The sequence below is a fragment of the Vibrio xiamenensis genome (assembly GCF_900100015.1).
Taxonomy (GTDB): domain Bacteria; phylum Pseudomonadota; class Gammaproteobacteria; order Enterobacterales; family Vibrionaceae; genus Vibrio; species Vibrio xiamenensis.
Window position 1 is genome coordinate 288358 of record NZ_FNDD01000002.1, and the last position, 57671, is coordinate 346028.

General features: G+C 48.8%; 51 protein-coding genes (2 of these 51 only partly in view). 27 read left to right on the forward strand and 24 right to left on the reverse strand.

Annotation, left to right across the window (positions count from 1 at the left end):
* Both BLS03_RS02940 and BLS03_RS02945 read left to right on the forward strand, forming a co-directional pair.
* Positions 1-756: the 3' portion of an AraC family transcriptional regulator gene (locus tag BLS03_RS02940; RefSeq protein ID WP_093269420.1), read on the forward strand. 78 nt of this gene lie to the left of the window's left edge; the window shows 756 of its 834 coding nt (coding positions 79-834); its start codon lies beyond the left edge, outside the window; the stop codon is at positions 754-756.
* A gap of 464 nt (positions 757-1220) precedes the next feature.
* A complete protein-coding gene (locus tag BLS03_RS02945) occupies positions 1221-2150 on the forward strand; it encodes a hypothetical protein (protein WP_093269423.1) in 930 nt (309 codons plus the stop codon).
* A gap of 129 nt (positions 2151-2279) precedes the next feature.
* Here BLS03_RS02945 and BLS03_RS02950 read toward each other — a convergent pair whose 3' ends face one another.
* Entirely contained in the window at positions 2280-3557 is a 1278-nt protein-coding gene (locus BLS03_RS02950; RefSeq protein WP_093269425.1) for an NAD(P)/FAD-dependent oxidoreductase, read from the reverse strand.
* Between the two features lie 49 nt (positions 3558-3606).
* Positions 3607-4980 (reverse strand): glutamine synthetase family protein, encoded by a 1374-nt coding sequence (locus tag BLS03_RS02955; protein WP_093269428.1) that lies wholly within the window; start codon positions 4978-4980, stop codon positions 3607-3609.
* A 224-nt stretch (positions 4981-5204) separates the two neighbouring features.
* Between BLS03_RS02955 and BLS03_RS02960 the strand changes: the two genes are divergently transcribed.
* The 7 genes from BLS03_RS02960 to BLS03_RS02990 all read left to right on the forward strand — a co-directional run bounded on the left by BLS03_RS02960 (position 5205) and on the right by BLS03_RS02990 (position 12645).
* Complete coding sequence (locus tag BLS03_RS02960) at positions 5205-6536, forward strand: glutamine synthetase family protein (protein ID WP_093269431.1); 1332 nt, start codon at positions 5205-5207, stop codon at positions 6534-6536.
* 99 nt (positions 6537-6635) lie between these two features.
* Positions 6636-7979, forward strand: a complete 1344-nt coding sequence (locus BLS03_RS02965; RefSeq protein WP_093269434.1) for an aspartate aminotransferase family protein — start codon at positions 6636-6638, stop codon at positions 7977-7979.
* 82 nt (positions 7980-8061) lie between these two features.
* Positions 8062-9126: a polyamine ABC transporter substrate-binding protein gene (locus BLS03_RS02970; RefSeq protein WP_342720188.1), complete on the forward strand. Its 1065-nt coding sequence runs from the start codon at positions 8062-8064 to the stop codon at positions 9124-9126.
* A gap of 69 nt (positions 9127-9195) precedes the next feature.
* The gene (potA, locus tag BLS03_RS02975; protein WP_425445093.1) at positions 9196-10344 is read left to right on the forward strand and encodes a polyamine ABC transporter ATP-binding protein; all 1149 of its coding nucleotides are present in this window, start codon (positions 9196-9198) and stop codon (positions 10342-10344) included.
* On the forward strand, positions 10341-11246 hold the full coding sequence (gene potH, locus BLS03_RS02980) for a putrescine ABC transporter permease PotH (protein WP_093269441.1): 906 nt from the start codon (positions 10341-10343) through the stop codon (positions 11244-11246). Before potA ends, potH begins: the two co-directional genes overlap by 4 nt.
* Positions 11246-12085, forward strand: a complete 840-nt coding sequence (locus BLS03_RS02985; protein ID WP_093269444.1) for an ABC transporter permease subunit — start codon at positions 11246-11248, stop codon at positions 12083-12085. The genes potH and BLS03_RS02985 overlap by 1 nt, the downstream gene beginning before the upstream one ends.
* Before the next feature lie 17 nt (positions 12086-12102).
* Positions 12103-12645, forward strand: a complete 543-nt coding sequence (locus BLS03_RS02990) for a cupin domain-containing protein (protein WP_093269447.1) — start codon at positions 12103-12105, stop codon at positions 12643-12645.
* Positions 12646-12724: 79 nt separating this feature from the next.
* On the opposite strand, the gene BLS03_RS02995 is transcribed toward BLS03_RS02990, so the two are convergent.
* The gene (locus BLS03_RS02995; protein WP_093269449.1) at positions 12725-14212 is read right to left on the reverse strand and encodes an aldehyde dehydrogenase; all 1488 of its coding nucleotides are present in this window, start codon (positions 14210-14212) and stop codon (positions 12725-12727) included.
* A gap of 258 nt (positions 14213-14470) precedes the next feature.
* On the opposite strand from BLS03_RS02995, the gene BLS03_RS03000 reads away from it, so the two are divergent.
* On the forward strand, positions 14471-15190 hold the full coding sequence (locus BLS03_RS03000) for a glutamine amidotransferase-related protein (RefSeq protein ID WP_218121985.1): 720 nt from the start codon (positions 14471-14473) through the stop codon (positions 15188-15190).
* Here the strand turns inward: BLS03_RS03000 and BLS03_RS03005 are convergent.
* The 3 genes from BLS03_RS03005 to BLS03_RS03015 all read right to left on the reverse strand — a co-directional run bounded on the left by BLS03_RS03005 (position 15179) and on the right by BLS03_RS03015 (position 19121).
* Positions 15179-16669, reverse strand: a complete 1491-nt coding sequence (locus BLS03_RS03005; protein ID WP_093269452.1) for a sensor histidine kinase — start codon at positions 16667-16669, stop codon at positions 15179-15181. The genes BLS03_RS03000 and BLS03_RS03005 overlap by 12 nt on opposite strands.
* 27 nt (positions 16670-16696) lie before the next feature.
* Positions 16697-17383 carry a response regulator transcription factor gene (locus BLS03_RS03010; RefSeq protein WP_093269603.1) on the reverse strand — a complete coding sequence of 229 codons (687 nt, stop codon included), beginning with the start codon at positions 17381-17383 and terminating at the stop codon, positions 16697-16699.
* A 148-nt stretch (positions 17384-17531) separates the two neighbouring features.
* Complete coding sequence (locus BLS03_RS03015) at positions 17532-19121, reverse strand: phosphoethanolamine transferase (RefSeq protein ID WP_093269455.1); 1590 nt, start codon at positions 19119-19121, stop codon at positions 17532-17534.
* 569 nt (positions 19122-19690) lie between these two features.
* Between BLS03_RS03015 and BLS03_RS03020 the strand changes: the two genes are divergently transcribed.
* Positions 19691-20842 carry a glycosyltransferase family 9 protein gene (locus tag BLS03_RS03020; RefSeq protein WP_093269457.1) on the forward strand — a complete coding sequence of 384 codons (1152 nt, stop codon included), beginning with the start codon at positions 19691-19693 and terminating at the stop codon, positions 20840-20842.
* 148 nt (positions 20843-20990) lie between these two features.
* Here the strand turns inward: BLS03_RS03020 and BLS03_RS03025 are convergent, their stop codons facing one another.
* On the reverse strand, positions 20991-21701 hold the full coding sequence (locus BLS03_RS03025) for a UTRA domain-containing protein (RefSeq protein ID WP_093269460.1): 711 nt from the start codon (positions 21699-21701) through the stop codon (positions 20991-20993).
* A 212-nt stretch (positions 21702-21913) separates the two neighbouring features.
* Here BLS03_RS03025 and BLS03_RS03030 point away from each other — a divergent pair, with 212 nt between their 5' ends.
* The 6 genes from BLS03_RS03030 to BLS03_RS03055 are packed head-to-tail and all read left to right on the forward strand — an operon-like array spanning position 21914 to position 27145.
* Positions 21914-22960: an ABC transporter substrate-binding protein gene (locus BLS03_RS03030; RefSeq protein WP_093269462.1), complete on the forward strand. Its 1047-nt coding sequence runs from the start codon at positions 21914-21916 to the stop codon at positions 22958-22960.
* A 12-nt stretch (positions 22961-22972) separates the two neighbouring features.
* Positions 22973-23776 carry an alkaline phosphatase family protein gene (locus BLS03_RS03035; RefSeq protein ID WP_093269465.1) on the forward strand — a complete coding sequence of 268 codons (804 nt, stop codon included), beginning with the start codon at positions 22973-22975 and terminating at the stop codon, positions 23774-23776.
* Positions 23773-24672: an ABC transporter permease gene (locus BLS03_RS03040; RefSeq protein WP_425445092.1), complete on the forward strand. Its 900-nt coding sequence runs from the start codon at positions 23773-23775 to the stop codon at positions 24670-24672. The genes BLS03_RS03035 and BLS03_RS03040 overlap by 4 nt, the downstream gene beginning before the upstream one ends.
* The gene (locus BLS03_RS03045; RefSeq protein WP_093269467.1) at positions 24665-25453 is read left to right on the forward strand and encodes an ABC transporter permease; all 789 of its coding nucleotides are present in this window, start codon (positions 24665-24667) and stop codon (positions 25451-25453) included. Before BLS03_RS03040 ends, BLS03_RS03045 begins: the two co-directional genes overlap by 8 nt.
* Positions 25450-26469 carry an ABC transporter ATP-binding protein gene (locus BLS03_RS03050; protein WP_093269470.1) on the forward strand — a complete coding sequence of 340 codons (1020 nt, stop codon included), beginning with the start codon at positions 25450-25452 and terminating at the stop codon, positions 26467-26469. The genes BLS03_RS03045 and BLS03_RS03050 overlap by 4 nt, the downstream gene beginning before the upstream one ends.
* A gap of 1 nt (position 26470) precedes the next feature.
* Positions 26471-27145, forward strand: a complete 675-nt coding sequence (locus BLS03_RS03055) for an HAD family hydrolase (protein ID WP_093269472.1) — start codon at positions 26471-26473, stop codon at positions 27143-27145.
* Positions 27146-27282: 137 nt separating this feature from the next.
* On the opposite strand, the gene BLS03_RS03060 is transcribed toward BLS03_RS03055, so the two are convergent.
* The 3 genes from BLS03_RS03060 to BLS03_RS03070 are packed head-to-tail and all read right to left on the reverse strand — an operon-like array spanning position 27283 to position 31121.
* The gene (locus tag BLS03_RS03060; protein WP_093269475.1) at positions 27283-28599 is read right to left on the reverse strand and encodes a c-type cytochrome; all 1317 of its coding nucleotides are present in this window, start codon (positions 28597-28599) and stop codon (positions 27283-27285) included.
* 6 nt (positions 28600-28605) lie between these two features.
* Entirely contained in the window at positions 28606-30375 is a 1770-nt protein-coding gene (locus BLS03_RS03065) for a GMC family oxidoreductase (protein ID WP_093269478.1), read from the reverse strand.
* A 17-nt stretch (positions 30376-30392) separates the two neighbouring features.
* Positions 30393-31121: a gluconate 2-dehydrogenase subunit 3 family protein gene (locus BLS03_RS03070; protein ID WP_093269481.1), complete on the reverse strand. Its 729-nt coding sequence runs from the start codon at positions 31119-31121 to the stop codon at positions 30393-30395.
* 587 nt (positions 31122-31708) lie between these two features.
* On the opposite strand from BLS03_RS03070, the gene BLS03_RS25605 reads away from it, so the two are divergent.
* Both BLS03_RS25605 and BLS03_RS03075 read left to right on the forward strand, forming a co-directional pair.
* Positions 31709-31882 (forward strand): hypothetical protein, encoded by a 174-nt coding sequence (locus BLS03_RS25605; RefSeq protein WP_176765505.1) that lies wholly within the window; start codon positions 31709-31711, stop codon positions 31880-31882.
* Positions 31883-32327: 445 nt separating this feature from the next.
* Positions 32328-34586, forward strand: a complete 2259-nt coding sequence (locus BLS03_RS03075) for a phosphatase PAP2 family protein (protein ID WP_093269484.1) — start codon at positions 32328-32330, stop codon at positions 34584-34586.
* An 85-nt stretch (positions 34587-34671) separates the two neighbouring features.
* Here BLS03_RS03075 and BLS03_RS03080 read toward each other — a convergent pair whose 3' ends face one another.
* Positions 34672-35844: a benzoate/H(+) symporter BenE family transporter gene (locus tag BLS03_RS03080; RefSeq protein WP_093269487.1), complete on the reverse strand. Its 1173-nt coding sequence runs from the start codon at positions 35842-35844 to the stop codon at positions 34672-34674.
* A 109-nt stretch (positions 35845-35953) separates the two neighbouring features.
* Here BLS03_RS03080 and BLS03_RS03085 point away from each other — a divergent pair, with 109 nt between their 5' ends.
* Positions 35954-36496, forward strand: coding sequence for a helix-turn-helix domain-containing protein (locus tag BLS03_RS03085; RefSeq protein ID WP_093269490.1), 543 nt, complete (start codon positions 35954-35956; stop codon positions 36494-36496).
* A gap of 104 nt (positions 36497-36600) precedes the next feature.
* Here the strand turns inward: BLS03_RS03085 and BLS03_RS03090 are convergent, their stop codons facing one another.
* A complete protein-coding gene (locus tag BLS03_RS03090) occupies positions 36601-37206 on the reverse strand; it encodes a LysE family transporter (RefSeq protein ID WP_093269493.1) in 606 nt (201 codons plus the stop codon).
* Entirely contained in the window at positions 37197-38111 is a 915-nt protein-coding gene (locus BLS03_RS03095) for a 2OG-Fe dioxygenase family protein (RefSeq protein ID WP_093269497.1), read from the reverse strand. The genes BLS03_RS03090 and BLS03_RS03095 overlap by 10 nt, the downstream gene beginning before the upstream one ends.
* A 116-nt stretch (positions 38112-38227) precedes the next feature.
* On the opposite strand from BLS03_RS03095, the gene BLS03_RS03100 reads away from it, so the two are divergent.
* Entirely contained in the window at positions 38228-39148 is a 921-nt protein-coding gene (locus BLS03_RS03100; RefSeq protein WP_093269500.1) for a LysR substrate-binding domain-containing protein, read from the forward strand.
* Between the two features lie 7 nt (positions 39149-39155).
* Here the strand turns inward: BLS03_RS03100 and BLS03_RS03105 are convergent, their stop codons facing one another.
* The 4 genes from BLS03_RS03105 to BLS03_RS03120 form a co-directional block, all read right to left on the reverse strand.
* Positions 39156-40496 (reverse strand): glycoside hydrolase family 28 protein, encoded by a 1341-nt coding sequence (locus BLS03_RS03105; RefSeq protein ID WP_093269503.1) that lies wholly within the window; start codon positions 40494-40496, stop codon positions 39156-39158.
* Positions 40497-40517: 21 nt separating this feature from the next.
* Positions 40518-41336 (reverse strand): carbohydrate ABC transporter permease, encoded by an 819-nt coding sequence (locus tag BLS03_RS03110; RefSeq protein ID WP_093269505.1) that lies wholly within the window; start codon positions 41334-41336, stop codon positions 40518-40520.
* The gene (locus BLS03_RS03115; RefSeq protein WP_093269508.1) at positions 41336-42208 is read right to left on the reverse strand and encodes a carbohydrate ABC transporter permease; all 873 of its coding nucleotides are present in this window, start codon (positions 42206-42208) and stop codon (positions 41336-41338) included. The genes BLS03_RS03110 and BLS03_RS03115 overlap by 1 nt, the downstream gene beginning before the upstream one ends.
* Positions 42209-42274: 66 nt before the next feature.
* On the reverse strand, positions 42275-43588 hold the full coding sequence (locus BLS03_RS03120) for an extracellular solute-binding protein (protein ID WP_218121986.1): 1314 nt from the start codon (positions 43586-43588) through the stop codon (positions 42275-42277).
* A gap of 509 nt (positions 43589-44097) precedes the next feature.
* Between BLS03_RS03120 and BLS03_RS03125 the strand changes: the two genes are divergently transcribed.
* Positions 44098-44697 (forward strand): GNAT family N-acetyltransferase, encoded by a 600-nt coding sequence (locus tag BLS03_RS03125; RefSeq protein WP_093269510.1) that lies wholly within the window; start codon positions 44098-44100, stop codon positions 44695-44697.
* A gap of 18 nt (positions 44698-44715) precedes the next feature.
* Complete coding sequence (locus tag BLS03_RS03130; RefSeq protein WP_093269513.1) at positions 44716-45810, forward strand: ABC transporter ATP-binding protein; 1095 nt, start codon at positions 44716-44718, stop codon at positions 45808-45810.
* 137 nt (positions 45811-45947) lie between these two features.
* Here the strand turns inward: BLS03_RS03130 and BLS03_RS03135 are convergent, their stop codons facing one another.
* Both BLS03_RS03135 and BLS03_RS03140 read right to left on the reverse strand, forming a co-directional pair.
* Complete coding sequence (locus BLS03_RS03135; RefSeq protein WP_093269516.1) at positions 45948-47078, reverse strand: ROK family transcriptional regulator; 1131 nt, start codon at positions 47076-47078, stop codon at positions 45948-45950.
* A gap of 33 nt (positions 47079-47111) precedes the next feature.
* A complete protein-coding gene (locus BLS03_RS03140; RefSeq protein ID WP_093269519.1) occupies positions 47112-47990 on the reverse strand; it encodes a glucosamine kinase nucleotide-binding domain-containing protein in 879 nt (292 codons plus the stop codon).
* A 311-nt stretch (positions 47991-48301) separates the two neighbouring features.
* Between BLS03_RS03140 and BLS03_RS03145 the strand changes: the two genes are divergently transcribed.
* Positions 48302-49450 carry a Gfo/Idh/MocA family protein gene (locus BLS03_RS03145; RefSeq protein WP_093269521.1) on the forward strand — a complete coding sequence of 383 codons (1149 nt, stop codon included), beginning with the start codon at positions 48302-48304 and terminating at the stop codon, positions 49448-49450.
* 70 nt (positions 49451-49520) lie between these two features.
* Here the strand turns inward: BLS03_RS03145 and BLS03_RS03150 are convergent, their stop codons facing one another.
* Both BLS03_RS03150 and BLS03_RS03155 read right to left on the reverse strand, forming a co-directional pair.
* A complete protein-coding gene (locus BLS03_RS03150; RefSeq protein WP_093269524.1) occupies positions 49521-49994 on the reverse strand; it encodes a GNAT family N-acetyltransferase in 474 nt (157 codons plus the stop codon).
* 157 nt (positions 49995-50151) lie between these two features.
* The gene (locus BLS03_RS03155) at positions 50152-51879 is read right to left on the reverse strand and encodes a SulP family inorganic anion transporter (RefSeq protein WP_093269526.1); all 1728 of its coding nucleotides are present in this window, start codon (positions 51877-51879) and stop codon (positions 50152-50154) included.
* A 129-nt stretch (positions 51880-52008) separates the two neighbouring features.
* Here BLS03_RS03155 and BLS03_RS03160 point away from each other — a divergent pair, with 129 nt between their 5' ends.
* Positions 52009-52851, forward strand: a complete 843-nt coding sequence (locus BLS03_RS03160) for a LysR family transcriptional regulator (protein WP_093269529.1) — start codon at positions 52009-52011, stop codon at positions 52849-52851.
* Between the two features lie 186 nt (positions 52852-53037).
* Entirely contained in the window at positions 53038-53895 is an 858-nt protein-coding gene (gene pdxY, locus BLS03_RS03165) for a pyridoxal kinase PdxY (protein WP_093269531.1), read from the forward strand.
* 65 nt (positions 53896-53960) lie between these two features.
* On the opposite strand, the gene BLS03_RS03170 is transcribed toward pdxY, so the two are convergent.
* On the reverse strand, positions 53961-54887 hold the full coding sequence (locus tag BLS03_RS03170; protein WP_176765506.1) for a ketopantoate reductase family protein: 927 nt from the start codon (positions 54885-54887) through the stop codon (positions 53961-53963).
* A gap of 286 nt (positions 54888-55173) precedes the next feature.
* Here BLS03_RS03170 and BLS03_RS03175 point away from each other — a divergent pair, with 286 nt between their 5' ends.
* Entirely contained in the window at positions 55174-55923 is a 750-nt protein-coding gene (locus BLS03_RS03175) for a helix-turn-helix domain-containing protein (protein WP_093269610.1), read from the forward strand.
* A gap of 68 nt (positions 55924-55991) precedes the next feature.
* Here the strand turns inward: BLS03_RS03175 and BLS03_RS03180 are convergent, their stop codons facing one another.
* A complete protein-coding gene (locus tag BLS03_RS03180) occupies positions 55992-57368 on the reverse strand; it encodes an MFS transporter (RefSeq protein ID WP_218121987.1) in 1377 nt (458 codons plus the stop codon).
* A gap of 117 nt (positions 57369-57485) precedes the next feature.
* Positions 57486-57671, reverse strand: the final stretch of a protein-coding gene (locus tag BLS03_RS03185; RefSeq protein WP_218121988.1) for an MFS transporter. It continues 1098 nt past the right edge of the window; only the last 186 of its 1284 coding nucleotides appear in the window; the start codon falls outside the window, past its right edge — the gene reads right to left on this strand; the stop codon is at positions 57486-57488.

The following is a 57671-nucleotide window of genomic DNA, read 5'->3' on the forward strand; positions in this document are numbered from 1 at the left end:
TATTCCACCCATATCAATTCGGCGAACCCGTTTGTTTCCCACTATTACAGCTTTGAAGCCGACGGCCATCACCAACACCCGATTGCTATTCCAGACGGTTGTGTCGACCTGCTATTTGATTGCGACCAGAATGAACCCATCGCCCAAGTTTGCGGTACGGCTTTGCAAGCTAAAGAGATTCAATTTGAGCGTGGGCATCGCTATTTTGGCGTGCGCTTTTTACCTGGCTATATTCCCGATTTTCTCGATGTATCGGCCAAAGAAATCATTGATAACCAAATCGATTTTCTCGACATTATGCCGCGAGCCAAGCCAATTTTTGAGCAAGTCGTCGAGCAAACGGATTTTGCTAAACAGGTGGCGATTGTGAGCCAATTTCTGCACGCGAAAAGCGCCTCGCGGTTATCCCCTCTAACCCGCCAGTTAGTGGGAAAAATTTGTCAGCAACAAGGCAACATTCAAATTCAACAACTTGAACGCTATAGCGGTTATTGCAGTCGCACCATCCAGCGTCAATTTCTAGCCGAAACCGGTCAAACACCTAAGGCATTTTGCCGTGCGATTCGCTGCCAGTCCGCGGTGTACAACATCAATCACAGCCCACAACTGGCATTTTCAGATTTAGCGAGCGAGCTAGGCTTTAGCGATCAATCACATTTTCTAAGGGAATTCAAAAAGTTAGTAAGCACAACTCCGCTTGAATATCAGCATCGCGTGCAACACAAAACCTATCTCGAGCGAATTCACTGTTATTGACCCAAATTGGTTCAAAAATAAGAAAACGCACTTTAGCAGTGCGTTTGCTAGTTTTTATCTCGCGCCGAATTGAGTTAATTCATCGTAGTCATAATGTTAATACTTAGATCCATTTCACATAATTAGCAACGAAGTTCGCTGATTGTCGTTCACTATTTGGCAAACAATTGGCTTATATCTTTAAACGCTTTAACCCAAATTGCCTCCCTACCTGAGCTAACACGCTGTATTGTGGAGTTAACTTCAGGTTCGACACCCACCGAACAAGCCGTTAAAGCGCTTATCGAGTAACCTTCAAATACATTCGCTCCCTCACAGGGAGCGTTTAAGTTCACTAAATACTATTTAACCAACCACTGCCTAAAAATTGGTCTCTTGTTACGATATAAAAAATCATCCCTTTCTCAAACCAAGCCTTTTTATACTTGCTAATGACCTATCTCAATGAGCACAAGGAACGAGTGATGAGCGCAATCGTAGGCACCACCAACATTGATGGCACAGGCAGCGCGTCCAATCTTACTGCCGAAAACGGCGAAGTACTGGATCTGACCTTTGGCTTCACAGGGTCTTACATGGGAGATATCCAAACCAGACAGCAAGGGCTAGTCGAAATCTATGATTCTTGGGATCACTATGGCATAGGTGAAGATCGCATAGAAAATATCGGCGAGTGGAATCAACAAGGAGTAAAAGAACTCTATATCGATTCGTCAGCCGGTTTTGGTGGCAATCAATATGGCACGTTAACCCTAAAAAACTTTGTCGATCTCTATTTGGAGTTAAGTAGTGATCTTAGCGAACCTGGTTGGGCAAGTAGTGATATAAATATTTATGATATCAAGCGAGGAGAAATAGACTTATCTTCTCTTGAAGGCGAAAGCGATGTTTATATCGAGGTATACAGCAACAGTGCGAGTTGGAGCAATCTATTTACAATCACGGGCAGTGAACAAAGCGACTACCTGACCATGCAAGCTGTCGCTGGTACCCGCTGGACCGAATTTAACATTGATTTAAGTGCGGGAGATGATAGTTTCAAATGCATCCTTGCTGGAGCGGAGTCGAGCAGTCAATTGCGCTATGTCGACGGTGGTGACGGCAGCGATACTCTCACCGCAACCCACATCAATGATATTGATTTTGAGAACTTTGAAACGCTGGTCAATGCCAGTATAAGCACTCAAACGCTAAACATCGATCAGCAGCTATTGGCCAACAACGCCAGCGCTAACAATGGGTTGTGGTTGGATGGTTTTAATATCGAGTTTAGCGATGAATTTGATGATATTGATGTTTCAACGCTCGCGACAGGAGAGTATAAAATCGTTGCAACGTACGACGATGAACAGTACCTGCTCTATTCGGACACAGTGCCAACCGAACTTGTTTAAAACACTTTGAGATTCAGAGCAACTTTGCCTTGAGCAAGATTTAACATAGAAAAGCCTGCGGTGAGTTTATAGAGTCGCTCAGCGCAGGCTTTTGCTTTGGTCGTTAATTTTTTACCTTGTTGTTGGCGACTACAAAATATCCCGTAGGCGGTAGTAGCTCATCGCCAGTACAAGCGCTGGTGTGCGCAGTAAGCGTCCGCCGGGAAATGGCAGATGCGGAATGCGTTCAAACACATCTAACCGCTCAGCAGTGCCGGATACCGCTTCAGCCATGAGTTTGCCCGCAAGCCCAGTAGCAGCAATGCCGTGCCCCGAAAAACCTTGAGCGTAAAACACGTTGTCTTTGATACGGCCAAAGTACGGCGCGCGATTCATAGTAATGCCGACATAGCCGCCCCAAGCGTAGTCAATCTTGACGTTTTTCAATTGGGGAAAGACATCGACCATGCGTTTGCGCATCGTGCCTTCGATACTGCGCGGGTCGATACCAGAGTAACTGCAACGTCCACCAAACAACATGCGATGATCTGCCGAGCAGCGGAAATAGTCGAGCACAAAATTAATGTCGCACGCCGCGATGTTGTTTTTCATTAACGAACCGGCAAGCGAAGGCTCCAATGGCTCAGAGGCGCAGATATAGGTGCCGACAGGCATCACTCGGCTTTCGAGTTTGAAGTCCAGCCCTTCCATATAGGCATTACAAGCTAGCACTACATAATCGGCGGTTACCTGTCCTTTGGCGGTAACAATTTTGGCTGGCGACCCGTGGTGGATCTTTTTGACTCGGCTGCCTTCATAAAACTCGACCCCGAGCGCTTTGGCCGCCGCAACCAAACCCAGAGTGTAATTGAGCGGATGTAAGTGACCACTATTGCGGTCAAACATACCAAAGCAGTAGCGCTCACTATCAATATTGTCGCGAACTTGCTGCTTATCCCATAGCTCAAGTGAACCATAGCCATATTTGTTCGCTAAGCTTTCATGCCACTGTTTGAGTTCCCGTTCGTGGCGCGCTTTGATCGCCAAATGCACCATACCATCGCGCCAATCGCAATCGATGTTGTAATCTTTGATGTAGCCTTTAGTGGTTTCCAGCGCTTCAACGGAAAGGTCCCACAGGGTTTTGGCATCAGGCGCGCCCACCAGCTTTTCCAAGCTGTCTTGTTCGCTCGCCCAGCCAAAAATGGCTTGGCCACCACTGCGCCCCGAAGCGCCCCAAGAGACTTTTTCTGCTTCGAGAACAATGACTTTGTAGCCTTTCTTAGCCAGCTCTAAGGCGGTTACGGTACCGGTAATACCAGCACCGATAACGCACACATCGGCGCTTTGCGCACCTTGTAGGGGTGGAAAATCAAAATCGTGGTTGGCACTGGCCGCGTAGTACGAATCAACGTGCGGTTGCTTCATGGTTGGTTATCCTTAACATCTAAATAAAATCCTTTTATTTAACGACTTATCACAGGTACCACTGATATTCCAACGGTGAGACTTGGGAAAAGAAGTTAACTTGCTCGCTGTGTTTACTCTGATGGTAAACATGACAGAACTCTGGCGTTAAGCGTTTTTTTAGCACGTCACTGTGCTCGAAACGCTCAAGAGCCTGAGGCCAGGAAATCGGCAAGAAATTCTCACCTTCCAGCTCGTAGGCGTTGCCTTCAACGGCTAGCGGCGGCTCAATGTGGTTATCCAGCCCCTCTTTGATAGTCGCCAAAATGGTCGCCACCACTAAGTAAGGGTTACAATCAGCGCCAGGTAAGCGGTGCTCAAGGCGAGTATCCGCCGCTTCTCCGGATGGAATTCTCAGTGCGACCGTGCGGTTATCCCAGCCCCAATTGGGCCATAACGACACAAACATATTGGGCTGAAAGCGGCGATACGAGTTCGCATTGGGCGCGATGATCGCCATGGTCTCTGGCATGTAAGCCAATACGCCTCCAATCGCGTGTTTGAGCATTTGCTCGTGTTGGCAAAACACATTGTCGCCGAACCTGTCTTGCATACTGACGTGAATGTGGCAGCCATTACCAGCATAGTCAGAATACGGTTTCGCCATAAAGTTGGCTTCAAAACCGTGCTTCTTCGCTATCGCCCGTACCACTCGTTTCATCAGCATAGCTTGGTCACAGGCCTGCATCACATCGAGGTTATGGTGCAAATTGACCTCAAACTGGCCCGGAGCATATTCGGCCAAAATGTTGGATGCGGGAATATTTTGCGTTTCACATACTGAAATCACTTCATCGATAAAGCCGCGAAACTCATCGAGTTCATCGAGTGAATAGACTTGAGTCTGGGTCATGCGTTTGCCACTAAGGGGCATCAAAGGTGGTTGCGGATTGCCTTCACTATCAAGCTCACTGTCTTGGAGATAAAACTCAAACTCGACCGCCACACACGGGTATAACTCTTGCTCTGCCAAACCATTGAGCTGGCGGCGCAAAGCGTGGCGAGGGTCGGCGAAAAAACCTTGAGTTTGGTCTTGATCTAACATGGTCAACACCGCTTGAGCCACCCCCTCTTTCCATGGCACCAGCGACAAGGTATTCGTTACAATTCGGCAGATGCGGTCGCCATCACCTAGCTCAAATCCCAGCCCGGTTTCCTCAACGGTTTCACCCGTAATGTCGAGGGCAAAAATCGATGCAGGCATGTACAAACCATTTTCGACGACCTTAGGTAACATGTTGATTGGGATGCGCTTTCCACGCTCCATTCCGTTCATGTCGAACAGAATCAGATCCACGCTGTGGACATCAGGATATTGCTCTGCAAAGGCGATCGCTTGCGGAATATCCTCTTGAGTCATCCATTTTCTTCGTCCTTGGCTCATTATCGATTTCCTTATCAAACAGCACAAAAAATAGACTCAAATAGAATAGGCATATTGTTAAATATATTGCAACAGTAGATTCCCAAAGTCCCATAATCGGAAATTAGTTAGGTAAATATCGAACAAAGCGGTTGACAATTAACCGTTTAATTGACAATTCTAGATTTAGTATTGTTATGAAAATGTTTCGATATACTTTACGCAACCCATGGATATTGAGTGATATGGACATCATCAAACAGTGGTTTACTGAAAACCGCATCACCGAAGTAGAATGCTTGGTGCCAGACATTACCGGCAATGCGCGCGGTAAAATTATTCCAGCGCATAAATACATCAATGACCAAGGCATGCGCCTGCCAGAGAGCCTATTCTTCCAAACCGTCACTGGTGACTGGCCAGACGACGACAGCATGATCGATCTCACCGAACGTGACATGCACCTTGAGCCGGATATCAATACCATTCGCTTTGTCCCTTGGGCCAAAGAGCCCACCGCGCAAATCATCCATGACTGTTTTGATAGCCACGGCAACCCGGCGGAAATTTCGCCGCGTAGCGTGCTTCGCAAGGTACTTAAACTGTACGAAAATGAGGGTTGGACGCCGGTGGTTGCGCCAGAGCTGGAGTTTTTCTTGGTGCAGCAAAACCTCGACTGGGACTACCCACTCAAGCCGCCAATTGGCCGCAATGGTCGCCCAGAAACGGCGCGTCAATCGTTCAGCATTGATGCAGTCAACGAGTTTGATCCGCTGTTTGAAGAGATGTACGACTTTTGTGATCTTCAAAAGCTTGATGTCGATACCCTGATTCACGAATCCGGGGCGGCGCAAATGGAGATCAACTTTGACCATGGCGATGCACTTGAAAGCGCCGACCAAGTATTTTTATTTAAGCGTACCGTACGTGAAGCGGCGCTGCGCCACAACGTTTACGCGACGTTTATGGCCAAGCCAATGGAACAAGAGCCCGGCAGCGCGATGCACATTCATCAAAACATTCTTGATGCTGACGGCAACAACCTATTTAGCAACCCAGATGGCACCAACAGCGAATTCTTCATGCACTACATCGGCGGCATGCAGAAATACACCCCGGCAGCGATTGCGTTCTATGCGCCCAACGTCAACTCCTATCGCCGCTTGATCTTTGGTGATTGTGCACCAACCAACCTTGATTGGGGGGAAGACAACCGCACCGTAGGGCTTCGCGTTCCGGTATCAGGCAAAAACTCGCGCCGGTTGGAAAACCGTTACGTCGGCGCTGATGCCAACCCATATTTGGCGATGGCAGTAAGCTTGGCGAGTGGCTATTTGGGCGTAAAAAACCAACTCAAACCGACCTCGATTTCGACCGAGGACACCAGCCAAAATCCGTACACGCTACCGCATACCTTGGAAGATGCTCTGGTACAACTGCAAGCGTGCGATGAACTTAAAGAGATTCTCGGCGAACGTTTTGTTGCGGCTTACGTTGCCATTAAGCGCAAAGAATACGAAACCTTCTTCCAAGTCATCAGCTCTTGGGAACGGGAGTTTTTGCTGCTCAATGTGTGAGTCACGTTATTAATCAATGCATTAATCAAGGTGCTAACACGCCAGCGACACAGATACGGATTTCACTGACCAAAGTCACGAATAAGAAAAGGATTTCTCATGTCAGAACTTGTTGAATACGATGCCCAGCACTGCTTTCATCCATTTAGTAACTATCATGACTTGAACCGCAAAGGCTCGCGTATGATCGAGCGCGCAGAAGGTGTCTATATTTTTGATGAGCACGGCCACCAAATTCTTGATGGTATGTCAGGGCTGTGGTGCGTTAATTTAGGTTACAGTTGTCAACCTCTGATTGAAGCGGCCACCAAGCAGCTAAGCGAACTGCCCTACTACAACTTGTTCTTCCAAACCTCGCACCCACCAGCGGCGCGCTTGGCTAAATTGCTTGCCGAAGTCACACCCGAGGGCATGAATCATGTGTTTTTTACCGGTTCAGGCTCAGAGTGTAACGATACCGTCGTGCGCATGGTGCGTTACTACTGGAATAACCTTGGCAAGACCAACAAGAAAACCATCATTGCACGTAAAAATGCCTACCACGGCAGTACCATCGCAGGGGCCAGCCTTGGCGGCATGGAGTTCATGCACAAACAAACTGGCTGCTTGGTGCCAGACATTGTGCATATCGACCAACCCTACGCATTTGGTGAGTACGATGGTGATGATATTCAAGCCTTTGGCCTTGAACGTGCGCGTCAGCTTGAAGCGAAAATTCTAGAACTTGGCGAAGACAACGTCGCGGCCTTTATCGCTGAGCCTATTCAAGGCGCAGGCGGTGTGATCATTCCACCTGAAAGCTACTGGCCAGAAATTCAACGCATCTGCGATAAATATGAAATCTTGCTGGTTGCCGATGAAGTAATTTGCGGTTTTGGCCGCACCGGTGAATGGTTTGCCAGCCAAACCTACAACATTCGCCCTGATCTCTTGTGCATGGCTAAAGGCATCACCTCCGGTTACCTGCCACTTGGCGGTGTGATGGTGCGTGATGAGGTTGCACAAGTGCTCAAAGACGCCAATTCCGAATTTGCCCACGGCTTTACCTATTCTGGTCATCCAGCGGCTTGCGCGGTGGCGATTGCCAATATTGAAGAGATGCAAAAGCAACACATCATTCCCACGCTCAAAGAGTCGATCATTCCCTATTTTGCCGATAAATGGCAGCAACTCGCGCAGCACCCATTAGTGGGTGAAGCTCGCTCAAAAGGCATGGTTGGCGCCATTGAACTGGTGCGCGATAAAGCCAGTAAGGAGCGTTACAGCAAAGAGTTGGAAGTGGGCATGATGTGCCGCGAAAATTGTATTGCCAGTGGTCTGGTGATGCGCGCTGTGGGTGACACCATGATCGTGTCACCGCCGCTTATCATCACTAAACAGGAAATTGATTTGCTCGTTGAACGAGCGACACTCGCCCTCGACAAGACGTTAGCGAACTTATAACCCTTGTCAAACATATCAACCCCAAGGATCGGAGAACCATATGTTTAACCCTCTGAAGAAAAATGCGTTGTTGACTGGCCTGATGGCTGTTGCCGTGTCTGGCTTTGCTCAGGCGGAAGAAGAAAAAGTGCTGAACATTTACAACTGGTCAGACTATATCGCGGAAAACACCATTGCCGATTTTGAAAAAGAGACCGGCATTAAAGTCGTCTACGACGTATTTGATTCGAACGAAGTGCTGGAAGCCAAAATTCTGTCTGGTAACACGGGTTTTGACTTAGTGGTGCCAAGTAACGACTTTCTTGGTCGCCAAGCCAAAGCGGGCGCATTTATGCCGCTTGATAAAGCCAAATTGTCGAACTACGCCAACCTCGACCCGAAATTGATGGGCATGTTGGCAAGCTCTGTTGACCCAGACAACCAATTTGCCGTGCCTTACCTTTGGGGAACCACGGGCATTGGCTACAACGTTGAAAAAGTCAAACAAGTGCTGGGTGATGATGCGCCTGTCGACAGTTGGGATTTAGTCTTTGAGCCTAAATACATGGAAAAACTCGCCTCATGTGGCGTGGCTTACCTAAACGCGCCAACCGAAATCATGGCTGCGGCGCTCAACTACATCGGTAAAGATCCCAACTCAGCCAACCCATCAGATTACAAAGATGCACTCACCATGCTGGAGAAAGTACGCCCTTACATCACCTACTTCCACTCATCGCAATACATTAACGATTTGGCCAACGGCGATATCTGTGTGGTGATCGGCTGGTCTGGTGATGTGATGCAAGCGGCTGACCGGGCAACCGAAGCCAACAACGGTGTTGAAATCGCGTATTCGATTCCAAAAGAAGGCGCACTAGCATGGTTTGACCTACTCGCCATTCCTAAAGATGCCAAGCATCCAGAGAATGCCGAGAAATTCATCAACTACATTTTGCGTCCAAAAGTCATCGCCGATATCACCAACTATGTTTGGTACTCAAACCCAAATATTCCGTCACGTGAATTCGTCGAACCGGACATCATTAACGACCCAAGTATCTTCCCGACGCCAGCGGTGCAAGAGAAGCTCTACACCAACGCAATTCTGCCAATGAAAGCCACGCGAGCGCTGACTCGTACTTGGACAGACTTCGTTAAAAACTGATCAAGGAAAACGCCCTTGGCATGAAGCCAAGGGCGAAAAGGTTATGTAGAACAAGGATTTGTTATGACTATGCTTGCTGTGAAATCAGCCCCAACACCGATTGAGTCGCGCTTGAATATTGGCAAAAAAGACAAGAAAGTCTTACTTGAAATCAAAGGACTCAGCAAAGAGTTTGAAGGTCTACCTGCCGTCGACAACATTGATTTAACCATTCACCAAGGCGAAATTTTTGCGCTGCTTGGTGCCTCTGGCTGTGGTAAATCGACCTTGCTACGAATGCTGGCGGGTTTTGAAGCGCCAAGCAAAGGGCAAATCATTCTCGATGGTCAAGACCTATCTAAAATCCCGCCCTATAAACGCCCAGTCAATATGATGTTTCAGTCCTATGCACTGTTCCCCCATATGACGGTGTTCAACAATATCGCCTTTGGTCTCAAGCAAGATGGTGTGCCAAAGAAAGAGATCAAAACCACAGTCAACGAATTGCTGACCTTGGTTCACATGCAAGACTACGCCAACCGTAAACCGCATCAACTCTCTGGTGGTCAACGCCAGCGTGTGGCGCTCGCGCGCAGCCTTGCTAAAAAGCCCAAACTGCTGCTGCTTGATGAGCCAATGGGCGCGCTGGATAAAAACCTGCGCGAAAAAATGCAGCTCGAAATCGTCGATATTCTCGAACGGGTTGGCGTGACCTGTGTGATGGTGACGCACGATCAGGAAGAAGCCATGACCATGGCCGATCGCATCGCGGTCATGAATAAAGGCCAATTCGTTCAAATTGGCGCGCCGGAGTCGATCTACGAATCGCCAAACTCACGTATGAGCGCCGAATTTATCGGTTCGGTCAACATCTTTGAAGGCACGCTGACCAAATCGCGCAGCGACCGCGCCGAAATTACCTGCGATGCGCTAAAAAAACCGGTGATACTCAACCACGGCATCTCAGCCACCGTCGGCACCCAACTGATGGTCGCGGTGCGCCCTGAGAAAATCTTCATTTGCCAAGAATCGCTCAGCCAAGGCAATACGTGTACCGGCATCGTTGAAGACATTGCCTACCTTGGTAGTCAGTCGATTTATCATGTGCGTTTGCCAAGTGGCAAACTGGTCACCGCCTCAGTACAAAACGTCAGCCGCGTTAATTCGCAAATGCCAACTTGGAATGAGCCCATCAGCCTGTATTGGGAAATGGACAGCGGGGTGGTACTGACAATATGAAGTTACTCAATTACTTAAAGTCGATTCGCTATGGGCAGTACGCGGTGGTCGGCGTGCCATTTACGTGGCTGCTGCTGTTCTTTCTCCTGCCGTTCCTATTTGTGTTCAAAATCAGTTTCGCTGAAGCGCAACTTTCGATTCCTCCCTACTCTGATCTGTTCAATTATCTCGACGACAAACTCGAGGTATTTCTCAACGTCGGCAGCTACCTGTATTTGGTGCAAGACGATCTTTACGCCTCGTCTTACTTGCTATCGATTCGTACTGCAGCCATTTCAACCCTGCTGTGTTTGCTGATTGGCTACCCAACCGCGTGGGCAATTGTGCACTCCAAACCGGCAACTCGAAATGTGCTGCTGATGCTGATCATCTTGCCATCGTGGACCAGCTTTTTGATTCGCGTTTACGCATTGATTGGCCTTTTGAAAAACAACGGCCTACTCAATAACCTGTTGATGAGCATCGGCATTATCGACCAGCCACTTAAGATTCTTCACACCGATTTGGCGGTGTACATCGGCATTGTCTACACCTATTTGCCGTTTATGGTGCTGCCCATTTATACCGCATTGATGAAAGTCGATTACTCGCTGGTGGAAGCCGCATTCGACCTTGGCGCCAGACCATTTAAAGTGCTGTTCCAAGTTTTAGTGCCAATGACCAAAGCAGGCATCATCGCCGGTTCAATGCTGGTGTTTATTCCTGCAGTGGGCGAATTTGTGATTCCCGAACTGCTTGGCGGCCCAGATTCAATATTGATTGGTCGAGTGTTGTGGCAAGAGTTCTTTAACAACCGTGACTGGCCGGTGGCGTCTGCCGTGGCTATCACTATGCTGCTTATTTTGATGGTGCCAATTTTGTGGTTCCATCGCTATCAAAAACGTGAATTGGAGAACGGCTAATGAACGCGATTCCTGTTTACAACACCAAGTGGAAATGGGTCATGCTCGGCCTAGTTTTCTCCTTTCTCTATATTCCGATCATGATTTTGGTGTTTTACTCGTTTAATGAAAGCCGTTTGGTCACGGTTTGGGCGGGATTTTCCACCAAATGGTATGTCGAGCTATTTAACGACAAGCAGTTGATTGACGGCTTGAAACTGAGCTTAACCATCGGCGCCATGGCCGCCACGACGGCTGTGGTGTTTGGCACCATAGCCGCATTTGTGCTGCAGCGCTTTGGCAAATTTCGCGGCGAAACCAGCTTTGCATTTATGATCACCGCACCGCTGGTTATGCCGGATGTGATTACCGGTTTGTCGCTATTGCTGCTGTTTATCTCGCTCGGCCAGTTCTTTGAACTGTTTGCACAGCGCGGCATGATGACCATCTGGATTGCCCATGTCACCTTCTGCACCGCTTATGTCACTGTGGTGATTAACTCGCGCCTGCAAGAGCTTGACCGCTCAATTGAAGAAGCCGCTCAGGACTTAGGCGCGCCGCCGTGGAAAGTGTTCTTTCAAATCACTATTCCCACCATCACCCCTGCGCTCGCGGCGGGCTGGCTCTTGGCGTTTACGCTGTCTTTGGATGACCTCGTCATCTCAAGCTTTGTTTCTGGGCCAAGCGCCACCACGCTGCCAATCGTGGTGTTTTCCAGTGTGAGACTTGGTGTCAGCCCTAAAATCAATGCACTAGCGACATTGATGATACTTATTGTATCATGTGCGACCTTCCTTGCTTGGTGGCTGATGGCGCGAGCAGAGAAGAAGCGGCAGAGGGAAATACGTTCTGCGACCTAAGACTTCTGGAGAAATGTATGGACGTGGGAAACCAGTTAAAAGCCATTCGAACAATGAAAGGTATCTCGCAGCGTGAGCTGGCGAAATTAAGTGGAGTGACCAACTCCATGATTTCTCAAATTGAAAAAAATCAAGTGAACCCATCCGTGGGTTCACTGAAAAAGATCTTAGATGCGATGTCGGTGTCGATGGGTGAATTTTTCACCGTTGATGTTGAAAACAAAGAACAAATTTTCTATTCCGCAGACGAGCTGGTCGACCTTGGCGATGGCGCGATTCAAATGTTGCTGGTCGGCAGCAAACGCGCCAAACGTAAATTGTCAGTGATGCGTGAAACTTACCCGCCGGGTGCCGATACGGGTACCGATTTCATGAAGCATGATGGTGAAGAAGGTGGCATCGTGCTGCGCGGTGAAATCGAGATCATCATTGGTAATCAAACCCGAGTTCTGAAACCTGGTGACTCGTACTATTTTGATACGCGCACTCCACATCGATTCAGAAACAAAGGCAAAGTGGAATGTGAACTGATTAGCGCCGCGACACCGGCGACGTTCTAAATTCTCTGCTCGCTCTACGGTATATAATAAACCCGCCAATTGGCGGGTTTATTATTGCAAGTAACCAGCGCCAAAGCGCTTAGTCGAGTTCAATCCAAGTGGATTTAAGCTCAGTGTATTTCTCTATCGCATGCAAAGATTTATCGCGGCCATTGCCACTTTGCTTGTAGCCGCCAAATGGCATGGTCATGTCCCCACCATCCCAGTTATTAACAAAGACTGTACCGGCGCGCAGCGCACGTGATACTCGCACCGCCGTTGAAATATCTGCCGTCCACAACCCTGCCGCCAAGCCATATTCGCTGTCATTGGCAATTTGAATCGCCTGTTCGGTACTATCAAAGGCAATCACCGACAGCACAGGGCCGAAAATCTCTTCGCGCGCGATCGCCATATCAGGCGTCACATCACTAAAAATGGTTGGCTGAATATAAAAGCCGCCAGTTTCGCTCAGCACTTGTTTACCACCGCACGCAAGCGTAGCGCCTTGCTGCTGACCCAATTCAATATATCCAAGCACTTTATTCATCTGCTGCTCATCAATGATTGCGCCCATTTTCGACTCAAGTAGCAATGGGTTTTGTGGCTGCCAGTCTTGTACTTGCTGACACAGTTTATCGACCACGGTTTGATACAGCGAGCGATGAACGAGTAAACGCGAGCCTGCGGTACACACTTCACCTTGGTTATAACAAATCGCCGCCGCTGCCGTGGCAACCGCTTTATCCAAGTTTTTGACATCAGGGAAAATGATGTGCGGACTCTTACCACCACACTCCATAAACGTACGCTTAAGATTTGACTCACCTGCAAAGGTCAGCAGTTTTTTACCCACCGCAGTTGAGCCGGTAAAGGTAATACAGTCGACATCACTGTGCAGCGCTAGGGCTTGCCCCGCCTCGTGCCCAAAGCCAGGCAGCACTTGGAAAACGCCAGCGGGAAGCCCGGCTTGATACGCAAGCTTGGCAAGATAAATCGCTGACAGCGGGCTTTTTTCCGATGGTTTAACGATAACCGAGTTGCCCGCCGCCAGCGCAGGACCCAGTTTCCAAGAAGCCATCACGGCAGGAAAATTCCACGGCACAATTGCCGCAACCACGCCAAGTGGCTCACGGGTGACCAAAGCCAGAGCATCGGATGTGGTTGGCGCAACTTCGTCGTACAGTTTGTCAATCGCTTCGGCGTTCCAAGCGATGCAGCGCGCAGTAGCCGGCGCGTCATAGCCAAGGGTGTCAGAAATGGGTTTGCCAGCGTCGAGCGATTCCAACAGCGCCAATGTGTCGAGGTTTAGCTCAATCAACTTGGCAAATTCGAGTAGCACTTGTTTGCGCTCGCTGGGCGATTTACTCGACCACACGCCGCTTTCAAACGCCTGACGCGCGAAACCGACCGCAAGATCGACATCAGCACTATCGCACTGAGAGAATTGCCCCAGCGACTCACCAGTGGCAGGATTAAGAGAAGAAAAGGTTTTGCCGCTGACCGCATCGGTCAGTTCGCCGTTAATAAACGCTTGAGTTGAATATTCGAGTTGTTCGGATAAAGCGTGCCAAGTTTGATTGTCCATAATATTCCTTGCTTCGCTGAGCGAGTGTATGGGTTTCGCGCATCGTTCCATCGCGCGTTAGAAAGAATGATTCTGTTACCACAGCTGTTGCCAGAACGGTTAGCAGAACAGTGACGAGAACCAATTGTGTTCATTATTTTGACTTTTGTGAACCTAAATAAGCAAAATAACAGCAATAATGTTAAATATATTAGCTTATTGTGACTATCTCAACCTCGCGGCATGGCTTGCCGCGCTCAAACACAAGGAGTCGTGTTGATGAGAAAAATAGCAATTATTGTCTGTGACGCCGTCGCGCCGCCACTGGCCGCCGAATTTGGTGAATACGCCGATATGATCATGGCTGGCTTAGCGCCGTTTTCACAAGCGCAATACCCTGCTCTATTTGAATATCACTGTTTTGATGCGGTGATGCAGCAACTGCCAAGCGATGTTGAAGCGTTTGACGGCTTTATCATTACCGGCAGCACTCACGATGCATACGCCGATAAACCCTGGATTGAGCAACTCGCCGCTTGGATTATAAAGGTCGAGGCGTGCAAAGTACCGCTGGTCGGCATCTGCTTTGGCCATCAAATTATTGCTCGCGCATTGGGTGGTGAAGTGGCGAAATCCGATAAGGGCTGGGGATTGGGCGTCAGCATCAATCGCATCGAGCAGCACAAACCATGGATGACGCCAAAGCTCGACACACTGCAGCTGTTGGTGAGCCATCAAGATCAAGTGCTGCGCCGCCCTGACTCACTTGAACTGATTGCTGCAAGCGATTTTTGCCCCAATTATATGCTTGGTAAAGGTGAACATATCTTTACCGTTCAGGGGCATCCTGAATTCAGTTTGGAGTTTGAACGCAAGCTCATTGAACGTAAGCGTAAGCTGTTAAATGAAGCGCAATATGACCACGCGCTCACCAGTTTGGAGCTGCCACCCCATTCCAGCGTAGTGATGGGTTGGATTGCGCAGTTTTTAGCTCGCTGAACGGGTATCGGTCAGCGGCAGACTGAGCGCGGCAATAAACGTATTGCCCGCAGCTTGGCTAAGGCTTAGCGTCCAACCGTTTAAATGGCACAGATTATTGACAATCGATAGCCCTAAACCGTAGCGCGTAGCATCGCTGCGGGCAAAATCGACTTGAAACAGTGGGTCGGTGAGCTTCTCGAGTTGCTCATCATCGAGCGGCTGTTCGACGTGATTCACGATACGCAGCACCAGCGCATTATTAACCACTTGGCTGTTGAGGCGTACCTTTTGCGTTCGCACGCCATAAAACAGCGCGTTATCAAGTAAATTGACCAAAATGGTTTCGAGGCTAAACCTATCTGCCATCAGCGGTTTTGAATACGCGCTTTCAATCGTTACCCGTTGAGCAGTATCAGGCTGTTTAAACGACAGCTCTTTGACAATCTGCTCAAGCAGATCGCTAAGCTCAAGCGGCTCAATATGGCGCTCGATTGAGGTTGAAGAAGTGCGTTGGAGTAACAGCAGTTTCTCGACAATATTGCGCATACGATTCGCAATCGACAGCATGTCCTGCTTATAGGTTTCGCCAATGCGCGCATCATTGGGATAGCGAATATACACTTCGGTCAGAGCAATGATTTCCGAAATCGGCGTTTTCAGCTCGTGGGCGATATCACCGGTAATGCGTTTTTCGTTGCTTAATAACTTAAAGTTATTTTGGATATAGTTATTGATCTCTTGGCGAATCGGTTCAATCTCTTCCACTGGCCGCGCCGGCGTTGACAGCAAACGTGGAGTATTACTGGACACTTTTTTGCTGCCCGCGTGATCTTCTACCAGCATCGATTTCAACTCGCGATTGAGTGAATCCAGCGGCTTTAGACCTTTATCAACAATGGTAACCGCCAAGTAACGCATGACTGCAAGCGATAGGCAAAAACCGCTCACTAACAAAATATCGATGATCAGCAGCGAGTGTTCCGTGCTTTGATCAGACTTATAAATGGTCAAGTACACTGGCACAGGGTTGCCATCACCGCGCGCTAATTTCGGCACAAAATACGACAGCGAGGCACGCCCCGATAACCCATTAGGCAGCTCAACGGGCACGATTTTACTGCTGCCAAGAGGCAATTCGGTTTTCAGTAAATCGACGTTCGAGTAAGCCTCAAGTGAGGCCGAGCGCTGCAAACTTTCTTCACCCTGCCACACTTGGTAAAACTGCGGATCTTTGCCGGGCTTAAATTCCGGCGCAGCATCGCTATTTAGCGCCACATCAATATGGCTATCGACTTGGCGAATATGCGATTTCAGACTGTTGGCTTTATTGAGCATCGCTTGGTCAAACTGGCTGTCGACCCAACCATCCACACTCAAATCAACGCTCAAAAACACGCCAAACACAATCAAACCAAACACCGCCGACAGCGAGTTGATCAAATTGCGTTTGATCGACTTGGTTTTGACAAGCTCCTGAGTTTTAGCTGTATGTGGCATAGATTGATTCACCTAACAACGCGAAACTTACTCTTCGACAATGTAGCCAAAGCCACGCTTATTTTTGACCGGTAAATCAGCGCCGAGCTGGCGGACTTTTTTACGCACCGCAGATAAATGCGCTTCGATGGAGTTTTTCGATAAATGATCAAAACTGCCGACCACCGCTTCGCTGATCATTTCAATGCTGACCACTCGACCTTTGGCGCCAAACAGACACTGGACAATTTTAAACTCGTTTTTGGTCAGCTCAATCGAGTGCTGACGATAAGAAAACACTTTGAGGCTTTTATCGATATCAAAATCACCCACGCGAATGTGGTTATCGACCGCAGATGGATTACTGCGCCGAGTGATAGCTAAAATTCGAGCATGCAACTCTTCAAACGAGAACGGCTTGGTAAGGTAATCATCAGCCCCTTCCAGTAAGCCATCAATCCGGTCTTGCGTTTCAGTCTTAGCCGACAAAATCAAAATTTGGGGCATAGGTTTTTGTTGATGAATGGCTTGCTGGCGAATGGTTTTAAGAATGTCCATGCCCGCAACACTGGGCAACATCAGATCCAGCACAATCGCATCATAGTGATTATTTAGCGCCATACTTAACCCTTCTGCACCATCACCGCTATCATCCACCGCAAAACCGAGATTGTTGAGCCCAACCGACAGACTGCGGCGCAGCGGCTCTGAATCTTCAATAATTAATAGCTTCATGGTTTGCTCAAAGGTGATGGATTGAATTGGCTCGATATTATCACAGTTCATGGCGCTAACCTGATTGAGAGTAAAAGGTATTTTTGCAGTGTTAGATTACGCGCTGCCTCATGAAGTTGACCGCGAGGCAGCGACGTTCAAAAAGGCGCTAAGACGGTCGGCATTGAGCGACTAAATCTAAGCTTGAATCTTTCACTTGAGTTTCCACACCGTAAAAACCGAGCAGGCTATGGAAGAAGTTATCATGGGAGTAAGCATTGGTTTTAGCTTCGCGAGCCAGGCAATCGGTGTCGATGCCCTTTTGCTGCGCATACTGGCTTGGTAGCCACATCAACCAAGGAACCTGAGTTTGCTCAATCGGTGCTATTGCATACGGCGTACCATGCAAATATAAGCCTTTCTCGCCCAACGATTCACCGTGGTCAGAAATGTACATCATGGCGACATTGTAGCGGTCGGCATGACCTTCTAGCTTTTTCACCACTTGCGACAAAATGTAGTCGGTGTAAACCAGAGTATTGTCATAGACATTGGTGATCTGCTGGTCAGTACATTTCTCGATGTCGCTGCGATTGCACGCAGGAGAAAACGTCCCCATATGCTGCGGATAACGCTGCCAATAAGTGGGGCCGTGGCTACCAATCGTATGCAGGACCAATAGTTTGTCGGCATCATCCTTGTTGATAAAGGTATCGGCATCTGCCAACATCACCGAATCAAAACAGGTTTTGCCATCACAATCGTCATTCTTTAGTGACGATTTTATCTCTTTATACGCCAGTTTTTTCGCGACACCTTTGTCGCCACCGTCGTTATCGATCCACAAAATATCCACTCCGGCATGGGCAATCACATTCAGCACGTTGTCCTGCGCCATCGCTTTGGCTTTGTTGTAGTTACTGCGCTCAAAACTTGAAAACATGCACGGCACCGAGAGCGCGGTATAAGTACCGCATGACGAGACATCTTGAAATGAAATCAGATTTAAGTCTTTGGTATAGGGATTGGTGTCACGCTCATAGCCGTTGTATGCGAAGTTCATTCCCCGCGCGGTTTCCCCAAGCACCAACACCATTAGGGTCGGTTTACCATTTTGCGCTTTTCTAAGCGTCGCGTCCTCACCCTGTGGTTGGTATGCCAGCTTAGTAGTGAAATGAGCCTTATCGATATAGCGCACCGCGTTAAAAATGTGTGCTGGAATGATCATTTTGCTCAGGTACTTATTGTTGCGCCCAACCGATGCGTAATCTTTATAGCTGATGGCAGCAACGAAAATAATGCCAGCGATACCCATTAATATCAGGCTACTACGCGCCACCAGCACTTTAAACCAAGTTCGTTGAGGCACTATATCGACACTAAAAATAAAGACGGTGGGAATCACCCCAAACACCAACACATATAGAATTGAGCTGATGTTGAAATAAAAGGAGGCTTCAGAAAGGTTAGTTTCAAACACGCTCTCCATCATCGAGGTATCAAACATCACCTGAAAATTCACTGCGGCATAAAGCGCTGCTGCTGAGGTCAGGGTAAACAGTGCCATGAGAGGTTTGAACAAATACGGCAGTGCAAACACTGAAAAGATGATCACAAAACAGCAGAACAACAAAAATGGCGCGGTATAGGGAAACCACGGATGGGCAGCGCCTTCACTAAGGTCGAATATTTTAGCAACCACCGGATAATTCAGCACCGTTGCAAAATAGAGCGCCATCAGTGCGACGAAGGTGGTCATTTTGAGTTCAATACGGGGAAAACTGTGAAAAATTCTCAAGCTCATAATTTCGTTTAAAGGGACAATATAACTTTCAGAATACTGTGCTCTTTAACTTAAGGATGACTTAAGAAACTCTGAATTTTGCGTAGCGCAAAGTTTTTAACCAATCCATTTCAAATATGCAATCACAATCATATTTTGTAATGTAACAAAACCCTAACATTACCAGTTGCGGAGCCATGCATTGGTTGAGATGGAAAATGCAAAGCACTCAAGCGATAGTCTGTCAAAGCTCACATTTTTCCCAACTCTCAGCCAAAAACGTCTGCGCTTGGAAGTCATAATCGACCAAAAAATCCGCATTTTTAACGTACAAACAACAATATAACTCCAATTTATGCGATCTTGACCCCACGAGAACACTGTTCTATTACGCAACAATTTGCCAGCTAGGAAGCCAGATTCCAGTTGCCATGCGTCTCATTCGATATCAGTAGCTTTTCATCGTTTCTTAAGTAAATCTTAATAAAGCCGCCCTAAATTAATGGTTGTAGGAAATAACAAATAATAATCACAAGGGGTTGTCTATGAGCACTACCTTAACAATAAAAAATGGTTTGCGTCGCTTTGACAAAGCACGTAAAAGGCAGATGCAATCGCTAACAGGAAGCTTATTAAGTGCGCTAAATAATCGAACCAGTTGCGAAACAGAATTGCTAAAACCCGAGGAAACAAAACGTATTGCGATTGTGCGAAACAACAGTCGTGTTGGAAATACGGTGTTCTTGATTCCTTTTATCCGTCAAGTTCAGCAGTTCTATCCTGACGCTGAAATCACCTTGATCCAAAAGATGCCTTGGCAGCAGCAAATATTCGAAAACATGGGCATTGCCAAGTTTGGCTTTACTCAGTTTACGTTTAAAAATTGGCGACAATGCCTGCGCAATCTTAAGGCGTTACGTCAAACACAATACGATTTGTGTTTGATGCCATTTGCGTCGTCGCAAGATGCGATTACCTGCGCCTTGATCAATGCCAAAAACAAAGTCGCACCGAGTCATGAGCACTACAACAATGCGTTCACTCACACCTTTGAACCGCAAGTTGTCTACTCTCATGCTTCACTAAGATGTTTGAGTTTGTTACCGCGTTTGGCGCATCAATCGCTGCATAAAACCAGTCATCAAATGACGTTTAGCGAACAAGAACTTGAGGTTGGCAAGGCGGCTCGCCAAGCTCTAGGTTCCAACGATAAACGGGTGATGGCCTATTTTCGCGGCGCTCGCGGGGATAAAAAGATGTCAGACCAAGCGTGGACTTCAATTCTTGAGAAGTTTGACGCGGCCAGCGACACCCCGATCAATTGGGTTGAAGTGATGGGGCCGGAAATTTGTCAGCCACTTGGCAAATGTGACCACGCCTACCGCGCTTCTAGTTTGCGCGAATTGGCGTGCTTCTTGAAGCATACGGATGGCTTTATTAGCTGCGACACGGGTCCGCTGCATTTAGCGGATGCCGCTGATGTCGCTTGTATTGGTCTCTACACTCACACCAATCCGGAAATGTATGGTTTGTTGGGTGAGCGCTGCGTGCATATCGATGATATCGATGGGTTTGACGCCAGCAAGGTGTTAGCCCATGTGCTAAACCAGCGACCAAATAATGTCGTACCAATCACGACAAGCTTTCACGAACAGCGCCTGCGCGAGGTGGAGCTCGGGCAATTACAAGCGCTGTAATCTAAAAGCGTTGTAATCCAACCAAACGAGTTCGCCCTACTGGTGATTTGTCACCACCAATAGGGCGAACTTGTTCATTGCTCTGTTAACCACTGACTTATTAGCAACTGTCTTGCACCGATTTACCTTTAAAAGCCCTTAATAGCTGTTAATAGCTGTCGATGGTGATCATCACCGAATCCGGACGCCAATATTCAAATTCACAGTCGATAATTTGATTGAACTGGTTGTAGTTAACCCGGCAAATCTTAAGTACCTGCTGACCACTGGCAATCCCAAGTGCTTTCGCTACCGCATCCGGCGCGGCGGTTGGAATCACATCAAATCGCGAGCGGCTGGTGGTATAACCATATTTTTGCTCGTAAAGCTGCGTCAATGACGCGGTAAGATTCTCACTTAAAATCCCTTCAAACAACTCGCTGATCAGGCAGTTCTCAACATACAACACAGCGCGCCCGTCGATATAGCGTAAACGACGAATCAAATGAATGGTCGGCAAATCACTGCGCTCAAGCACGCGTGCATAGTCGCTGCGCGCCATCTGTGTTTCAACACTTAATAATCGCGTTTCTGCAATACGGTGCTGGTCATGAATCATTTGATGAAAGTGGCTACGTGACAACGGGTTGTAATGCACTCGCGGTGGTGACACAAACCAGCCTTTACGCTCCTCACGATAGATCAATCCTTCGGTTTCCAGTGAGCTTAACGCGTCTTTAATTGTGATACGCGTGGTCGCAAAGCGCTCACAAAGCTCACGCTCAGAAGGCAATTTTTGCTGCGCGGTAATCACACCACCTGCGATCTGTTCGCGAATCACCGCTTTAATTTTGCTCAGTTGCGTGGTTCTACCCGCCATCCATGAACTAGTCCAGAAAATACCATCACTCAACCTTAGCTGGGTTAAAAACCAAATGCAAATCGCGCTTTAATTGGTGAAATTTTGTTCTTATTTTCGATAATTTGTCAAAAATAGGTAAAAAAACGTTCATATTTTTCGATTTAAACCGTAATAATTTTTCTAAAGGATAGAAAACACACTAACTGAACTAGTCCATAGGATGGATAATTATGAAACCACTACTTATCACCGCAACACTGGCGAGCATTTGCTGCGCCAGCACCGTTTGGGCCGCTGACTTAGACGCCCTAGTCAAAGCGGCACAAAAAGAAGGTCAGGTCTACAGCATTGGTATGCCTGACAGCTGGGCCAACTGGAAAGACACTTGGGCCGATTTAACCAGCAAATATCAGATTTCCCATCAAGATACCGACATGAGCTCGGCGCAAGAAATCGCCAAGTTTGACGCCGAGAAATCCAACGCGACCGCGGATATCGGTGATGTCGGCTTTGCCTTTGCCCGCGTTGCCGTGCAAAAAGGCGTGACCCAACCTTATAAACCTTCAACTTGGAGCGAAATCCCTGACTGGGCGAAAGATGCCGATGGCAATTGGATGTTGGCGTATACGGGAACCATTTCGTTTATTTCCAACAACAATTTGGTCAAGAACGCACCGCACTCTTGGGGCGACATTCTTAAAGGGGATTACAAAGTCACCGTCGGTGATGTCGGGGTTGCGGCGCAGGCCAACAACGCGGTATTAGCTGCGGCGTTTGCCAACGGTGGCAGCGAAGCCGATTTGAGCCCAGCCATCGACTATTTTGCCAAATTGGCGAAACAAGGTCGTTTATCGTTCACCGATCCATCACTGGCAAACCTTGAAAAAGGCGAAGTGGAAGTGGCGATTTTGTGGGACTTCAACGCCCTCAACTACCGCGATAAAATTGATCGCTCGCGCTTTACCGTTACCATTCCGCAAGATGGCTCGGTGATTTCCGGTTACACCACCATCATCAACAAATTCGCCAAAAACCCCAATGCCGCTAAGCTGGCGCGCGAATACATTTTCAGTGACCAAGGACAGATCAACCTTGCCAAAGGTTACGCTCGCCCAATTCGCACCAACGTGACCTTGCCAAAAGACGTTCAAGACAAGCTGATTCCAAATTCAGAATACTCCAACGTGCACCCAATCAAAGATTTCAAAGCTTGGGAAAAATCGGCGCGCAAACTGCCACGTCAATGGCAAGAAAGTGTTTTGATCAATCAGCAATAGTTGGATAAGTCTATGCAAAACAAGGTCATTCTTGTTGTTCTTGATGGCCTGAACCAGCAGGTAGCCCGTGAAGGTATGGGCTACCTTAATGGCTTGGTTGAGCAACAAAAAGCAACGTATTACCCCATCACCAGTGAGCTGCCTTCTCTGTCGCGGCCTTTGTATGAATGCTTGCTAACGGGCGTGACGCCAATCGAAAGCGGGATCGTGCATAATCACGTGGTTCGCCTTTCTCATCATGAGTCGGTATTCAGCCTCGCGGCTAAACAAAGCTTGACCACGGCGGCGGCGGCTTATCACTGGGTCAGTGAGCTTTATAACCGCGCGCCTTATGATGCCAAGCGCGACCGTCACACTCATGATCAAAGCTTAAACATTCACAACGGCATTTTTTATCATTGGGACCACTATCCCGATGAGGCGTTGTTTCTCGATGCAGAGTATCTTCGCCATCACTACGACCCGGATTTTCTGCTGGTGCACTCAATGAATATCGATGACGCTGGCCACCGTTTTGGTCTCAATTCCGCCCAATACCGCAACAGTGCGCGCTACGCCGATGTGGTGTTATCCGACTTTATGCCGACGTGGATTGCCATGGGCTATCAAGTGCTGGTGACCAGCGATCATGGTATGAACGATGACAAATCCCACGGCGGATTGCTGGCGGAAGAACGTCAAGTCCCGTTGTATGTTGCTGGAAAGGGTTTCTCCCACCAGAGCGCCGATATCAAGCAAACTGAGATATGCGGGCTGATTTGCCAGCTACTCGGCCTTGAACATCACAAACTGTTCAATCCACAATGTTTGCTATGAGTCGCGAGGTCAATACCACCATGGATAAAATCGTATCGTCTTGTGAACCTCAAAACAGGCGTAAACGCCAACTAAAAAAGCTTCGACCCTTGCTATTGGTCGTGCCGTTTGCGGCGTTTTTCTATTTGTTTCAACTGGCGCCGATGATCTGGGTTGTCATCAACAGTTTTCTCTATGACGACAGTTGGTCACTTGGCAATTACCTAGAAGTGTTTGACTCCAAATTCATTATTCAGGGCTTTACCAACAGTTTATGGATTTCGTTTTGGTCAAGTATCGTAGGCCTTGCGATCGCCGCACTGATGGTTTCGTCACTGCGCCATCTCAACAACCGCATTCGCAGCGCCGTGATTGCTTTTACCAATATGAGCAGCAACTTTGCTGGCGTGCCTTTGGCTTTCGCTTTTATCATCATTCTCGGCACCAACGGCGCCGTTACTCTGCTGCTTAAGCAAGCCGGCATCATTGACGATTTTAATCTCTACGGTCAGTGGGGATTGCTCACACTGTACATCTATTTTCAGATTCCACTGGGGATTTTACTGCTCTACCCGGCCTTTGACGCCCTTAAACAAGATTGGTATGACGCCGCCGCACTGCTCGGCGCAAGCCCAATGCGTTACTGGCTCAATATCGGGATTCCAGTCCTTGCCCCTGCGCTACTAGGCACTTTTATTATTTTGTTCGCCAACGCCATTGGCGCGTATGCCAGTGTCTATGCACTCACCACTGGCAATTACAATATGATCACCATTCGCATCGCAAGCTTGGTCTCGGGCGATCTGTTCCTTGAGCCTAATCTGGCGGCGGCGATTTCGGTGCTACTGATGGCGCTTCTGGCGCTGGTCACTGCGGTCAATCAGTGGTTAGTGTCACGGAGTTATCGCCATGCATAATCGTTCGCAACGCTTTCATAAAACCGTGGTGTACAGCATCGTCGCGCTGCTGCTGATGCCGATTCTCGCCACCCTCGCCTATTCATTTTCCAGCCGCTGGGGCGCGACCATTCTGCCCGAAGGCTTTACTTTGAATTGGTATTTAACGTTACTCACCGACCCGCGATTTCTCGCCGCGTTTGGCCGTTCGCTGTTTATCTGCTTTAGCGCCTTGCTGCTCGCCACGCTACTGGTACTGCCAATGATCTTTGTGGTGTTCTACTACTTTCCAAAGCTCGATAAGTTAATGAACATTCTGATCTTATTGCCATTTGCAGTGCCGCCGGTGGTGTCGTCTGTCGGCCTGTTACAAATATACGCCGACAGCAGTGTGCCGTTGGTCGGTACGCCATGGATTTTGATTGGCACCTATTTCACCATCGCGCTTCCGTTTATGTATCGCGCGATTGCCAACAGTTTTATCGCCATTAATCTGCGCGACTTGATCGATGCTGCGCACTTACTTGGTGCCAGTACCAGCAAAGCCTTTTTGCTGATCATTTTGCCCAATATTAAGAAAGGCTTAATGGCATCGCTGTTTGTCTCGTTCTCGTTTTTGCTCGGAGAATTCGTATTTGCCAACATTCTGGTTGGCACTCGCTACGAAACCTTGCAGATTTATCTTTATAACATGCGCCAGACCAGTGGGCATTTCACCTCAGCCCTGGTAATGACTTACTTTGTGTTCATTTTTGTCTGTACTTGGCTGGCCTCATACCTTAGTGCAGGAAGTAAACAATGAGCTATGTAGAAGTGACCCGACTCGCCAAGGCATTTGGCGACAATCAGGTGTTTAAAGCGATCGATTTTTCGATTGAGCAAGGCGAATTCGTCACCTTACTTGGCCCAAGTGGATGCGGAAAATCAACGCTACTGCGCAGCATTGCCGGCCTTGACGATGTCGATCACGGCGAGATTTGGGTGGATGGCGAAAACATGACTCACCTCGCGCCGCAAAAACGCGAAATCGGCATGGTATTTCAGTCATACGCGCTGTTTCCCAACATGACGGTGCACGATAACATCGGCTTTGGCCTGAGAATGAAAGGCGTAAGTAAAGCGCAAGCCGAGCAAGACATCGCGCGTTTTATCGATTTGGTTGAACTGTCTGGTAAGCAGCGCCACTATCCGCACGAACTCTCGGGAGGACAGCGTCAAAGGGTTGCGCTAGCACGAGCACTGGTAATGCAACCACGAATTTTGCTGCTGGATGAGCCACTTTCTGCGCTGGATGCCAAAATTCGTAAAAACCTGCGCCTGCAAATTCGTGATATTCAAAAAGAGCTCAATCTGACCACGATTTTCGTCACCCATGATCAGGAAGAAGCGATGTTGATGTCAGATCGCATCTTCTTAATGAACCAAGGACAAATTGTCCAACAAGGCAAACCAGAGCAGATTTATACCCAGCCTAAAAACCAGTTTGTGGCGGGATTTATGGGGCATTACAACTTGGTCGAAGCCAACTTTGCTCGGCATTGGCTTGGCGTGGACGCGCAATCAACACTGGCGATTCGCCCGGAATCGATTTACGTACGCGAAGCCGGTCGCCAATATCCAACGCATGTCTCGGCGCCAATTAACGGAAAAATTACGCAGCATCAGCTGCTCGGCAATGTGATTCGCTATACCATCATGGTCGGCCCGCAAACTCTGACCGTCGATCTGCTTAACCGTTCATCGGAGCGTTTGCTGGCGCCGGGGAGCTACATCGACATTCTATTTAACCTTAACGAAATCCAACCGGTAAGAGAGTAATATGCCGTCACCACTGTATATATTTGATATGGATGACACCCTCATCGATGGCGATTGCTCGATGTTGTGGAATCAATTTTTGGTCGATAAAGGGTTTGTCAAAGACCCTGACTTTCTCACCACAGATCAAAAACTGATGGCGTTGTACGGCGTGGGTAAACTGGATATGGAAGCGTATCTGGCCTTTACGATGCAGCCATTAGCGGCCATGCCATGCACCAAAGTCGATGAATTAGTGGCGCAATTTGTTGCAGAGTACGTTGAGCCGCGTGTGTTTAAAGAAGCGCAAGCGCTGCTCGCCGATTTAAAAGCCAAGCAAATACCGATGGTTATCATCTCGGCAACGGTGAGCTTTATCGTCACCCAAGTCGCCAAGTCGTTAGGCGTTGAACACGCGCTTGGCATTGATATGGCGGTGATAGGCGACCACTACAGCGCGCAAATTGTCGGCATCCCTAGTTATCGCCAAGGAAAAATTGCTCGCCTTGAGCAATGGATTAACGCCCAGCAAAGCGACTTTTCTGCGCTGCATTTCTACACCGATTCGATCAACGATTTGCCGCTGTGTGAATACGCTGACCACGCCTATTTGATTAACCCTTGTCAGCAACTTGAGCAAGCCGCGCAAGGCAAAAACTGGCAGATTTATCACTGGAATACTCGCGCGTTGGCTTAACACGGTTAAGCATGCATTTACGCACTCAAGGCCGATGCCATCACAAGACAACCGCCTTCAGATACAAAAAAGCCCCGTTTTCACAGGGCTTTTAGTTTAATCACTTTGCGCCTACGCGCTTAAGCATTAATAAACACTTATTTCGCTGGCACAGTCAGTTTTTGTCTTGCGCCTAGAGAATCACGCATTTCAGCCACTTGGTCTGCCGTCACTTCAAGCGCAGTGTTGCCCCACGAGTTACGCACATAGTTAAGAACATCTGCGATCTCTTGGTCGTTCATCTTCCAAGCAAATGATGGCATACCGGCAGCGGTTTGCGCCGTGTGAGTATGCGCAGCGCGAGCGCCTTTGAGCATGGCATGGATTAGGTTGGTTGGATCATCGGCGTTGATAACATTGTTTTTCGCAAACGCAGGGACCATACCTTTAATCCCCTCACCTTCCAGACCATGACACGCTGAGCAGTTCACTTCATAGCTAAGCGCGACTTTGTCCGATACTTTCAGCTGCGGATGCGGCTCACCGCCTTGTGAGGCAGGAATGCTCTTAAGGTAAGTGGCAATCGCGCCAAGGTCTTCGTCAGTGAAATATTGGGTTGAGTGCTCAATCGCTTCCGCCATCGCACCTGTTGCTACACCAATGCCATCAGAGCCGGTTTTTAGGTAGTCTTTGATTTGCTGCTCAGACATATCGCCAATCCCTTTGTGAGGGTTGGAAGTTAAATCTGGCGCATACCATTCACCTAAATTACCACCTTGCATGTAGCCGCTGGTGACTTCGCCGCCCAGCAAGTTACGTGGACTGTGACATGCCGAGCAGTGGCCGCCGCCATCCACTAAGTATTTACCACGGTTCCACTCTGCGCTTTGGTTCGCATCTTGCTCAAGACCTGAGTTATCAAAGAACAGCATATTCCAGCCCGCAAGCGACAAGCGCACGTTGAATGGAAATGGCATATCTTTGGTTTCATCGATATCGTGTTTCACGGGTTTCACAGTGGAGAAGTAAGCCCACAAGTCATGCATGTCTTGATCCGACATCTTCACATAAGCCGTGTATGGCATGGCTGGATAGAGGAAGCCGTGCGAACCCATACCTTGGCGAACCGCGTTGTAGAAATCACGTTCGGTCATGTTACCGATACCGGTTTCAGGATCAGGCGTAATATTGGAGCTGTAGAGATCACCAAATGGCGTTTTGATGTCGTAGCCACCGCCCATATAGCCATTTCCAGCGGTATGACACGCCGAACAGTCGCCAACTCGCATCACGTATTCACCACGTTTGATCGCGTCGAGATCATCGGTTTTGTACTGCGACAAGGTGACAGTGTCATCCGCGACATCCGAGCGTGAAGTGTCTATCGTTTGCCACAGACGTACCAAGGCTAGGATCGCAACCACGACAACGATGGCGATAACGATCTTTAAAATCTTACGTTTGTTATCAGTCATGACAGCTTACACCTCTACCAATGGGCCAGGATTTTTCACGTAAGTTTCGTGGATTGCGCGCGCTGCGCGAACCGCTAGAGCCCCGACTGTGAGAGTTGGGTTGAAACCACCGTTATTTGGGAACGCAGACGCACCGACCACAAATAGGTTGTGTGCATCCCAGCTTTGCAAGTAAGGGTTAAGCGCTGAAGTCTTAGGATCTGCGCCCATCACTGCGCCGCCAATTGTGTGCGAGCTGTGCTGTTTATATGGGTTCCAGCTGGCTTCGGCTTGGTTGTCGACCATGATGTCTTTCGCGCCTGCGCGCTTCATGATTTCAACGGCTTTTTCGGTTGCGTATTTTGCCATCTTCTTATCGTTTTCGTTCCAATCGAAGGTGACACGCAGCAACGGTTGACCGTGACGGTCTTTGTATTCCGGATCCAAACTTAGGTAAGCACCTGGCGATGGCATCGAGGTGCCTTGACAGAAAATCGACGCCGCATTTTGGTAATCACGCGCGTAGGCTTTCTTCCATTCGGTGCCCCAACGGCGAGTGCCCGGACGAATCGCGTCCGCGTTTTGAATCGGACGACCATTGGTGTTAAAGGCCATGATGCCCGCACCGCCGATGAAATCGAGATCGCTATGGTCAAAGTTATCTGCGTTAAAATCATCGATCTGAACCCCTAGCGCGCCGGCGCCGATAAATGGGTTCATATTTTCGTTGTCGAAGAAACCAGTAACCGATGAACAGGTTTGATAGCTGTAGTTACGACCAATGGTGCCTTTACCCGTTTTTGGATCGTACTGCTCGCCCACTTGAGAAAGCAGCATCAGACGTACGTTGTCCATCTGGTAGGCAGTGAAGATAACGATATCCGCAGGTTGGAAACCTTGCTCACCATCTTTAGTGATAAATTTCACGCCGGTAACGGTTTTGCCATCTTCGGCTTTCTCAGCGTGAAGCACTTCAGTTTCAGTAAGCAACGTAAAGTTATTACGGCGCATCAAGGCTGGAAGAATACACGCTTGTGGTGACGATTTTGAGAAGTTACCACAGCCATGAAAATCACAGAAACCGCAGTAAGTACAAGGTCCCATCGTCACGCCCAGTGGGTTAACGTAGGCTTGCGACAAGTTACCCGCAGGAATTGTAAATGGGTGATAGCCCATCTCTGTGGTCAATTTGCGGTATTTGGACATCCAGTTGGTGTCTTGAAGTTCAGGCGTTGGGTACTCACGCGAACGCGGACCTTCAAATACGTTACCGCCCGGAATTTTTTGACCCTGAATGTTACCCGCTTTGCCTGAGGTACCTGCAATACGTTCGAAACGGTCGTAGTACGGTTCCATCTCTTCGTAGGTAACGCCCCAGTCTTGAAGTTGTAGTCCCTTGGTGCGTTCAACACCATAACGCTCGATGGTTTTGGTTTTAACTTCAAAATCCCAAGGGTTAAAACGCCATGACATGCCAGCCCAGTGTGTGCCAGCACCGCCAACGTTCCAGCCGAACTGGTACGCGTTCCAGTTACGTACTGGCGCCGCTTTTTGGCCGTCATGGTTACGGAATGTGGTGGTTTCCACGCTCATTGGCTGAGTCATGGAACGTCTGGTTTGCCAGCGAAGTTCATCAGGATCCACTGCCGGTGGAAAATCGGTTGACGTATCACGCCAAGCCCCTCGTTCGATGGCGACGACATTTAAACCCGCGCGAGTTAACTCTTCTGCGATGACGGAACCTGCCCATCCTAATCCACAGATAACCGCGTCGACTTTTGCTCTTTCTTTTATCATTATTATATTTCTCCAGCCTAATCGTTTGGAATTAAGCTAACTGGGATAAGATTTAACTCTTCTCCACGACGGGCTAAGTAAGGACGATAATCATAACGTGCACCTGGGAAGCCGATCATTTTCCAACCAGCCATATCTTTGTTGCCGCCATAAATAGGGTCCGACAGATAGCCTTCACGGGCGTTTTGCAGCATGAGTTCAAACAATGCAGCACCGTCGATATCGCTACCTAAGTTGATCTTGCCAGCTTCGAGTTTAAGCAGAAAGTCGTCGATTTGATCTGGAGACAGCGCTGCGAATGCACCGCCAAGGTTTTTCTGCGCGTACGCTTCAATCGCAGTTAACCCTTTCAAATAACGCTGTTTTGGCGTTTCAAGAAACTGAGGTTTGCCCATCAGTTTTTCTTCATTGGCACGGTCCATCGGGCCTTCTAAATACAATGCTTTACCTGAGCCGTAATCACCAAAAAGCTGGTCGTCGATAAACTCAATGCAACCACTTTGGGTCGCTGATGGGCCGTATTCATCTTGGGGAATGAGGCGGTCATAAATGGCGGATAAGGTGTCTCGGTCAACTTTTTTCGTTAAGACTCGATAGGCGCCAGCGTGTGCTGGATTGGGTAAATGGTCAGAACTTAAGGCCGTCTCGAGTGGCACACCGTGCATTTCTTCTGCATTAATACGCGGGGCGATGGCGAGAGTAGCCGCAGCTTGACCCAACAGCTTGAGAGCTTGTCTTCTTTTCATAAAGCTATCCTTATCTGATTGGGACTCTTCAAAAGTATTGCAGTTCACTTGAACTAAATGACCAACACGAACGACCAGGGGGAACAACTTATTGACTAAGCCATTGGCAGTCGAGGGGATTTTTTCAGTAGAAACAATCCCTTAAACTGGGTCATTACTACCGATGCATGTCATGTCGCACACATTGTAACAAAATATTACAATATGTAACAACAGTTGCTTCATTTGATTTCAAATTGATACTCAACTTACAAACCAATTAAATTCGTTTCACAAGTGTAACTATTTTGAAAATAGACAATATTTAGCAAATTCGAAAGTATTATGGATGAAGACAAAATAATTCTGGAACCGTATCGTAACTTTTACTGATTCAAAAATTCTTCCTTCACCAAAGCCATCGTTTGGATGAGCCACTAAACCTTTGTATCAATAAAAGCAAACCGTCACCGATCACATTGCTGCTAAAACATCGCAACAAAACTCTCAATAACGAACACAACGAAAATAATGCGAGAAAGCGTTGATTTCACTATGCTGACGCGCATTATATATACAATGTATATACGTTTTTTATGGATGGTGGCATGGGCCGTAAAAAGTCATCAAAGCCGAAAGACAGCCAACTACTGTTACGGATCAACCGCGAAGTACGTGACGAATTTATAGCGATATGCGAAGAGCAGGACACTTCAGCAGCCCGAGAAATACGCAAATTCATCCAGCAATTTATCGCGGCGCATAAAAACGCAGATACATAAACATGTCGAGATAGGCTGCGCGAGACATTTCCGTCGTTATGACCTATTCAAAGGAGTAAATCATGGCAAAATCAACGAAGAAAGAGTTGAAAAAGTCACTTAAAAAAGCCAAATCTAAAGTGAAAAAAATCAAGAAAGAACTCAAAAAGGCCTAGCCCTTATTGATGTTGCAACGGATAAAGCCACCACTAGTGTGGCTTTTTTTTGTTTTCTATCGCCTGCCTCATCTTCCCAAATCAGCACCATCCTTACATTTCGACGATATGAAATAAATGACATATTTTCTTTTAAAACAACAAGTAACAGTTATGTGACAGCATAAATTGTTCATCATGATGTCACGCAATCGTCATTGTTGATTGCTAGTTTTCTCGCTTCCTTGTGCGCACAACCTGAACCAGATTCACAAAAAACCATTTATAGAAGTAAGGAAACCTCTTTGATCATGAAGATTTCACATCAGCAGAAAACATTCGCCCTCACCGCGCTAACCTGTGCGCTACTCAGCGCGTGTAATTCAGACTCAGACAGTGAAGCCAGTTACACAAAACCCGCGCTGCCAACGGGGCTTGGATACGAACAAACCGTTAATACACCTGACATTTCAGGTACAGCGGTGGTCGATGGTGATATTGAGGTCACCAACTATAAGAAAAATATCGTCGCTTACGACGAAGCGGTTAACCCGATTTTACAAGTTCTCACTGGTTTCAACGACATTTGGAGTGTTGGCGATAGCACTTGGTCTAGCACTGGCTCCGCGGACCTTGACGTCGCTGATGGCTACGAAAGCTACACGGGCGTCGACGGCGGCGCGACCAATAGCACCAGCAGCGCACTCCTGCTTGATTTCAGCGGCGCGAACACCCTTGATGATGACGTTTGGCAATACAACTTTGACTATGTCAAAACCCTCACTCGCAGCGGCGAAACCGAGCCCGATGTCGACCGCGATGATGCCGCCAGCCAAGTGTTTGCCTACCTCGATGACCAACGTGAAAAAGGCTACAGCATCACCTCAGGTCTTGGCGCTCTAGCTGATGATTATCGCACTGGCGCCAATTCAACCTCTCCTTACTCATATAACGATGAAGGCACAGAGGTGCTGGTTGATGACACCGAGGTTGATATATTTGATGACAGCAACTTGCCGAATGAAGGCTTAGGTGAAGGTGGCACGAACTATGGTGAAAGTGGTTATGAACTCGATGATGTTATCGCGCTACTGGATACCATTCGTGACTTTGGCGCCTCAACCGAAGCGCCCAAATACCACTTTGAATCTCCGCGTCCTTGGCGCATGGAAAGCGACTACAGTGTCGCCAGCTTCAGCAGCATTGACGATGTCACTGCGCTGGAATGTCATAACCTTGATGACAGCGTGACGGAAAAATTCTACGACTTCCCAAGCGACCCGATTGTCTCACCGCTGATTGGCTTGCGCTGCGCCGGACGCACCATCTATACCGACAACGGCGACGGCAGCTTTAGCTCCAACTACACGGCGGGAAGTGGCGATGCATGGGTATCTGGCCGCGCTAAAGACGGCGGCTTTCCTAGCGGCCATACCACTGAAGCGGTCGACCGTGGTTTAGGGCTTGCCTATACGATTCCTGCGCGTTTTGCTGAAATGGCGATGCGCGCGGTGGACCTTGGCACCAACCGAATTGTCGCGGGTATGCACTCACCGCTGGATGTGATTGGCGGACGGATTATGGGCACCGCAGTCACTGCGGCGGCGCTCAATGCCAACCCAACCGTTGCCAGTACAGCGCTAAGCCAAGCCAACGAGTATTTCTTAGCCAAAGCGCAAACTGCCGGTTTTGATACTATCGATGACTATGCTCACAGCGATGTCAGCGATGTGGAAGCGGCGCGTTACAGCGACCACGATGAAATGAAGGCCCGTTATCTTGCGGCATTGACCTACGGTTTCGAAGCGCTTGATGAAGACAGCGCCGCTGCCGAAGTACCAAAAGGCGCCGAAGTTCTGCTCGCATCACGCTTTCCTTACCTTGATGACGACCAGCGCCGCGCGGTGCTCGCCACCACAGAGATCGATTCCAACTATCCGGTTATCAATCAATCTCGTGGTTGGGGACGCTTAAATCTATTTGCTGCCGCCGATGGTTACGGCGCTTTTGATGGCGACGTAACCATCACTATGAGTTCTGATGATGGTGAATTTGGCGCCCAAGATACTTGGCGTAATGATATTAGCGGCGCGGGCCTGCTCACCAAACTTGGCGAGGGCAGCTTAACGCTCACCGGTGACAACAACTACTCCGGCGGTACACTACTTGAAGCAGGTAGCTTAATCGCGGCCTCAAGCAGTGCATTTGGCAGCGGCACGCTCTATCAGCAAGATGGTAATCTTGAAATCTCAATTGACGATGGCAGCAGCGATAGCTCGCAAGGTACACTTAATGTCGGCGCTTATGTTCAAGATGGTGGTAGCCTTGTGCTTGATCTTAACAATAACGCTAAACTTAGCGCTAGCGGCAGCATCTACTTAAGCGGTGGCAATCTGGTTGTCACGGTCCCAACCCTGAGCGAGACAGAGAGCTTTAGCATTCTTTCCGCCGCTTATCTTGATGGCGAATTTGACAGCGTTACCGCCAGCGATAGCTCAGGCACCAGTTACGATGTGTCGGTCAGTTACAGCGCAACTGGCGCCAGTGTGAGCGTCTCTCCGCAGGCTTAATGACTAAAAACGGTGCATATAATTGAAGAGAGCCTGCATTGCGCAGGCTCTTTACTTTCTGACATTTATTTAAGTTACGCGCCACTTAAGCTTTGCCGGATTGATGGCTAAGACGCAAGTACACCAGCCCGACTAAAAGCCCCCAAAGCGTTGAGCTCATCCCCAGAAAACTCACACCAGATAAGGTGATTAAAAAGGTAAACAGCGCAGGTTCGCGGTAGTTATCTTGTTTAAAGGCGCTACTTAAGCACATCAGCAAAGTCCCTAATAACGCGAATCCGGCGAGAATATGGGAAATCTCATTCGGCAACGCCAAAAACAGCGCCACGACCGATGTGGCGAATAGTCCTGCCATCAAGTAAAACATCCCAGCCCAAATCACAGCGCGATAGCGCTGCGATTTATCACTGTCGACTTGTTCATTCATACAAATGGCGGCTGAAATCGCCGCCAGATTGACGCTAAAACCCCCTATCGGTGCAAACAGCAAATTGGCAAGCCCAGTGCCGACCAGTAACGGTTTAACTGGCACGTCATAGTGATAGCTTCTCATCATCGCAATGCCGGGCAAATTTTGCGACAGCATAGTCACGACATACAGCGGCAGTGCAAGGTTAACCGCTGCGGGCAGTGTAAATTCAGGTTTTATCCACACCGGACTGGCAAGCGAGACACTGAGCGACTCATTGAGCCCTTGGCTTTGCTCGCCGAATAACCCGCACGCCACACCAACAATCAACAACGTTAACATGGTGTAGCGCGGCATCAGATGCTTGGCTAGCAGGTAACTGGCAAACATCAGGAGAAATACCATTGGCATTGAACTTAGCGGCGTAAATGCTTTTAAGCAAAATGGCAATAAAATTGCACCGAGCATCGCAGTGCCAAGCTGTGGCGGAATCCGTTCGATGGCGCGGCTTAACGGCGTAATTAAACCGGTAATCACAATCAACACCCCGGTTATCATGAACGCCCCTATCGCCTCACTCAGCGAATATTGCGCCACTGCAGTGACCAACATTGCCGCGCCCGGCGTAGACCACGCAGTGAGAACCGGCTTTTTATAGTGCCATGAAAACAGTATCGACGTCAGCCCCATCACCAAACCGAGCGCCAACAGCCAACTTTCAATTTGCGCCGCACTGGCACCCGCCGCTTTGGCAGCTTGAATAATGATCACCACCGAACTGGTATAGCCAACCAGAACCGCGCCAAAGCCTGCCGAGATATGCCCCGGATTAAACCACCTTGCTAACATTTCCTATCCCTTGTGATGATGCTACTATTTCGTGTGCGTTATAACGCTCAAAAAGAGTATCACTGTGCGTTATAACGCACAAACAATATTTCAAGCTTAGGATTTTGTTATGCAAGACGCCGATTTTCGCGCGCAAATTGCCCTTCACCTTAAGACCCTGCGTAAAGCGCAAAACATCAGCCTCGACGCCGCGTCTAAACTCACAGGCGTGTCCAAGGCGATGCTCGGCCAAATTGAACGCCAAGAATCGAGCCCAACTATTTCGGTACTGTGGAAAATCGCCAGCGGCCTTGGCACGTCGTTTTCTGCGTTTTTCGCCGGCGATCCTAAGTTGCATGTAAGCGATCGCGCGTTTCCCGCCGATACTCATATGAAGGTGAATACCCTGTTTGCTTATCAAGATGACGCCAAAATGGAGATGTTTGAGATCACCCTAACCCATTTCCATCAACAAATGTCCTCACCTCACGCCGTTGGGGTGATTGAACATATCGTGGTGAAACAAGGTGAAATGCAGGTATTTTTCGACCAGAACTGGCACCGCCTGAAAGCCGGTGAACGGGTGCGATTTTTCAGCGATCAACAACATGGCTATCAAGCGCTCAGCGAGTGCGCAGTATTTGACAATATTATCTGCTACCCAAGCAAATAATTGCTAGCGGTACAAAAAGCACCACGCTTGATTGAACTGGCGTAAAAAATAGCGGCGCCTTTAGCAAGTATGGGGATTACCGAGACGCCGCTGAGGAAGGGAAACTAAAAAGCGATGGTGGCGGCAATGGCGATGAAAATGACGCCAAAAATACCGTTGATGGTGCGAATCACTTTGCCATCGGATAAATAACGTTTAAACGAGTTGGCACCAAGGCTGTAAATAAACATCACCGCCGTATCCACCAGCACCACAATCGCGCCCAGCAGCAAATATTGCGTAGCTTGATCGGCATGGATATCGACAAACTGCGGCAAAAATGCACTGAGAAAGATGATCGATTTGGGGTTGGTCAGATTGACGGTAAAGCCCTGTTTGACCAAACTCGATTTGCTCTGCTGCGTCCCTTCGGCAAACAGGCTGTTATCGGCTTTGATGCTGGCAATGATTTTTTCAACGCCAAGATAAGCAAGATAGGCCACACCCACGTACTTAATAATGTTATACAGCGTTGGCGACTGAGAAACTAAAATGCCAATCCCGAGGTAAATCAGCACCAGATGCAGAGCTAAAGCCGCTTGCAGGCCAAGGATGCCAAAACTGGCGCCGCGAAAACCGTTAACCAGCACATTATTGACTGACACCGCTGCGCCCGAGCCGGGCGACAAACTAAACACCACGCAAGCGATAAAAAAGGCGGCTATATCCATTGCGACTGCACCTCATCGCTCGCCAGCAGCGCTAGCTCAGATTCGCTTAAACCAAAGCGGCGCTGAATCGCTTGAGTGGAATTGAGATTGGTAAATGAGATATGCAAAATATCGCGGTGACCACCGGCGCTATCGCTGATTAAATCCGACACATCGTGTAATACACTGGCGTCATCAATCAGCATAATATCACCGGGATTTTTCAGCGTCGTTTGGCCAATCACCTCGCGCTTGCTGTTGTACACCGAGCTGACTCCGCCTTGAATGTTATGCCGCTCTACCAGCATCAACAAGAAGTACGAAGTGCCATCGCTGTGCATACCTTCGGGCGTCGGTTTACCCAGTGTGGTTTCGCCCGCAACGATACGATATTGGTCGAGTTCAACAAACCATTGTGGCGTGGTGTTACCAAGCAGGGCTTCACAGCGGTTAAAGGTTTTCAGCGCCAAAGTGAGCGCACGCTTGAAATGCTTATTGGCGTACAGACTCGCCTCAGTCATTTCAAAATAACGAAACAGATCGCCGGCGAAGCTGTTATATAGACTGGATTTGTACAACGGCACATAGGGCTTACGCACCAACTGCTGCAACTTGGCCGAGTAATACATGGTCGAGTAGCGACGTTGGCGATAAGTACCGTTGTCTTTCATATAGGTGTCGGTGGGCAAGTTATGCCAAGTGCGCTTGAAATCACTCCACGAGGAATCCAGTTCGTCACTTGACGGCGCAAGCTCGCTCTCACCAATATAAAAGCCATGGCTTAGTAGTGAAGAAGCAAACTCGACTAAGTTCACTTGTAACTTGTTATTGAGAATCACCTCCTCGCCATTGTTATGTTGTTGTACTAGCCACCCCATTTTATCTAGCTGTAATTTTTTAGTTGTGGGTTGTTTTTCAAGGTACATCTATAAAGCTCCCTTGCTGACGTTGTTAGCTAGAATGAAGTATTTATCTACTAGTATCATTATGTTATACATGATGAAAATTTATAATTTCTTAATTAGCGATAAGGAAAAATTTAATGTTGTCTTCTCAGGATCTGCATTTCTTTCACGTTGTCGCCACCAGCAGCAGCCTTTCCGCTGCGGCTAAGAAATTAAGCGTCACCGCGCCAACCGTGACTCAGAGGCTGCAAAATCTCGAAGCGAAATTGGGGCTGAAGTTGGTCGAACGCTCATCTCGAAGTTTTAAGCTCACCGACAGCGGTCACAAATTAGAGAGCCGCTGTAAAACCATTCTCGATGACATTGATGCCCTCACCCACGAGATCAAAGGTGAGCAGGATGCGCTGTCTGGCACACTGACGGTGCTGGCGCCGGTAGGATTTGGTGAAAAGCATATCGCGCCGCTGATTGGCGCGTTTTCCCTTGACTATCCGCAGCTGAAAATTCGTTTGTTGATGTCTGATAGCCCAGATATTGAAAGCTTTCCCGATGCGGATATCGTGATTTATATCGGCGAACTGCGCCATTCATCGATGAAGCGGATTGTTCTGGCCAAAAACCGCCGCTTGGTGTGCGCGTCGCCGCAGTATCTTGCTGCAGCTGGCCCCATCGAGACACCGGAATGCCTCAACCGACAGCACTGCATTGCGCTGGTTGAAAATAATGAAGACACCATGCAGTGGCCGTTTACCCACAAACATACTGGGGCGCGCATCAATGTGCGAATTAAACCGCGCTTGGAGTGTAATGTCGCCGATGCGGTCAAAGTCTGGGCGCTCAATGGTCTGGGAATCATTCACCGCTCAGAGTGGGACGTCGCCCAAGAGATCAAAGCCGGACTGCTAAGTGAAATTCTCACCGATTACCGCCTGCCAGATGCGGACATTGTCGCGCTGCTGACCGACAGCGAATACGACCGCCCGAAACGCGTCAATGTGTTTATTGAATTTCTCAAAGCCTCACTGGCGAGTCTCAATCAAGACTCAGCAATCGCCTAGCTTAACGCTAGGCATCACCTTGAATAAAAACTACTTTTTCAGCATTCCAGTGTGTGCCTGACTGCTGGTCAAACTGGCAACAAGTCAACCGCAGCTCGTCCTTGGCGATATTGTGCGCATACACCGCCGGTATACCATCAGGATATGACCAAACGCCCCAAGGCCGAGTCTCGCCTTGCAAGATGGTGTAAGCGTTATCCATCCCGGAATTATCACTTTGCATCGGATTACATGGCGGGCGCACATCATAAGTACCTCGGTCTGGGTCGCTGCTATCAAGCTGCTGCTGATTAACGTTAAACAGCCGCACATCGCGAACCAAGCCTAACTCTTGGGCGTGAAGATTGATTGCGCCGGGCGAACGAATGGTGATGTTGGAAAACGATATGTGCTCAATCACGCCGCATGGACGCTCGCCATGGCGACGCTTCGCGGTGACGTAAATCGGATCGGCCTTGCCCCAATGACATGGCGCGGTGAACTCAGTTTCAATTGAAATGTTATCAAAGCTCACGTTGCGAATGGCACCGCCATCGCGCGACACCAGTGCCAAGCCGCGATTAGACCCGCTAATAATGCAATTGCTGAACTTGATGTTGTTAAACAGGTTGTAGCTTTCAGTGCCGATTTTAAGCGCCGAACTGTGCGAACGAATTAAGCAATTCTCAACCAAAATGTTCTCACACGGCCAATCCATCCCGTCAGACTTACGGCTGGTTTTAAGGCACACACCATCGTCGGCTGTGCGCAACATGCAGCCGCTAACGATGAAGTCACGGCAGCCATCGAGGTCAATCGCGTCAGTGTTGGTGTATTTAAAACTGTTTTGCACTTTGATATTACGAATCTGACCACGCTCGCAGCCGACCATGTGTAGCGTCCACATCGGCGAATCCACGACGGTAATGTTTTCAATCAACACACTTTGGCACTGCTCGAAAATCACCGTGCGCGGGCGCAGCGAATGTGGCTTTCTATACCCCAATTCATCGGCCTGCTCGGCATTATAAGCCGGAGCATTGCCATTGATCACACCCGCGCCGCTGATGCCAACATTGTATTTACCCTTAGCGAAGATAAACCCATAGTGGCTGCCTTCAGCCATCACTTCACTGCGCGCGGCGCAAAAATCTTGATAATTGGGTGAGGCGATCAACTCGGCACCCGCGCTTAAATGCAGCGAGATATTACTCTCTAAACAAATCGCGCCGCTCAAATACCGCCCCGGCGGCACATATAAAATGCCACCACCTTGAGCGCGTAGCGTGGCAATCGCCCGTTCAAAAACATGGGTATTGAGCGTGACGCCATCGGCGGTCGGCGCAAAATCATTCAAATTGGTGTACATAGCAACTCTCTTGGCTAGCGACTATTTCACCGCACCTTCGGTGACACCGCTGATAAATTTTCTCTGGAAAATCAAAAACATGATTATTAGCGGCAGAATCACGATCATCGCCCCAGCCATCAGCACGGGAATATTAATCGTGTTGCGGTTTTGGAAAAACATCATGCCAATTGGCAGTGTGCGCAGGTCTTCCTGGTTGACTAAAATCAGCGGAATCAGGAATTCATTCCACGTCCAGATAAACAGCAGCAATGCCAAAGTCAGCAGAGTTGGACGAATCGCGGGCAGCAGTATTTTCCACAAAATGGTAAAGCGCGGTGTGTTGTCGATGACCGCCGCTTCAATTAATTCTTTCGGTACTTGGTTGAACGCAGTGGCGATCATCAAAGTGCTGAACGGAATCGACAGCGCCACTTGCGGCAAAATCAGCGCCAAATGGGTGTTAATCAGCCCAAGCCAATGCATTTCGTGATACAGCGGAATCATAAACGCTTCTGATGGCAGCACCATGCCAAGTGCCAATAGCAGCGCAATAAAGGTTTTGCCCGGTAACTTCAAAAACGCAAACGCGAACCCCGACAAAGTGCCGAGTGCAATGCTGGCAATCACCACCGGAAAGACAATCAAAAGCGAGTTAACGAAGTAGACCTTAAAGTGCCCTTCCTGCCACGCCGAAACATAATGACGGAAGTTGAAATGCTCAGGCAGCGAGAAGAAGCCCTGCAGCATTTCCGACTGCGATTTAAACGATGCCGACAACACCAACAAAAACGGTGCAACGGTTAAAATGGCGAAAAACCACAGCAAAACACGCGATAACATAGGGTTATTTTGAGTCATTATTTTCGCTCCCGAAGCACAAAGTGCAGCAATCCGTTGACCGCAAAAACAATCGCCATACTGACCAGCGCAACCGCCGATGCATAGCCAAAGTGGCGTAAGTCAAAACCTTGTTGATACATATACATATTGGTAATTAGGGTTGAAGTCCCCGGGCCGCCTTGCGTCATGACGTAGATAAGATCGAACGCTTTAAGACTGGCGATGACAGTTAAAATCAGCGCAACACGTACCTCAGGAAGTAACGCAGGTAGCGTAATGCGTATGAATTTTTTCCAATGTGTCGAGCCATCAAGCTCGGACGCTTCATGAATCGACGGGTCCATCCGTTGAATGCCGGACATAAACAGCACCAAACAAAAGCCAAAGAAATACCACACCGCAACAAGCCCCGTAGCGGGCAATGCCCAGTCAAAATCTCCTAGCCAAGCTTTCGCCATGGACGGCATTCCGATGAAACGAAAAAACTGGTCAATCGGTCCAAACGCTGGGTTATATAACCAACGCCACACGACGCCAAGCACCGCCATTGGCATGATGTAAGGCATAAAGAACAAAATGCGCAGCGCCGTCAATTCGCGCGGATTTTTCATTTCATTGAGAAAACTACACAGTGCCAGGCCAAGCGCAATCGGCAAAATGGTGTAATAACCCATCAATTTGACGTTATTGCCTATCGCAACCCAGAATTTCGGGTCGTTGAAAATGGCGATAAAATTATGTAACCCAACAAAAATCGGCTGGCTTGCCCCATCCCATTCGGTGACGCTAACACCCAAAGATGTCATCAAAGGAAACAGCAGAAACACACAGTAGATGACAAGTGACGGCAAGATATAGAGTGCGTTTCTGGTGAGAGAAAGATTGAGCATGGTACAAATCCCTGTACGACAAAGGCGCGCAAGCTACTCGTGCTTGCGCCCTTACTGGAGCAAAAACTAGTGGCCAAGTGATGTCATATAGTCTTGATAGTTTTTATCCAGATTGCTGGTCAGTTGCTTTGGCGTAATTTTCTCTGCCATCAACATCTGCACGTTTTCATTTAATGTGGCAAGCATGCTTGGCGTCGACCAGTCGACATAGTGACCAAGCGCGTTGTCTTTATTGACTTGAACCCAAGCAGTATAGATATCACCAAGCAATTGATTGTCTTTTGGCAGGATCACTTCATCCGCTTGCGCCGCTGGAAGGAAACCGTGGCTTAACCAATCCGCAGCCACTTCACCCGACACTAAGTAGTCGATAAACTGCGCCGCGGTTTGCTGCTGCTGATCGCTTTTCGCGGTTAGCGTGATCGAGAACGGTAAGTCGGTTCCCCCCACCATCAAAGGCTTGTCTACGCCTGCAAATTTTGGCATCGCTACGAAGTGGATATCTTTACTGGTTTTAAATTGCCCCGAATACCAAGTGCCGCTGATAAAAAACGCCGCTTGGCCGTTTTGGAATAAGGTCGCCGCATCATCGTGACCTATGCCTTGGAAGCCTGGGAAGAAGTAGCCTTTCTTGCTCCAGTTTTGCATCAAGCTGGCCGCGTTTTCGAGCGCTGGATTCTTGAAGCTACCGCCTTCGCCATAGATAAGTTTATCCAGTGGTGCGCGCTTGCTGGCATCAATTTGATCTTCCCAAATTGCGCTAAGCATCTGTTGCCCAGCATTACCATCAAGAAGCCCAAGCATGATTGGCGCAATGCCTTTCGCTTTCAGCTTAGCCATATCCGCTTCGAATTCTTGCATGGTTTTTGGCACGCTAAGGCCCGCTTTCTCAAGCAGTGCCTGGTTGTAATACAAACCGACCATTTCACCTAAACTGGCAACACCGTACAATTCGCCTTCGCCAAACTGTTGACCTTTAGACCAACGGTTGCGCTTGAGAATCGATTCTGGAAAACGAGTGGTCCAGTGGTAGCTATCAGCAAACTTGTCCATTGGCACCAACAGATCTTGTTTAACTAACGCGCCCATGTCACCGCCGCCTTGGTTTACCTGCGCGACTTGCGGGCCGTCCCCAGAACTGAGTGCCAATTTAAGCGGAATGCGCATGTCTTCAAACGAGTGGATAGAGCGTTTGATTTTGATATCTGGATGCTGCTTGGTGAAATTTTCGATCGCATGTTCAATCACTGCGGTTTGACCTGGGTAGTTGTAGATATCCCATTCGTCTAAATTGGTTTGGGCGTTGGCGCCAAATGAGATGCTGGACATCACCATAGACGTAAGCAGTGCAGTGTGAAATAGCGGGGTTTTACGATTCATGTGGACTCTCCGATAACACAATTCATCATTTCTAGGCCAACCAAGCCGTACTTCCTGTACAAGGTTTGACCTAACCTATAAATAGACTTACTTCTTTTAATAAACAAAGTAAAGATTTATTTTATAAATAGTGGTGAAATTGAGATTGCACGACACTACTTATCAACTGCGTGCATATCTAAATTGGCAAACCTCTCGCGCATGGCGTTAACCTTAGAAAAACAGCGCCAACCGAAGTGCAATAAAGGTATAAAACCCGTTAATGATGAGATAAATAACCTCTAAAACCGACTGCATTCGCTTGGCGAGCACATCATTTTCATTGCCTATATACACGGGCACTTCGCGCAGCTTAGTCTTGACACGCGTGAGTAAAAATTGTGCATTTTTGCATTAACTGTATAGATTAAACCTTGCTTAATATTTGCATTTATTATTTACTAAAAATTAAGTAGGCCTGTTTTAGCCGACAAATATGGATATAGCCAAATACAGAAAGGAGTTCTGTCATGTCGATCCCTTATTCCATTCGCCAAGCCCGCGCTGAAGATGAAGAAGCGCTGTATCAAATCTGTTTAAAAACCGCCAAAGCGGGCGTCGATGCCAGTGACGTCTACAGTGACCCACACTACCCAGGCCAGCTCTATGTGGTGCCTTATGCACGCTTTGAACCGGATTTAGCCTTCGTGCTGACCTGCGATGAGCAAGTGGTGGGCTACGCCGTTGCCACCGCCGACACGCGTCAATTCGAAACCACTCTAAACGAGCAATGGTGGCCGGTACTGCGCGAAGCCTACGCCAATCGCCAGCCACAAAAGCCGTTTGACAGTAAAGTGCTCAACCAGATTAATGACCCGCATGTTGCTGACCCAATGTTGGTGGAGGACTGGCCCGCGCATCTGCATATCAACCTGCTACCACAAGTGCAAAGTGGTGGCTGGGGCAGCAAACTCATCAGCGCTGTGATTGAAGCGCTTAAGCGTAAGCAAGTCAGTGGCGTGCATCTTGGCGTAAGCCTGCAAAACGAAAAAGTATGTAATTTTTATCAAAAACAAGGATTTACCCATATCGTTCGTAGCAACGCTATCTATATGGGTCGCAAACTGTAATGCAGAGGAAGGCAGAAAATGGCAAAGCTTGAACTTATCGGCGTGCGAAAAAGCTGGGATAAAACCGAAGTCATTCATGGCGTAGATTTAAAAATCAAAGACGGTGAATTCGTCGTCTTCGTCGGTCCATCTGGGTGTGGAAAATCCACCCTGCTTCGAATGATTTCCGGGCTGGAAAGCATCACCGAAGGTGCACTGGTGATCGGCAATAAAGAGATGACCACGACCCCACCTGCCGAGCGCGGTATCGCAATGGTGTTCCAATCTTACGCTCTGTACCCCAACATGTCGGTGCGCGATAACCTGGCCTACCCGTTAGAAATGGCGAAGCAACCAAAAGAGCAGATCAAACAAAAAGTCGCTCAAGTGGCGAAAACTCTGCATCTTGAACCCATGCTCGATAGGCTTCCTAAAGCGCTGTCTGGCGGTCAAAGGCAACGAGTCGCGATTGGGCGCGCCATTATTCGCGAGCCCGACATCTTTTTGTTTGACGAACCGCTCTCCAACCTTGATGCCGAATTAAGGCTACAAATGCGCATCGAAATTGCCAAACTACACGAGTCTTTGGGGGTCACCATGATTTACGTCACCCACGATCAGCTTGAAGCCATGACCCTTGCCGACCGTATCGTGGTGTGCCGCGATGGTAAGATTGAGCAAGTTGGCGCACCACTTGAGATTTACCACGACCCAGACAACCTCTTTGTCGCTGGCTTTATTGGCTCGCCAAAAATCAACCTGCTCAAAGGTGAAGTTGCCAACAGCTATCAGGGCCAAACACAAATTCGCGTTCCGGCACTTGGAATCGACAGCTTGATGATTGAGCTTGAAGCGCCGCTGCAAGAAGGCCAAATCATCAGCATAGGTTTTCGCCCCGAACACATTCTCGATGCTGTTGAAACCATACCGCAGCAGCACTGCTTCGACGCGCCGGTTGCCTTTAGCGAGCACCTTGGCCATACCAACTATCTGTATCTCGATGTCGGCGAAGAAGACATGTTTGTGGTCGAATCACGAATTCGCGATAGCGTTGCTAATAATGAGCGCGTGCGCTTTGCGGTTGATCCGCAAAAAGCGCTGCTGTTTGACGATAATGGCCTGCGCCTACGCTAACCAAACCATAAACAGCGTAAGCAAAAACGCCCTCAATTGAGGGCGTTTTCTTAGGCATAGCGTTGTGAGTAATCGCTTGTTTAATCATGGTTTTAAGCCATTCATTACAGCTTAAAAATGCTTCGCGACTTAACAGCTTATTTATCGTTATCGATATCCGTCGCTAACATATCCAGCAAGCGGTTCACCGCAAACCCCGCTGCGCCTTGCGCCCACATATGCGATTCGGTGAGAAAGTGAATTGGCGTCACCTGCGGCGTGATACGCAAGCGATACTTCTGGAAACTCTGCAGCGCTTGGTCGAGTAAAATTCGCGACACGGTTTGCGGCTCCGTGGTCAAATAGATGATATCGGGGTCAAAGGCGATGGACAAATTCGCCAACGAAACCCCAAGGTGATGACCAGCCGTGGTTAGGGTTTCCAAGGTTAATGGACTTGGGTTTTGCTCAAGCTCTTGTAACGTACGTGGGGGATTACGCTTATCGATACTTGGGTCATTTTCCCATAGATAGTGCAAAATCGCTCGCGACGAGGCAACATCTTCAAGCACTCGCTCTGTGCCATCTCCAATTAAACCGTTACCAATCTCACCAGCGTTGCCGTGACGACCACGATACAGCTGGCGATTGAGAATAATTCCGGCACCAATGCCTTGACCATAAGTGGCAATGATCGCCGAGTGGGCTTGACCAATTTGACCAAACACCACCGTCGCCAGCGCCAGAGCGTTGGCATCATTTTCGATAAACACCGGAATCGAAAAGCGCTCACTGAGCTGAGCGGCGATATCAACATTGTTCCAGTCGAGCAAAATAGAGCGTAAGCAATAGCCAGAATCTGGGTCAACAATCCCAGAAATCGCTAGGCCAATCGCACCAATTTGACGCTGCGGCGCCGATGATTTCATAAACTTGGCTAACGCATCACCGAGCTGCTTAGGGGTGAGTTTTCCCGCCGGGATCTCCTGCTCGCTTATCAAGGTGCCGGCTAAATCCGTCATCACGATAAGATTTCGCTCAGCATTGAGCTGAACCCCAATCACGTAAGTAAAGTCTGGGTTGATTCCGAGTAAGGTTTTTGGCCTGCCCATCGAGACTTTACGCAGCCCTAGTTCGCGAATTATGCCTTTATTCAAAAGCTTATTGGTGGCTTGCGACACAGCCGACATACTCAGCGCACTACGCACCTTTAAGTCTGACTGGCTGATGGAAGCATGCTCCACAATCAAGCGCAGAATACGAGTTGTGATAGATGGTGGTGTCGGCATAAATTTAGCTCAAAATGATTTCGTTTATGGTTGTTATGTGGTCGATAGCACAGGGGTGCGGGCTAATAAAAGTGCGCCATCTAGCGCGTCACCTTTGGCGGCAATCAGGGCGGCGCGGCTTTGCTCATCAAGCCAAGGCTCAATGGGTTTGGCAAGCCCGCCCATTAAAGTGGCGCCATTCTCGCCTTGCGCGGTTAAATAATCCAGTATTTGGTCGATTTCTCTTGCTGTCTGTCGCACAAGTCGCGTTGCAAGCGCATCGCCAAGCTCTGCGTGATGAAAAGAGGTTGGTGAGAATTGCCCCCAATCTGCTGGGGTTGCTTGGCTTACCCAACTGAGCATCTGCTCCGGCGAATGGGAAAAATAGTCCATAACTTCATGCGTAAACGCACTAGGTGGTAATAAATTCTCATGGGCTTGCAGCGCACAACGCACCGCGCGGCGCCCTAACGTCGCGCCAGAACCTTGATCGGCGAGATCAAACCCCCAACCGCCGACTTGGCGAAATTCAGCACCGTCCCAACGCACGCCCTGACTTCCGGTGCCAGCGATCAGCACCGCGCCAGCGTCCCCTAAATGGGCGCCGATGCAAGCAATCTCCGCATCAGAGAGCACTTGCAAACTGGCAAAACCAGTCAGCATTTTTTCTGCGCGTAGGCGATACGACTCAACGTTCGCCCCCGCCAGCCCCAGTACCACGCTGGTTTGAGCAGAAGATTCTAGCGCTAAACCGGCTTGCGCATAGGTACCAGAAATCAAACGGCTCACCGTTTCTAAAGCTTTATCAAAATTCGAATAAATGTTGGCTGAGCCAGCCTCGCATTCGGCGAGCACAGTGCCATCCGCTCGTGTCAGACGTGCTCGGCAGCGAGTGCCTCCGCCATCCACACCGATAAAATATTGACAGTCCAAATTGTCTCTCCTTGCTCTCTTAGCGAGAAATCGGTCACATCCAAGTTGTCACCTCTAGCTAAAATAGGAAAAAACCATGACGATATCAATAAAAAAGATTCCATATAAATTAAGTTTTAATATTTTATAAAGTATAAATAACTGTTTTTTAATAATTAAAGTTAAAATGAACAAAATACATTCAGCATAATTATTTATATTACTTTTTTTCGTGAACTAAATGGAGTAGATTAAATATCACTCATCCATTGATATGAATTGTCTTGCCAGAATGGAGCTTGGCTCAAGACATCGCTGGCCAGGGAGGAAAAATGAAAGTAGCGATAATTGGATTAGGACATCGACTTTCTCACGTCGCCAAAGACATGAAGAAAGCCGACCCAGAATTTTCAATCACAGGTTATGTTGACCCAGCGCCCGCGGGGCTGGACAACTTACACCAATTTGGTATCGAACCCGGCCAATCTTATTCAAGCCTTGAAGAGATGTTGGAAGCTGGCGGTTTTGATTTACTGATGGTCGGCACACCGAACTTTTTGCACCTTGAGCATATTCGCGCCGGACTGCAAGCGGGTTACACCGTATTCACCGAAAAGCCTGTGGTTATCGATAAGGCTCAGAGCATCGAGCTGGCAAAACTGGTGCGCGAATACGGTGAAGACAAGATCATCGTCGGTTTGGTGCTACGCTATTCACCGCTCTATCAAGATTTGGTCAACGCCAAAGCGCAAGGCGTATTGGGCGAAATTACTTCCATTGAAGCCACCGAGCATATTCCACCATATCATGGCGCATTCTTTATGCGTGACTGGCGCCGAATGGAGAAATACGCGGGGCCGTATATTTTGGAAAAATGTTGCCACGATATCGATCTCTACCAAGGCTTGGTGGGTGAACGCCCAGTTCGAGTTGCCAGCTTTGGCGGTCGCAAATCGTTTACCCCACAGCACACACCCACTGGCGCAGTGACCGCAGATTCGGAAATGTATCATACCAAGCCAAGCGGTTGGAGCAGCACCGATGCGGTGTTTGATAGTGATGCCGACATCATCGATTACCAAAACGCAATCATCGAATATCAAGGTGGTGCGACGTTATCGTTTCACGCTAACTTGAACGTACCCGATGAGTTTCGCCGCTTCTGTGTGATCGGTACGGATGGCCAAGCTGAAGGCGATTTTGTGCGTAACTTCTTCAAACTGCACGATGCGCGCACCACAGATTGTTTAATCGACAAACAGTATGAAGGCAGCGCCTATGACGGCCATTACGGTTCAGATGAGTTAATGGCGCAAGAAGTGGTCAATCACATGCTACGCGGCACGCCGCTCAAAGTATCGGTGGTGGATGCTCTCGAAGCAGGCTTAACCGCGATTATGATCGATGAGGCGCGCAAACAAAAAGCCGTCATTGATATGACAGAGTGCTGGGCTGAATTTGACCAAGCGCTTGGCCGCTAACCCAAGCATCGAGTCACAACCTCTCCCCCTATCACGCCGCTGAAATAACAGCGGCGTTTTTATGCCCAACTTAAACCAGCGACTTAACCAATACTGCTTCGACGTAACGATCGCCAGGTGTAAAATGCTCACCTTGGCGGCGATATCCCGCAGCAAGATAGTAATCGACTAGGAATGGGTGTTGGCTTGGCGTTTTGAGGGTCAGATGCGTATGACCAAGCGCTCGCGCCTCACTTTCAGCCAAATCGAGCAACGCTGAGCCGAGTTTTTGCCCCTTGCAGTTAGGATCAACCGCCAAGCGGCTTAGCACCAAGCCGTATTGTGGGTAATGACTGAGACGACACACGCCCAATAAAGCATTGCCACGCAGGCACAGATACACTTCATTACGCGCTATCCACTGCTGAACAACCGCCAACTCAACCGTGGCAGCGCTAAACACAAAGGCATCAAGCGCATGACAACCAAACGCGCGATGCAATAGCGTCTGAACTGAGCAGGCATCAGCTGCACTAGCAAGACGTAATTGAACAAGGTCAGACATCAAAAAGTTTCTTTAACCCGCTTCTAAGTGCATTTATTCTCTAGCAAAAACCATCTTGTTGCATGCAAAAAACCGCCATCATAGAAACAAACTAATCATTTGCCTAATTAGCGCATTCAGTAACTAGCTTATTTACGTAAACAACTGATTTAAGAAACTAACGCAGGCACTCGGCAAATGCTTTTTGGTGACACGGGTTGCAACGCTGTTTATCCACCACTCTTAGTAGCATCGCAATCGCCGCTTGAGGAGTCGCGAATAACCGCGCTTCGCCGATTTTGTCCAGATAGCCGCTGTCTTTAAGTTCATCAATGACTGCATGTTTTAGAGCGATGATCGCTAGGTAACCGCCGGCGGATTCAAGTCGCTGCGCTTCTTGCTCAAGCATTTGCGCTCCTGCCAAATCAATAAAGTTAATCCCTGAGCCGATCATCAACACCAGCGTATTGCCGCTTGATGTTAATTCACGAAGTCGGCGCTGCACATGGTCGGCAGAGCCAAAAAACAGTGAGCCATCGACTCGAATCAGTTTGATTTGCGGGCACCAGTCAGACTGCTTAAGGCCGATTTGGTTAAGTTGCTGGTGAAACGAAGCCTCTTGCGCGGTCAGCTCAAGTACGCGTGGGCGCGAGGTACGGCGTAAATACAGCACCAAAGACAACATCACGCCGACATAAATGGCAAACTCCAGTTCGATAAACAGCGTCGACAGGAAGGTCGCAGCCAGCACCGCCACTTCGTTATAATTCGCGCGCAAAATCTCTTTAATATGTTTGAAATCAAACAAGTTCCACGCAATCAGCATAATCGAACCGGCAATCGCTGGCATCGGCAAATAAGCAGTGACGTCTGGAATGAACACCACAATCAGCGCTAGCAGCAGCGAGGAGAATATCGCCGCCAGAGGTGTCTGCGCGCCAGCGTCATAATTGGCGCCAGAACGAGTAAATGACCCAGAGCCAACAAAACAGCCGAAAAACGCGCCAACAAAATTAGACAGCCCTTGGCCAACAAACTCTTGGTTACCATTAATGCGCTGACCTGAGCGTAGTGAAATGGCGCGCGCAATCGACACCGCTTCAATCAAGCCAAGCATGGCGATGGCTAAAGCGCCAGATGAGAGCGTTTTAACGGCGCCGGCACTGAATTGCGGGGTAGCAAAAGATGGCAGTTCGCTCGGTAAAGCCCCCACCAAAGCCACACCACGTTGGGGGCCGTCTATCGCCCAGCTCAGCAAGCTCGCCGCGCCAAGACCGAGTAACAGATGTGGTAACTTGCGGCTGATACGTCGCGCAATCACACTAATGATGAGAGATACCGCGCCAACCGCCAACGACAAACCGTGAGTATTCGGAATTTGCAGTGCAATCGCCTGCAGTTCATCCACCAGCGACAAACCGCTAGCAATTTCAACGCCGAGTAGATGTTGCAACTGACTGGCGGCGATTAACACCGCGGCACCTGCGGTAAAACCAATCACCACAGTGTGAGAAATGAAGTTGACTAAGCTACCAAGGCGCAGCGCTCCCATCGCCAATTGAATCACGCCAACCATTAGCGTGAGCGTGACCGCTTGTTGAATGTAATCCTCTGCGCCGTTCGCCAGCGGGCTAATGACACTCATCAGTACAATCGAAAGTGCCGCTGTCGGCCCCGACACCATATGATGGGAAGAGCCAAACAGCGATGCCAAAATGCACACCACAATCGCCGAATACAAACCATATTCAGCGGGCAAACCGGCAATCAACGCGTAAGCCACCCCTTGCGGCAATGCGATCACCGCGCCGGTGATCCCCGCCAGCAGATCTTTTCCGAACATCGCTTGGTTGATTTCTCTGCCCCACTGTAAAAAGGGCAGTAATTTCACTAAATTGGCGGGCATCTACTGGTTCCTCATAACATTGCTAGGCCAATTTAGATATAATTCCATCACGCGTAAAACGAAATAAACTGGCCGTCACAACCAATATTTTCGAATCTTACTTTCGACCCAATATGGAGCGTTCTAACCATGGATATGGTGCTGCTAAAAACCTTTCTTGAAGTGAGCCAAACCCGCAATTTTGCAAAAGCAGCTGACAAACTGTGCGTCTCGCCATCGACCATCAGTGCGCGAATTCGCCAGCTTGAAGAGCACCTGGGGATTTCGCTGTTTACTCGCAAGCATCATCAAGTGTTGCTCACACCGGCCGGAGAGCGCATGGAGCGCCATGCGCACTTTATTTTGCAGGCTTGGGATCGCGCATACGAAGATACCGCGCTGAGCGAAAAGCACAAACGCCGCTTAGTGATTGCCGGTGTCGCAAGCCTCTGGGATGTGTTTTTGCAGCGCTGGCTCAATGATATCTACCGCGACTTTCCAACCCTGGGCATTCGCGCCGAAGAGAGTACTCCGCTACGCGTGGTCGACAAATTAGAAAAAGGCATGATTGATCTTGGCTTTCTCTACGAGCCGCCACTAATCAAGGGCATCGCTGTAGAAGAAATCACCAAAGTACAATTACAACTGGTCTCAAGTGAGCCTGAGCAAAACGTCGAACACGCGATTGGCGAAGGTTATATTCGCGTCGAATGGGGCAAAACCTTTGCCACTCTGCACGAAAGCTTTTTTCCCCAGCGATTATTAGCGCGAGCCCGAGTCAATAGCGGCGGTATTGCGCTTAGTTTGATTCGCTACTGCGGCGGCGCGGCTTATCTGCCCACTTCCGTGGTCAGTCCGCTGCTGGCAAGTGGCGAGCTACACAGCGTCGCTGATGCGCCCAATATTGAAATGAAAGCCTACGCCGCATACCACGTGCGCAGCGAGCAAAGTGAACTGGTTAAAGAACTGCTGAGTCACGATCAGCATTTCTAGCCAAGCTTGTTAGTGTTTTGAACATGCTATGCCTTATGTTTACCCACATAATCCGAGCATTTAGAAACAGATAGCGATATCATTTGACTCTGCGGTGAGAGGCTGTATTTTGTTGCCGTATTTTAAGTGTGCCTGCCTTAAGTGCCCTTCGGTGACTTAAGCTATCGACTGTTAGTAGAGAAAATCATGAACGGAATCTTATCCATCCAAAGCCATGTGGTATTTGGACACGCGGGCAATAGCTCGGCGGTGTTCCCTATGCAACGAATGGGGTTAGAAGTGTGGCCCATTCACACGGTGCAATTTTCAAATCACACGCAATATCCACAAGGCTTTAGCGGCAAGAGTTTCGATTCTGAAGACATTCGTACTTTGGTCAAGGGCCTTGACAACATCGGCAAACTTAAAGATTGCCAAGCGGTGATCTCCGGCTATCAAGGCAGCGCAGACCAATGCTTGGCCGTGGCGCAAGCCGTCGAACAGATTCGCGCCCAAAACCCAAACGCGCGCTATGTGTGTGACCCTGTGATGGGCGACCCGCAAAAAGGCTGTATCGTCTCCGATGGCGTCGCTGAGCATTTGGTGCAAACGCTGATGCCGATGGCCGATGTGATCGTGCCCAACCAATTTGAGCTGACCGCATTTACTGGCGTTGAAATAAGCAACCTTGAGCAAGCCATCACCGCCTGTCGTAAGGCGTTGGATCTTGGTCCGAAAGTGGTGCTGGTGAAACACCTGCACTCGCTAGCGCAAGGCGTATTCAGCACCATTCTTGCCACCGAGCAAGGCTGCTATTTGATTGAGCGCCCGGAGCTGGAATTTGCCAAAGCGCCCGTCGGTGTTGGCGATCTGATCAGCGCTATTTTTACCGCCTGTTTGGTAAAAGGCATGGCCCCACTTGAGGCGTTTCGCCACACCAACAACGCGGTGTATGGCGTATTGGAAACCACTGCGAAACATGGTTCATGGGAACTGATGACAGTCTTTGGCCAAGAAGAGATCGTCAATCCAAGCCACGATTTCGCGCCGCAGCCAATTGGCTAACTTGCCAAGCAGCAACCACAAAAAAAGGAAGCCTTAGCTTCCTTTTTTATCGCTTAAATCAAGACTTAACCGTAGATATCGTACGCACCTTCAATGGCGTGAATCAAGTCGACAATCAAAGTGTTATACGGCGTTGGCACACCATAGCGTTTGGCCTGCTCGACAATCGCGCCGTTGATGGCATCAATTTCCATTTTGACGTGATTTTTGCGGTCTTGGTACATCGAAGAATAACCACCGCCTGCGGTTTCACACACACTCTTGACCATTTCTAACGCTTCACGGCGGTCGAAATATGTGCCGTCTGCTTCCGCCACTTCAATCGCTTCATAGATTAAGCGCTTGGCAAAATCCCATGCGTGTTGGTTTTTAAGCATGTAACCAATCGGCGTTTGAGTAATGGCGGTAAAGGTATTGACCGACAAATTGACCAGCAACTTACTCCAGATAATGCGCTGAATGTCATCGGTCACATCAATCGCAAAACCTGCCTGTTCAAGTAGCTGCGCGGCGGTTTGAATCTGTTGTTCGGCGTTGAAATTGCTGCCAATCGTGGTCACGCCAGAAGCGGGATGCTTGATTTGGCCGCGGGTTAAGTTCACCGCGTTATGCTTACTAGTGCCGATAATAATATTATGTTTATCAACGTATTGTTCGATAAGCCTGTCGTTACCCGCGCCGTTTTGCAGTGTCATCACCAAGGTCGTAGGCTTAAATAGCGCGCGGTTTTGCTCCAGCGCCACTTGGGTGTAGGTGGATTTAACAAACACAATCACCACATCCACCGCCTGCTCGCACTCACCGGACACATACGCCGACACACCGCTAAAGGTGCGTTGCTCGCCATTTGCCTCAGTCATCACAATGCCGCCTTGGTTGATCGCCTCAACCTGCTCTTTAAGCGCATCAATCATGATCACTTGATGATGCTGACTTAAATACGCGCCATACAGACAACCCATCGCGCCAGCGCCAATCACCGCAATTTTCATAACTCTTGATTTCCTTACACCATCACGCCGCTGACTCATGACTCAGCGCGCAACAAATAACCCAAGTGAATAGTTTGCAGTATATAAACGCCGCTCTATCGCCAGCAAATAGCAAAAGTTTCGTATCAAGAAACTTATTTTTGAGATATTCTCTTAGCAAGAGAATTTTACGCCAATTTGATGAGTATTCTGCCGCGCTTTCATGGCTTTGCATCAAAAACCAGCCAAATGTACCGTTATAAGAACCAAATCAGCGCCCCGAATCACCTCGCGAGAGCTAGTTATCATGGACCTAAAACCCAACGACCATACAACGATTAACCGCCATATCGGTGCGCGCATTCGTACCCATCGCAAAAATCGTGGCATTACCATTCAAGCGCTCGCCGAGCGTATTCACAAAAGCCGCGCGACGGTTTCGAAATACGAAACGGGTGAAATTGGTTTGGATATGGTGACACTGTTTGCCATCGCATCAGCGCTGGAGGTGACGCCCAATCAGCTGATCGATTATCGCGTCAATACGCCTAAAGCCGCGCTGCCTAATTCGGCGCTGAAAACCTTTCACAACGCCACTCAGCTGTACTTTTACTTTTATGATGGCCGCTATAACCGCTTAAAAGATGGCGTGATCAATATATTGCCGCTGGAAAGTAGCCCTAAGCCCTCCGCCAACCAGCAAACTGCGACGCTGACCATCAGCGTGGTGACGCCCAATGGCAAGAACAGTGAAATCTATTACCTTGGTGATGTGACCTATAGTGACAGGTTAATTCGCTTCTCTTTTGTGAATCAATACAACACGTTAGAAGAGAGCCTACTGTATATTTTTAACCCGCTGGAGCTCAGAGACAGTACCTACGGCATGTTGTGTGGCATATCATCTGCTGACATGCGTCCGTGCGCGTTTAAATGTTTGGTGTCGCTAACCAGCCACCCCTACTCAGATGAGCTTAAAGAGCAGCTGCGCCTGACCAAAGATGAACTCAAAGAGTCAAAGAAACTGAATATGTTGGTGATTGATAATGTGCTGTGACCAACACAGCTTAAGGTTAATGCCAACCTAAGCCGTGTGGTCAACTATATAAAATCGTAACAACGCAATTAGGCGACAGCCTGCTCGGTCGCTTGGTTGTGCTTAGTGCCAAGAAAAGCTAAACACAGAGCCGCAACCAATGAACAAAGCCCCATCAAAAGCGCCACATACGCGAGTACGGATGCCAACTCGTCGCCACGCTCAAAGCCTTGTTGCATTAAAATACCCGCAAGCCATGGCGATACAATCGCCCCGGCGCGCCCCATTCCAATCACAAACCCGGTACCAGTGGCGCGCACATGGGTGGGAAACACCACTGCCATTAAGGTGTAAATGCCCGATACTCCCGCATTCGCGAAAAAGCCCGCTGCGGCGGCCAGAGAGCTGAGCTCGGCAAGTTGCGGCTTAGATTGACCAAACAGCGCCACCGCAAGCGAGGTCAGAACTAAAATTACCATCGTCAGAGGTTTGAGACCAATGCGGCGACTGAGAAAGCCAAAACTCAACCCGCCTAATACGCCACCCACGTTGACCCAAAATAACACGCCCGCCGCCGATGCTGCACCAATGCCCATCTGCACCACGATTGCCGGTGTCCATTTGAGAATGTAATAGAAGGTTAGCATTTGGAATAAGTAAGCCAGCGTCATCAAAAGTGTTGCCGCTAAAAGCGCCGGGCTAAAAATATCCAAAATCGAGCTTTTGGCTTGCAAGCGGTTAGCGTTTAAGGCCCGAGTGATAGGCAGTGAAGCCACACCAGTATGACCGAGCTTTTTAAGCGCATGATTGACCCGCGCTAAGGCATTTTGGGGCTGCACACGAGTGAGCCAATGCACCGATTCTGGCAGCAATAACCAAGTGATGGGAAACAGCGCGACCGACAGCCACGCGCCAACGATGAACATATCGCGCCAGCTCGCTCCTTGAGCGCCGAGGATTGCATGCCCTATCGCGCCGCAAGCAATACCGCCAAGGGGATAGCCAATCACCATCAGTGAAATGCACAATCCGCGCTGCTTGTGGTTAGAAAATTCCGCCACTACCGCATTGGTTGAAGACAGCAAACCGCCAATTCCCAGCCCTGTGTAGATGCGCACCGCGCTGAGCGTTTCAATGCTACTAGCCAAACTTGCCGCCCACATTCCCGATGCCATGACCAGCAAACAGCTGAGTAACATAACGCGCCGCCCCAGTTTGTCAGCAATGCCGCCGAGCACAATCGAGCCGATGGCCATGCCAATCAGTTCCATCGACAGCACTAAACCAAGCTCGGCGCGATCTAAGCCAAACTCCGCCATGATCCCAGAGCCCGACACTGCAATGGCTAACACGTCAAAGCCATCCACAGCGCTGAAAAGCACCGTCAAAGCTACAATCAATACTTGGATACGCGTCATCGGTTGTTCATCGATAAACTTGCGCGGGTCAATAACACTCGCCGTCATGGTTACTCTCAATTAAAAACGTCTAGATGGCTAAATCATCTAGAGTTCTCAGCATGAGAGCAACTCAAGTTTGCTCATAGCGATCATGAATGAAATTCAAGATAAGGTATAAAAGTGTTAGCTGAGCTCAATTCCCTTATCAGACTGAGCTGGCAAAGATTGAGCTGGCGTCAGCGGCGCATGACTGTCGAAACGGCGAATCGAGGGCGTCCAACTGGCCAAGAGCGTGGCCACCACCACCGCTGCTGCAGAAACCAACAACACCTGCTGATAACCGAACTTAAGCGCTAAAGGCCCGGCAGC

Bases quoted from the DNA above. Each gene is read 5' to 3' on its own strand.
- BLS03_RS02945 (WP_093269423.1), top strand. From the start codon at position 1,221: ATGAGCGCAATCGTAGGCACCACCAACATTGATGGCACAGGCAGCGCG.
- BLS03_RS02950 (WP_093269425.1), bottom strand. From the start codon at position 3,557: ATGAAGCAACCGCACGTTGATTCGTACTACGCGGCCAGTGCCAACCAC.
- BLS03_RS02955 (WP_093269428.1), bottom strand. From the start codon at position 4,980: ATGAGCCAAGGACGAAGAAAATGGATGACTCAAGAGGATATTCCGCAA.
- BLS03_RS02960 (WP_093269431.1), top strand. From the start codon at position 5,205: ATGGACATCATCAAACAGTGGTTTACTGAAAACCGCATCACCGAAGTA.
- BLS03_RS02965 (WP_093269434.1), top strand. From the start codon at position 6,636: ATGTCAGAACTTGTTGAATACGATGCCCAGCACTGCTTTCATCCATTT.
- BLS03_RS02970 (WP_342720188.1), top strand. From the start codon at position 8,062: ATGGCTGTTGCCGTGTCTGGCTTTGCTCAGGCGGAAGAAGAAAAAGTG.
- potA (WP_425445093.1), top strand. From the start codon at position 9,196: ATGCTTGCTGTGAAATCAGCCCCAACACCGATTGAGTCGCGCTTGAAT.
- potH (WP_093269441.1), top strand. From the start codon at position 10,341: ATGAAGTTACTCAATTACTTAAAGTCGATTCGCTATGGGCAGTACGCG.
- BLS03_RS02985 (WP_093269444.1), top strand. From the start codon at position 11,246: ATGAACGCGATTCCTGTTTACAACACCAAGTGGAAATGGGTCATGCTC.
- BLS03_RS02990 (WP_093269447.1), top strand. From the start codon at position 12,103: ATGGACGTGGGAAACCAGTTAAAAGCCATTCGAACAATGAAAGGTATC.
- BLS03_RS02995 (WP_093269449.1), bottom strand. From the start codon at position 14,212: ATGGACAATCAAACTTGGCACGCTTTATCCGAACAACTCGAATATTCA.
- BLS03_RS03000 (WP_218121985.1), top strand. From the start codon at position 14,471: ATGAGAAAAATAGCAATTATTGTCTGTGACGCCGTCGCGCCGCCACTG.
- BLS03_RS03005 (WP_093269452.1), bottom strand. From the start codon at position 16,669: ATGCCACATACAGCTAAAACTCAGGAGCTTGTCAAAACCAAGTCGATC.
- BLS03_RS03010 (WP_093269603.1), bottom strand. From the start codon at position 17,383: ATGAAGCTATTAATTATTGAAGATTCAGAGCCGCTGCGCCGCAGTCTG.
- BLS03_RS03015 (WP_093269455.1), bottom strand. From the start codon at position 19,121: ATGACCACCTTCGTCGCACTGATGGCGCTCTATTTTGCAACGGTGCTG.
- BLS03_RS03020 (WP_093269457.1), top strand. From the start codon at position 19,691: ATGAGCACTACCTTAACAATAAAAAATGGTTTGCGTCGCTTTGACAAA.
- BLS03_RS03025 (WP_093269460.1), bottom strand. From the start codon at position 21,701: ATGGCGGGTAGAACCACGCAACTGAGCAAAATTAAAGCGGTGATTCGC.
- BLS03_RS03030 (WP_093269462.1), top strand. From the start codon at position 21,914: ATGAAACCACTACTTATCACCGCAACACTGGCGAGCATTTGCTGCGCC.
- BLS03_RS03035 (WP_093269465.1), top strand. From the start codon at position 22,973: ATGCAAAACAAGGTCATTCTTGTTGTTCTTGATGGCCTGAACCAGCAG.
- BLS03_RS03040 (WP_425445092.1), top strand. From the start codon at position 23,773: ATGAGTCGCGAGGTCAATACCACCATGGATAAAATCGTATCGTCTTGT.
- BLS03_RS03045 (WP_093269467.1), top strand. From the start codon at position 24,665: ATGCATAATCGTTCGCAACGCTTTCATAAAACCGTGGTGTACAGCATC.
- BLS03_RS03050 (WP_093269470.1), top strand. From the start codon at position 25,450: ATGAGCTATGTAGAAGTGACCCGACTCGCCAAGGCATTTGGCGACAAT.
- BLS03_RS03055 (WP_093269472.1), top strand. From the start codon at position 26,471: ATGCCGTCACCACTGTATATATTTGATATGGATGACACCCTCATCGAT.
- BLS03_RS03060 (WP_093269475.1), bottom strand. From the start codon at position 28,599: ATGACTGATAACAAACGTAAGATTTTAAAGATCGTTATCGCCATCGTT.
- BLS03_RS03065 (WP_093269478.1), bottom strand. From the start codon at position 30,375: ATGATAAAAGAAAGAGCAAAAGTCGACGCGGTTATCTGTGGATTAGGA.
- BLS03_RS03070 (WP_093269481.1), bottom strand. From the start codon at position 31,121: ATGAAAAGAAGACAAGCTCTCAAGCTGTTGGGTCAAGCTGCGGCTACT.
- BLS03_RS25605 (WP_176765505.1), top strand. From the start codon at position 31,709: ATGGGCCGTAAAAAGTCATCAAAGCCGAAAGACAGCCAACTACTGTTA.
- BLS03_RS03075 (WP_093269484.1), top strand. From the start codon at position 32,328: ATGAAGATTTCACATCAGCAGAAAACATTCGCCCTCACCGCGCTAACC.
- BLS03_RS03080 (WP_093269487.1), bottom strand. From the start codon at position 35,844: ATGTTAGCAAGGTGGTTTAATCCGGGGCATATCTCGGCAGGCTTTGGC.
- BLS03_RS03085 (WP_093269490.1), top strand. From the start codon at position 35,954: ATGCAAGACGCCGATTTTCGCGCGCAAATTGCCCTTCACCTTAAGACC.
- BLS03_RS03090 (WP_093269493.1), bottom strand. From the start codon at position 37,206: ATGGATATAGCCGCCTTTTTTATCGCTTGCGTGGTGTTTAGTTTGTCG.
- BLS03_RS03095 (WP_093269497.1), bottom strand. From the start codon at position 38,111: ATGTACCTTGAAAAACAACCCACAACTAAAAAATTACAGCTAGATAAA.
- BLS03_RS03100 (WP_093269500.1), top strand. From the start codon at position 38,228: ATGTTGTCTTCTCAGGATCTGCATTTCTTTCACGTTGTCGCCACCAGC.
- BLS03_RS03105 (WP_093269503.1), bottom strand. From the start codon at position 40,496: ATGTACACCAATTTGAATGATTTTGCGCCGACCGCCGATGGCGTCACG.
- BLS03_RS03110 (WP_093269505.1), bottom strand. From the start codon at position 41,336: ATGACTCAAAATAACCCTATGTTATCGCGTGTTTTGCTGTGGTTTTTC.
- BLS03_RS03115 (WP_093269508.1), bottom strand. From the start codon at position 42,208: ATGCTCAATCTTTCTCTCACCAGAAACGCACTCTATATCTTGCCGTCA.
- BLS03_RS03120 (WP_218121986.1), bottom strand. From the start codon at position 43,588: ATGAATCGTAAAACCCCGCTATTTCACACTGCACTGCTTACGTCTATG.
- BLS03_RS03125 (WP_093269510.1), top strand. From the start codon at position 44,098: ATGTCGATCCCTTATTCCATTCGCCAAGCCCGCGCTGAAGATGAAGAA.
- BLS03_RS03130 (WP_093269513.1), top strand. From the start codon at position 44,716: ATGGCAAAGCTTGAACTTATCGGCGTGCGAAAAAGCTGGGATAAAACC.
- BLS03_RS03135 (WP_093269516.1), bottom strand. From the start codon at position 47,078: ATGCCGACACCACCATCTATCACAACTCGTATTCTGCGCTTGATTGTG.
- BLS03_RS03145 (WP_093269521.1), top strand. From the start codon at position 48,302: ATGAAAGTAGCGATAATTGGATTAGGACATCGACTTTCTCACGTCGCC.
- BLS03_RS03150 (WP_093269524.1), bottom strand. From the start codon at position 49,994: ATGTCTGACCTTGTTCAATTACGTCTTGCTAGTGCAGCTGATGCCTGC.
- BLS03_RS03155 (WP_093269526.1), bottom strand. From the start codon at position 51,879: ATGCCCGCCAATTTAGTGAAATTACTGCCCTTTTTACAGTGGGGCAGA.
- BLS03_RS03160 (WP_093269529.1), top strand. From the start codon at position 52,009: ATGGATATGGTGCTGCTAAAAACCTTTCTTGAAGTGAGCCAAACCCGC.
- pdxY (WP_093269531.1), top strand. From the start codon at position 53,038: ATGAACGGAATCTTATCCATCCAAAGCCATGTGGTATTTGGACACGCG.
- BLS03_RS03170 (WP_176765506.1), bottom strand. From the start codon at position 54,887: ATGAAAATTGCGGTGATTGGCGCTGGCGCGATGGGTTGTCTGTATGGC.
- BLS03_RS03175 (WP_093269610.1), top strand. From the start codon at position 55,174: ATGGACCTAAAACCCAACGACCATACAACGATTAACCGCCATATCGGT.
- BLS03_RS03180 (WP_218121987.1), bottom strand. From the start codon at position 57,368: ATGACGGCGAGTGTTATTGACCCGCGCAAGTTTATCGATGAACAACCG.